The 57,671-nt window shown below is 64.5% G+C and carries 44 protein-coding genes, 1 tRNA gene and 3 pseudogenes (1 of these 48 running past the window's edge); 29 read left to right on the plus strand and 19 right to left on the minus strand.

The features are described 5' to 3' along the window. Positions 1-292: 292 nt before the first annotated feature. From AU465_RS11980 to AU465_RS11990, 3 genes and pseudogenes are all read left to right on the plus strand, one after another. Positions 293-805 (plus strand): annotated as a pseudogene (locus AU465_RS11980) (ATP-binding cassette domain-containing protein); the annotation flags it as partial. Then, the gene (locus AU465_RS11985) at positions 805-2,697 is read left to right on the plus strand and encodes an ABC transporter ATP-binding protein (RefSeq protein ID WP_192247168.1); all 1,893 of its coding nucleotides are present in this window, start codon (positions 805-807) and stop codon (positions 2,695-2,697) included. The pseudogene AU465_RS11980 and the gene AU465_RS11985, both read left to right, overlap by 1 nt. Positions 2,698-2,758: 61 nt before the next feature. After that, positions 2,759-2,911 carry a hypothetical protein gene (locus tag AU465_RS11990; RefSeq protein ID WP_192247170.1) on the plus strand — a complete coding sequence of 51 codons (153 nt, stop codon included), beginning with the start codon at positions 2,759-2,761 and terminating at the stop codon, positions 2,909-2,911. 51 nt (positions 2,912-2,962) lie between these two features. On the opposite strand, the gene AU465_RS11995 is transcribed toward AU465_RS11990, so the two are convergent. After that, positions 2,963-3,865 (minus strand): GNAT family N-acetyltransferase, encoded by a 903-nt coding sequence (locus AU465_RS11995; RefSeq protein ID WP_192247172.1) that lies wholly within the window; start codon positions 3,863-3,865, stop codon positions 2,963-2,965. Between the two features lie 230 nt (positions 3,866-4,095). Between AU465_RS11995 and argE the strand changes: the two genes are divergently transcribed. From argE to AU465_RS12025, 6 genes are all read left to right on the plus strand, one after another. Then, positions 4,096-5,220, plus strand: coding sequence for an acetylornithine deacetylase (argE, locus tag AU465_RS12000; RefSeq protein WP_192247174.1), 1,125 nt, complete (start codon positions 4,096-4,098; stop codon positions 5,218-5,220). A gap of 10 nt (positions 5,221-5,230) precedes the next feature. After that, entirely contained in the window at positions 5,231-6,154 is a 924-nt protein-coding gene (locus AU465_RS12005; RefSeq protein WP_192247176.1) for a 2-hydroxyacid dehydrogenase, read from the plus strand. A 23-nt stretch (positions 6,155-6,177) separates the two neighbouring features. After that, a complete protein-coding gene (locus AU465_RS12010) occupies positions 6,178-6,531 on the plus strand; it encodes a cupin domain-containing protein (protein ID WP_192247178.1) in 354 nt (117 codons plus the stop codon). 152 nt (positions 6,532-6,683) lie between these two features. Then, on the plus strand, positions 6,684-8,147 hold the full coding sequence (locus AU465_RS12015) for an aldehyde dehydrogenase family protein (protein ID WP_192247180.1): 1,464 nt from the start codon (positions 6,684-6,686) through the stop codon (positions 8,145-8,147). 10 nt (positions 8,148-8,157) lie between these two features. After that, positions 8,158-9,201, plus strand: a complete 1,044-nt coding sequence (locus tag AU465_RS12020; protein ID WP_192247182.1) for a tartrate dehydrogenase — start codon at positions 8,158-8,160, stop codon at positions 9,199-9,201. A gap of 17 nt (positions 9,202-9,218) precedes the next feature. After that, the gene (locus AU465_RS12025) at positions 9,219-10,676 is read left to right on the plus strand and encodes an NAD-dependent succinate-semialdehyde dehydrogenase (protein WP_192247184.1); all 1,458 of its coding nucleotides are present in this window, start codon (positions 9,219-9,221) and stop codon (positions 10,674-10,676) included. A gap of 23 nt (positions 10,677-10,699) precedes the next feature. On the opposite strand, the gene AU465_RS12030 is transcribed toward AU465_RS12025, so the two are convergent. Next, positions 10,700-11,974, minus strand: coding sequence for an NAD(P)/FAD-dependent oxidoreductase (locus tag AU465_RS12030; RefSeq protein WP_192247186.1), 1,275 nt, complete (start codon positions 11,972-11,974; stop codon positions 10,700-10,702). 16 nt (positions 11,975-11,990) lie between these two features. Continuing rightward, positions 11,991-12,659 (minus strand): haloacid dehalogenase type II, encoded by a 669-nt coding sequence (locus AU465_RS12035; protein ID WP_192247188.1) that lies wholly within the window; start codon positions 12,657-12,659, stop codon positions 11,991-11,993. Positions 12,660-12,977: 318 nt separating this feature from the next. Between AU465_RS12035 and AU465_RS12040 the strand changes: the two genes are divergently transcribed. From AU465_RS12040 to AU465_RS12070, 7 genes are all read left to right on the plus strand, one after another. Further along, positions 12,978-13,817: a GNAT family N-acetyltransferase gene (locus AU465_RS12040; RefSeq protein WP_192247190.1), complete on the plus strand. Its 840-nt coding sequence runs from the start codon at positions 12,978-12,980 to the stop codon at positions 13,815-13,817. Between the two features lie 113 nt (positions 13,818-13,930). Beyond that, a complete protein-coding gene (locus AU465_RS12045; protein WP_192247192.1) occupies positions 13,931-15,304 on the plus strand; it encodes an aspartate aminotransferase family protein in 1,374 nt (457 codons plus the stop codon). A gap of 268 nt (positions 15,305-15,572) precedes the next feature. Further along, positions 15,573-16,265, plus strand: a complete 693-nt coding sequence (locus AU465_RS12050) for an HAD-IA family hydrolase (RefSeq protein WP_376774849.1) — start codon at positions 15,573-15,575, stop codon at positions 16,263-16,265. 64 nt (positions 16,266-16,329) lie between these two features. Continuing rightward, positions 16,330-17,940: an ABC transporter substrate-binding protein gene (locus AU465_RS12055; RefSeq protein WP_192247196.1), complete on the plus strand. Its 1,611-nt coding sequence runs from the start codon at positions 16,330-16,332 to the stop codon at positions 17,938-17,940. Positions 17,941-18,028: 88 nt separating this feature from the next. Then, a complete protein-coding gene (locus AU465_RS12060) occupies positions 18,029-18,979 on the plus strand; it encodes an ABC transporter permease (protein WP_192247198.1) in 951 nt (316 codons plus the stop codon). Next, positions 18,976-19,827: an ABC transporter permease gene (locus AU465_RS12065; protein ID WP_192247200.1), complete on the plus strand. Its 852-nt coding sequence runs from the start codon at positions 18,976-18,978 to the stop codon at positions 19,825-19,827. Before AU465_RS12060 ends, AU465_RS12065 begins: the two co-directional genes overlap by 4 nt. Continuing rightward, positions 19,824-21,479 (plus strand): ABC transporter ATP-binding protein, encoded by a 1,656-nt coding sequence (locus AU465_RS12070; RefSeq protein ID WP_192247202.1) that lies wholly within the window; start codon positions 19,824-19,826, stop codon positions 21,477-21,479. Before AU465_RS12065 ends, AU465_RS12070 begins: the two co-directional genes overlap by 4 nt. 36 nt (positions 21,480-21,515) lie before the next feature. Here AU465_RS12070 and AU465_RS37790 read toward each other — a convergent pair. Next, positions 21,516-23,560 (minus strand): annotated as a pseudogene (locus AU465_RS37790) (oxidoreductase). Positions 23,561-23,632: 72 nt separating this feature from the next. Here AU465_RS37790 and AU465_RS12080 point away from each other — a divergent pair. Continuing rightward, positions 23,633-24,574, plus strand: coding sequence for a LysR family transcriptional regulator (locus AU465_RS12080; protein ID WP_192247204.1), 942 nt, complete (start codon positions 23,633-23,635; stop codon positions 24,572-24,574). A 13-nt stretch (positions 24,575-24,587) separates the two neighbouring features. Here the strand turns inward: AU465_RS12080 and AU465_RS12085 are convergent, their stop codons facing one another. After that, positions 24,588-25,064: an Lrp/AsnC family transcriptional regulator gene (locus tag AU465_RS12085; protein WP_127220635.1), complete on the minus strand. Its 477-nt coding sequence runs from the start codon at positions 25,062-25,064 to the stop codon at positions 24,588-24,590. Between the two features lie 223 nt (positions 25,065-25,287). On the opposite strand from AU465_RS12085, the gene AU465_RS12090 reads away from it, so the two are divergent. Next, a complete protein-coding gene (locus AU465_RS12090; RefSeq protein ID WP_192247206.1) occupies positions 25,288-26,613 on the plus strand; it encodes an NAD(P)/FAD-dependent oxidoreductase in 1,326 nt (441 codons plus the stop codon). A 53-nt stretch (positions 26,614-26,666) separates the two neighbouring features. Here the strand turns inward: AU465_RS12090 and AU465_RS12095 are convergent, their stop codons facing one another. The 5 genes from AU465_RS12095 to AU465_RS12115 all read right to left on the minus strand — a co-directional run bounded on the left by AU465_RS12095 (position 26,667) and on the right by AU465_RS12115 (position 33,393). Next, the gene (locus tag AU465_RS12095) at positions 26,667-28,034 is read right to left on the minus strand and encodes an FAD/NAD(P)-dependent oxidoreductase (RefSeq protein ID WP_192247208.1); all 1,368 of its coding nucleotides are present in this window, start codon (positions 28,032-28,034) and stop codon (positions 26,667-26,669) included. Then, complete coding sequence (locus AU465_RS12100) at positions 28,031-28,333, minus strand: (2Fe-2S)-binding protein (protein ID WP_192247210.1); 303 nt, start codon at positions 28,331-28,333, stop codon at positions 28,031-28,033. Before AU465_RS12100 ends, AU465_RS12095 begins: the two co-directional genes overlap by 4 nt. Further along, on the minus strand, positions 28,330-30,315 hold the full coding sequence (locus AU465_RS12105) for a hydantoinase B/oxoprolinase family protein (RefSeq protein ID WP_192247212.1): 1,986 nt from the start codon (positions 30,313-30,315) through the stop codon (positions 28,330-28,332). The genes AU465_RS12100 and AU465_RS12105 overlap by 4 nt, the downstream gene beginning before the upstream one ends. A 4-nt stretch (positions 30,316-30,319) precedes the next feature. Next, positions 30,320-32,398 (minus strand): hydantoinase/oxoprolinase family protein, encoded by a 2,079-nt coding sequence (locus AU465_RS12110; protein ID WP_192247214.1) that lies wholly within the window; start codon positions 32,396-32,398, stop codon positions 30,320-30,322. A gap of 89 nt (positions 32,399-32,487) precedes the next feature. After that, complete coding sequence (locus tag AU465_RS12115) at positions 32,488-33,393, minus strand: LysR family transcriptional regulator (RefSeq protein WP_192247216.1); 906 nt, start codon at positions 33,391-33,393, stop codon at positions 32,488-32,490. 114 nt (positions 33,394-33,507) lie between these two features. On the opposite strand from AU465_RS12115, the gene AU465_RS12120 reads away from it, so the two are divergent. Then, the gene (locus tag AU465_RS12120) at positions 33,508-34,653 is read left to right on the plus strand and encodes an NAD(P)/FAD-dependent oxidoreductase (RefSeq protein WP_192247218.1); all 1,146 of its coding nucleotides are present in this window, start codon (positions 33,508-33,510) and stop codon (positions 34,651-34,653) included. Between the two features lie 73 nt (positions 34,654-34,726). Here AU465_RS12120 and derI read toward each other — a convergent pair whose 3' ends face one another. Genes derI through AU465_RS12150 form a run of 6 tightly spaced genes read right to left on the minus strand, consistent with a single transcriptional unit; the run spans position 34,727 to position 41,068 of the window. After that, entirely contained in the window at positions 34,727-35,182 is a 456-nt protein-coding gene (gene derI, locus AU465_RS12125; RefSeq protein ID WP_192247220.1) for a D-erythrulose-4-phosphate isomerase, read from the minus strand. Positions 35,183-35,194: 12 nt separating this feature from the next. Further along, positions 35,195-35,962, minus strand: a complete 768-nt coding sequence (locus AU465_RS12130; RefSeq protein ID WP_192247222.1) for a triose-phosphate isomerase — start codon at positions 35,960-35,962, stop codon at positions 35,195-35,197. After that, positions 35,959-36,933, minus strand: coding sequence for a sugar-binding transcriptional regulator (locus AU465_RS12135; protein WP_192247224.1), 975 nt, complete (start codon positions 36,931-36,933; stop codon positions 35,959-35,961). The genes AU465_RS12130 and AU465_RS12135 overlap by 4 nt, the downstream gene beginning before the upstream one ends. 43 nt (positions 36,934-36,976) lie before the next feature. Further along, positions 36,977-37,909 (minus strand): sugar phosphate isomerase/epimerase family protein, encoded by a 933-nt coding sequence (locus tag AU465_RS12140; protein WP_192247314.1) that lies wholly within the window; start codon positions 37,907-37,909, stop codon positions 36,977-36,979. A gap of 47 nt (positions 37,910-37,956) precedes the next feature. Continuing rightward, a complete protein-coding gene (locus tag AU465_RS12145; protein WP_192247226.1) occupies positions 37,957-39,474 on the minus strand; it encodes a glycerol-3-phosphate dehydrogenase in 1,518 nt (505 codons plus the stop codon). Then, positions 39,464-41,068: an FGGY-family carbohydrate kinase gene (locus AU465_RS12150; RefSeq protein ID WP_312891245.1), complete on the minus strand. Its 1,605-nt coding sequence runs from the start codon at positions 41,066-41,068 to the stop codon at positions 39,464-39,466. Before AU465_RS12150 ends, AU465_RS12145 begins: the two co-directional genes overlap by 11 nt. Positions 41,069-41,861: 793 nt before the next feature. On the opposite strand from AU465_RS12150, the gene AU465_RS12155 reads away from it, so the two are divergent. The 9 genes and pseudogenes from AU465_RS12155 to AU465_RS37795 all read left to right on the plus strand — a co-directional run. Next, positions 41,862-42,518, plus strand: coding sequence for a DUF2291 domain-containing protein (locus AU465_RS12155; protein ID WP_192247230.1), 657 nt, complete (start codon positions 41,862-41,864; stop codon positions 42,516-42,518). Continuing rightward, positions 42,515-44,053 carry a sugar ABC transporter ATP-binding protein gene (locus AU465_RS12160; protein WP_192247232.1) on the plus strand — a complete coding sequence of 513 codons (1,539 nt, stop codon included), beginning with the start codon at positions 42,515-42,517 and terminating at the stop codon, positions 44,051-44,053. The genes AU465_RS12155 and AU465_RS12160 overlap by 4 nt, the downstream gene beginning before the upstream one ends. A gap of 19 nt (positions 44,054-44,072) precedes the next feature. Beyond that, positions 44,073-45,125 (plus strand): ABC transporter permease, encoded by a 1,053-nt coding sequence (locus AU465_RS12165; protein WP_192247234.1) that lies wholly within the window; start codon positions 44,073-44,075, stop codon positions 45,123-45,125. A gap of 114 nt (positions 45,126-45,239) precedes the next feature. Continuing rightward, positions 45,240-46,187: a D-ribose ABC transporter substrate-binding protein gene (locus AU465_RS12170; RefSeq protein ID WP_192247236.1), complete on the plus strand. Its 948-nt coding sequence runs from the start codon at positions 45,240-45,242 to the stop codon at positions 46,185-46,187. A gap of 139 nt (positions 46,188-46,326) precedes the next feature. Next, a complete protein-coding gene (locus tag AU465_RS12175) occupies positions 46,327-47,184 on the plus strand; it encodes a DeoR/GlpR family DNA-binding transcription regulator (RefSeq protein WP_192247238.1) in 858 nt (285 codons plus the stop codon). A gap of 77 nt (positions 47,185-47,261) precedes the next feature. Continuing rightward, complete coding sequence (locus tag AU465_RS12180; RefSeq protein WP_192247240.1) at positions 47,262-48,788, plus strand: FGGY-family carbohydrate kinase; 1,527 nt, start codon at positions 47,262-47,264, stop codon at positions 48,786-48,788. Continuing rightward, positions 48,785-49,552, plus strand: a complete 768-nt coding sequence (locus AU465_RS12185; RefSeq protein WP_192247242.1) for a DeoR/GlpR family DNA-binding transcription regulator — start codon at positions 48,785-48,787, stop codon at positions 49,550-49,552. Before AU465_RS12180 ends, AU465_RS12185 begins: the two co-directional genes overlap by 4 nt. Next, on the plus strand, positions 49,549-51,246 hold the full coding sequence (locus AU465_RS12190; RefSeq protein ID WP_192247244.1) for a glycerol-3-phosphate dehydrogenase/oxidase: 1,698 nt from the start codon (positions 49,549-49,551) through the stop codon (positions 51,244-51,246). The genes AU465_RS12185 and AU465_RS12190 overlap by 4 nt, the downstream gene beginning before the upstream one ends. A gap of 129 nt (positions 51,247-51,375) precedes the next feature. After that, positions 51,376-51,603, plus strand: a pseudogene (locus AU465_RS37795) (transposase); the annotation flags it as partial. A 130-nt stretch (positions 51,604-51,733) separates the two neighbouring features. Here the strand turns inward: AU465_RS37795 and AU465_RS12200 are convergent. Further along, a tRNA-His gene (locus AU465_RS12200) sits at positions 51,734-51,810 on the minus strand. 342 nt (positions 51,811-52,152) lie between these two features. After that, positions 52,153-52,617: a phasin gene (locus AU465_RS12205; RefSeq protein ID WP_192247246.1), complete on the minus strand. Its 465-nt coding sequence runs from the start codon at positions 52,615-52,617 to the stop codon at positions 52,153-52,155. 246 nt (positions 52,618-52,863) lie between these two features. On the opposite strand from AU465_RS12205, the gene AU465_RS12210 reads away from it, so the two are divergent. Next, entirely contained in the window at positions 52,864-56,697 is a 3,834-nt protein-coding gene (locus tag AU465_RS12210) for a PAS domain S-box protein (protein WP_192247248.1), read from the plus strand. Positions 56,698-56,950: 253 nt separating this feature from the next. Here the strand turns inward: AU465_RS12210 and AU465_RS12215 are convergent, their stop codons facing one another. Further along, positions 56,951-57,671, minus strand: partial view of an acetoacetate--CoA ligase gene (locus tag AU465_RS12215; protein WP_192247250.1) — the 3' portion only. The gene runs 1,238 nt beyond the window's last position; 721 of the gene's 1,959 nt are visible here — the last part of the coding sequence; its start codon lies beyond the right edge, outside the window; its stop codon occupies positions 56,951-56,953.

Below are 57,671 nucleotides of genomic sequence, written 5' to 3' on the forward strand. Positions count from 1 at the left end.
TACCCCCGAGTCATAACGCCGCGGCCGCCACCGGTTTTGCCCCGGTTACATTCGTCCGGGCTAATGTTCGGATCTGTTTGGATATTTCCCTTTGCATACGGATGCAAAAAGCAGCGCACCGGAGCGCGGCAAATCCTTTGCCCATGTGGCGGAAGCCTCCTGGGGAAAGGGTCTCAGCACCCTGCTTCGCATCATGCGCATGACGCTGCGCCACCCCTGGCAAGTCGCGATCACCATCGTTTCGACCTTCATAGCCGCGACGCTGCAGCTTCTCATTCCACGCTTGCTGGGGCAGCAGGACGCTTTCCTGTTCACGACCTCGATCGAGAACAACATCGCCTACGGCAATCCCTGGGCGCGCGAGACCCGCATCGAGCGGGCAGCCGAATCCGCCCAGTTGCACAACTACATCATCGGGCTTCCGTCCGGCTACACCACGATCGTCGGCGAACGCGGCGCGTCGCTTTCCGGCGGCCAGCGGCAGCGCCTGACCATCGCCCGCAGCCTGATGCTGCGGCCTTCGGTGCTGGTCTTCGATGATTCCACCGCGGCCATCGATGCCGGCACCGAACAGCGGATCCGCGCGGCGATGAAACGCTTCGCCAAGGATCGCGTGACGCTCATCATCTCGCACCGGCTGAGCTCACTGATGCATGCTGACCAGATCCTGTTCGTGGAAGGTGGCAGGATCGTCGAGCGCGGCACGCATGGGGAGCTGCTGGCGCTCGGCGGGCGCTACCGCGCGCTCTACGACCTGCAGCTGCGGCCCGACGACGACCGACCCGCCGCATTGGGAGCCGCGTGATGTCGGACCCGCGCGACGACGAGAAGGAAGACACCAGAGGGCGGCCGGCAAAGGCGGTCGTCGGCTCGCACCGCGACGAGGAGGAGGTTTTCGGCAAGGCCTATGATCCGCGCATCGTGCGGCGCATCTGGAGCTTCGTGAAACCCTATCAAGGCCGGATTTTCATCTCGGTCGGAGCGGTGCTGGTGTTCACGCTGACGCAATTGGCGATCCCGCTGGTCATCCGCTACGCCATCGACCACGGCATGGCGCCGGGCAGGCTGGACCGATCGGTGATGGTCTGGGCGACCGGCGCTTTCGCGGCGGTCATCCTTGTGAACTATGCGGCGAGCTATGCTCAGGAGAGCGTCGTCGGCAAGGTGGCCGAGAACGTACTCTCCGACCTGCGCCGCGCCATGTTCGGCCATCTGCAGCGGGTTTCGCTGAGCTTCATGGACAAGACCGAGGTTGGCCGGCTGATGTCGCGCCTGCAGGGCGACGTCAATTCGATGCAGGAATTCCTCGAGACATCGGTCATGTCGGTGGGCGACATCGTGCTTTTGTTCGGCATCGTCAGCGTCCTGCTGTGGCTCGATTTCCGGCTCGGGCTGCTGACGCTCTCGACCATGCCGATACTGTTCATCGTTCGCCTGTTCTGGCTGCCGCGCGCCAAGGTCGCCTTCATGGCCGCGCACGAAACCAACTCGATCGCCAACGGGGCGCTCGCCGAAGGCATTCACGGCGTGCGCACCGTGCAGAGCCTCGAGCGCCAGCACGTCAATTTCGAGCTCTATGACGAAAAGGTGCTGGCCAATCTCAATGCCCATCTGAGATCGGCCAGATACGCGCAGGTGATGGTGCCGATCGTCGACACGCTGACCGGTATCGCCATGGCCACAGTCATCGTCGTCGGCGGTTCGATGGTGCTGTCGCACAGCCTCGACGTCGGCGTCATGGTGGCGTTCCTGTTCTACATCCAGCGCTTCTTCGATCCGATCCGCTCGCTCACCATGCAGTACAGCGTCATGCAACGCGCCATGGCTTCAGGCCAGCGCATCTCCGAAGTGCTCGACGTGCCGGTGGACGTCGCCGACAGGCAAGGCGCTGTGGCGCTGTCGCGTGACATGGACGGCTCGGTCGAGTTCAGGAACGTCACCTTCGGCTACCGGCGGAACCAGCCGGTGCTGAAGAATGTCAGCTTCCGCGTCAATCCGGGCGAAACGGTCGCGCTTGTCGGTCCGACCGGCTCGGGCAAGTCGAGCTCCATGGCGCTGGCGCACCGCTTCTACGACGTGTGGTCGGGTCAGGTTCTGGTCGGCGGGCACGATGTGCGGGACCTGACGCAGGATTCGCTTGGGGAACAGATGGCGATGGTGCTGCAGGAGCCGTTTCTGTTTTCCGGAACGGTTCTGGAGAACATCCGCTATCACAAGGCCGGGGCAACCCGCGAGGAGGTGGTTCGTGCGGCGAAAGCCGTCGGCGCGCACGACTTCATCGAGCAGCTGCCTGACGGGTACGACACCGAACTCGAGCAACGCGGCGGCAATCTCTCGCTCGGCCAGCGGCAGTTGATCAGCTTCGCGCGGGCGCTGGTGGCCGACGCCAAGATCCTTGTGCTCGACGAAGCCACGGCCAGCATCGATTCCTACACCGAGATGCTGATCCAGAAGGCGCTGATAAAACTGCTGGAAGGCAGGACCGGGCTCGTCATCGCCCACCGGCTGGCCACCATCCGCGGCGCCGACCGCATCATCGTCTTGCAGAACGGCGAGATCGTCGAAAGCGGCAACCACGAACAATTGATGGAACGAAAGGGCCTCTACGCCCGCCTCTACAACATGAACTACGCCTCGTTCGACGACATTTCCGAGGAGGAGATGGGAATGGACGCAGTGGCCGGCAAAGCGACGTAGCCGCCAGTATGGGCTGGGCCGCAGCCTGGCGCAGGACGAAGCAGCCAAGATCCTGAGCGCGGTGCAGGAGAAAGCCGACAAGCCCATCGACCCGGTCCTTCGCGCCAAGACGCGCCTGCAGTTGCAGAAGCTGAAAGAGGATGCGAACCCCTGCTACATCAAATTGGAGCCCGCGAAGGCAAACCTGCCCCCGCTCGAGCTTGCCGGCGCTTGATGCGGGCCTTGCGAAGCTGGACAGCCGCGACGGCCCGCGTCGTGGACTGAACTACCCAAGCGTTTGACTGGCCAGTGCATAGGTTATCGGCCCAACTCCGTCGCCGACGGCAAAATCGGCGAGGCGTTTGCCTGACGACATGGTCAGAACGGTGTCGAAGACCGGCATTCCGCTGTGCGACAGAAATGCGGCGAACTCGCCGCTTTCCATATGGGTGTCCACACGCAGGAAGCCGCCCGAATGCTCGGCCACGTGCGGCCGAACCACCGCGATGGCATCGGCATCCTGCACCGCCACGACCGGACCGACGACGTGGCCACGGCCGAACGGGCGGCACAGGGCGAAGGCCTTAAGCGCCCCATCGTCGAAAAGCCCGTAGCCGACTGACTGGTCGAACAGCTTTTGGACAAGCGCTTCCCTGCGCACCCCGAAACCGGCAGTGTCGAGCGCGATGATCGCTGGCACATGCTCCGCCCGCAATCGCCGCACCTCGCTATCCGCCTTTTCCATGCTCGCCGACCCGATCGGATGGACAACCCCTTGGCAATGGTAGACGGTCTTCTCCGGCTGAAAGTCGAGCGAAAGATAGAGCCGCCTTGCAGCACGGGTCGCATTTAGGCGCAGATCGCGTCCGGCAACCTTCTCGAGGGCCCGCTTCATCAGCCACTGCGCCGCCCCGAGCGTCTGAAGACGCGGCGAGGTGATGACCATCCCCACGGTGGCGAAACCGGCGCCATGCGGGAACCACATGGCCGAACCGAGAACCCGGCCGATCTCATCGAGCGCCACGAAGCCTTGTCCCGATTCACGCAGGAATTGCCAGTCCTCGGCCCGATGCGGCCATCCCACCGACAGCGAGAGCACGTGCAATCGGTCCAAGTCGACATCTTGGACGTCGCCGATACGCATCGAGAAGGCATCGATTTTCAAGCTTTCGGACGGCTTCACTTTCATGGCCCTGAAAGAACCCTCAAAAATCAACGGGCGACAGACCGCCCGTACCCGCCAACGCTAGACAAGCAAACCCCATACGATTTGCTCGAAAGCCCTGCATCAACGCAAGATTCAACTGAAACACTTCCGCTTTCGGCATGCAATCGCGAAGGAACGCACACATCCTCTCCGGAAATTCACCAGCAAGCGGCATCGATTGCCGGTGAACCTTAAATGCCTTGAGGGCTGGAATGGACGTCTTAGACATCCTCGACCGTCTCGTTGCCTTTCCATCGGTCGCTGGCAGGGCGAACGGAGACATCGTCGGCTGGATCGAGGCCCATCTCGCCGAACAAGGAGCGAAGGTCATTCTGCTTCCAGGACCGGAAGGCGACCGTTCCAATCTTTTCGCGACGATCGGCCCCGCCGACGTCCCGGGCTACATCCTGTCCGGTCACATGGACGTCGTTCCCGCCGGTGAGCCGAAATGGAGTTCGGCCCCTTTTTCGCTGCGCCGGGAGGGCGAGCGGCTCTACGGACGCGGCACCACCGACATGAAGGGGTTTCTCGCCGCCGCTCTCGCGGCCGTGCCTGCGCTCGCGCGGCTGCGCCTCGCCAGACCGATCCACCTCGCTTTCTCCTACGATGAAGAGATCGGGTGCCGGGGCGTGCCGCATTTGATCGCCCGTCTGCCCGAGCTTTGCGCGAAGCCCCTCGGCGTCATCGTCGGCGAACCGAGCGGCATGAGCGCCGTGCGCGGCCACAAGGGTAAGGCGGCCGCCCGTGTGATCATCAAAGGGCGCTCCGGCCATTCCTCGCGGCCCGACCTCGGGCTCAATGCCGTCCATGCCATGGCCGATGTGCTGTGCTCGGCCGTCAGCGAAGCGGATCGGCTGAGGCAGGGTCCGTTCGACCCGGCCTTTGAACCAGCCTATTCCTCGCTGCAGGCCGGCGTGATCGCGGGCGGACAGTCGGTCAACATCATCCCCGACACGTGCACGCTGGAGCTGGAGGCGCGCGCCGTACCCGGCGTCGACCCGCCCAGCCTGCTCGCCCCCATCAAGGCGATCGCCGAAACCTGTGCAGCCGAAGGCTTTCAGGTCGAGTGGATGCCGATCAGCACCTATCCGGCACTGTCGCTGCCGCAAGACGCGGCGCTGGCGGGACTGTTGCACGAGCTGACCGGCGAAGCGCCAGTCGCCGCCGTCAGCTACGGCACCGAGGCCGGGCTTTACCAGGCCGCCGGCTTCGATGCGATCATTTGCGGACCCGGCGATATCGGCCGCGCCCACAAGCCGGACGAATATATTTTGGCCAGCGAGCTCGCCGCCTGCCAGCGCATGATCGAAGCACTGGGTGCCCGCTGCTCGGCTTGAAGGGAACCGAATGACCTTCCTGTTCAATTCCGACCCGCGACGCGGCGCGATCTTCGCCGAGGCGTTCGCCGCGGAATTACCGGACCTCCCCTTCGCCATGGATGCCGAGACGGTCGATCCCGACGCGGTGCGGTACCTGATCACCTGGACCGTACCGGAGAACCTCGCCCGCTACAGGAATCTGGAAGTCCTGTTCTCCATCGGCGCCGGCGTCGATCAGTTCCGCTTCGATGCGGTGCCCGCGAAGGTGAAGGTCGTGCGCATGATCGAGGAAGGCATCGTGCGCATGATGCAGGAATATGTGATGCTGGCCGTGCTCGCCCTGCACCGCAACCTGCCGGCCTATCTCGCCCAGCAGCGCGCCGGCGAATGGCGAGATATCCCGCAGCTCCAGGCCAGGGCACGCCGGATCGGCGTGCTCGGCCTCGGGCAGCTCGGTGAGGCCGTCCTCGACCGGCTGAAACCCTTCGGCTTCCCGCTCGCTGGATGGAGCCGCTCGCCGCGGCGGATCGAGGGCGTGACCTGTCATCACGGCGAGCCCGGGCTAGAGGAAATGCTCGCGGTCAGCGACATACTGGTCTGCCTGCTGCCGCTGACGGAAGAAACGCGCGGATTTCTGAACGCCGACCTGTTCGCGAAACTGCCCGGAGGCGCGGCGCTCGTCCAGGCGGGCCGGGGGCCGCAGCTCGACCATGCCGCGCTCCTCGCCGCGCTCGACAGCGGCCATCTGTCGGCGGCGATGATCGACGTGACCGATCCCGAACCGCTGCCCACGGGCCACCCGTTCTGGTCGCATCGCAAGATCATCCTAACGCCGCATGTCGCCAGCGTGACCCAGCCGGCGACCGCCGCACGCGCTGTCATCGACAACATCAGGCGCCACCGCGCCGGTCTCGATCCCGTCGGGCTCGTCGACCGTTCGCGCGGCTATTGAACTCCAACTGGAAAGGCCATCCTTTGTCCCTGCTCAAGACCGTCGATACCGACCCAGCCTTCCAGCCGCGGGCATCCAAGGCGCTGCCCGACCGGCTGATTGCCGGCGACCCCGCTTTCAAGACCTGGGCGCAGGATGTCGCCAAAGGCGACCTCGTCCATACCGGCGTCTGGGAGGCGACGCCGGGCGAGACGCGCTCGATCAAAGGGGAGACGTTCGAATTCTGCCACATCCTCTCCGGCGTGGTCGAAATCACGCCCGACTCTGGCGAGGCAGTGACGTACCGCGCCGGCGACAGCTTCGTGATGAAGCCTGGCTTCACCGGTGTCTGGAAAACCATCGAGACGGTGCGCAAGATCTACGTGACGGTAGGGTAGCGAGCGTCCGGGTCAGGCGCTGACCTTCGCGGAAGATTTTGCTGTCCCTTGCCCCCAGCACGCAACATTCATCGGCGGCGGATCGCCGAACAGCGCATGCTGCGCGCCAGCAAGCGCTAGGGTCTGGTTGATGCTGGAAAGTGGTCGCCCCCATGAGCCTTAGCTTCGATCCGGACACGATTCTCCTCCCCGTTGGCCATTTCATCGGCGGGGAACTGATTTCGGCTGCGGGTGCGATCGAGATGCGCCGTCCGTCCGATGGCAAGGCCTATGCGGCCTCCCCCGTGGCCGATGTGGACTTGGTGGACTGTGCTGTGGAGAGCGCCAAGTCAGCGCTGAAGGCCAGCAACTGGGGCGGCGTTCGGCCGCGCGAGCGCACCAGGGCGCTGCAGGCCTGGGCCGATCTGATCGTGGCGGAAGCTGAAACGCTCGCAAGGATCGAGGCGCTGTCTTCGACCCGGCCCGTCGGCCAGCTCGTCGCCGGCGACATCGCCGTCACCGCCGAGCAGATCCGCTTCTTCGCCGAATTCGCCGACAAGGAAGGCAGCGACCTGGTGCCGACCGACGACGCCAGTCTCGGCATGATCATGAGCGAACCCTATGGCGTGGTCGGCGCGATCACGCCCTGGAATTTTCCCATCTCGATGGCCGGCTGGAAGCTCGGCCCGGCGCTCGCCGCGGGCAATGCAGTCGTGCTGAAGCCGTCGGAAATGACGCCGTTTTCGGCTGTCTACATGGCGCAGCTTGCCGTCAGAGCAGGGCTGCCCGCTGGACTGATCAACGTTGTGCTCGGCGATGGGCCGACGACCGGCACGGCGCTGACCGGCCATCCCGAGATCGCCAAGGTCAGCTTCACCGGCTCGACCCGCGCCGGGTCAGCCATCATGGAGAACGTCGCCCGCACCGGCATCAAGCCGATGACGCTGGAGCTTGGCGGCAAGAGTCCTCAGCTCGTCTTTGCCGATGCCGATCTGGGCAAGGCGGCGGCAGCGATCGCCGGCAGCGTCACCTTCAACGCCGGCCAGGCCTGCGTGGCCGGCACGCGACTGATCGCGGAAAAAAGTGTGGCCGACAGGCTGACGGCCGCCATCCTGGAGAGGATGAAGGAGGCGCGTCCCGGCCCGACCTGGGACGAGGCCACGCAGTATTCGCCGATCATCTCGCAGCGGCAGCGGGCACGTGTCGACGGCATCGTGCGGGCCGCCGTCGAGGCCGGCGGCGAATGCCTGACCGGCGGCAGCGCCATGGACGACCCCGGTTACTTCTACGAGCCGACGCTGATCGCCAATGTCGACCAGGACAATCCGGCGATCGTGGAGGAAATCTTCGGCCCGGTCCTGACCGTCCAGACCTTCGAGACCGAGGACGAGGCGTTGGCGCTGTCCAGCCACCCGACCTACGGACTGGCTTCCGGTCTGTTCACCGCCGACCTGTCCCGCACGATCCGTCTCGCGCGCAAGCTCGAAGCGGGAACCGTCTGGGTCAACCGCTACAGCCGCTCGCGCGACCATATCCTGCCGACCGGCGGCTACAAGCGCTCCGGGATCGGCAAGGACCTCGGCCGCGAGGCCTATCTCGCCAACCGCAGGACCAAGAGCGTCCTGATCAGCCTGTGAAGAGATGCCGATGAAGTCCTATTCGATCGCCCTGATCCCCGGTGACGGCATTGGCCGCGACGTGACCGGCGCCACCTGGACGGTATTGGAAACGGTAGCCAAACGGTCCGGCTTTGCCTTAACCGGAACCGAGTTTCCCTGGTCTTGCCGCTTCTTCAAGGAGGCCGGCCGCATGATGCCCGAGAACGGCATCGAGACCTTGCGCAGCTTTGACGCCATTCTGCTCGGCGCCGTCGGCTGGCCGTCGGAGGTACCGGATTCCGTCTCGCTGCACGGCCTGCTTCTGCCGATCCGCAAGGCGTTCGTGCAATATGCCAACATCCGGCCGCACCGCCTGCTGCCGGGCGTGACGGGGCCGCTGCGGGCCGAGAGCTTCGACATATTGTGCATCCGCGAGAACACCGAAGGCGAATATTCCGGCGCCGGCGGGCGCGTGCATCAAGCGACGCTGGACGAGGTCGCGGTGGAGACCTCGATCTTCACCCGCGCCGGCGTCGAGCGCATCCTGCGCTTCGGCTTCGAGCAGGCGCGGGCGCGGCGCGGGAAACTTGCTTCCGTCACGAAGTCCAACGCGCAGAAATATTCGATGGTCTTCTGGGACGAGATCACGCGGAAGCTGGCTGCAGAGTATACAGATGTCGAAGTGATGAGCTATCACGTCGACGCGCTCGCGGCGCGCATGATCATGGCGCCGGAGAGCCTCGACGTTGTTGTCGCATCCAATCTCTTCGGCGACATCCTCACCGACATCGGCGCGGCGATCCAGGGCGGGCTCGGCTACGCGGCCTCCGCCAACATCAACCCCGACCGCTCGGCGCCATCCATGTTCGAGCCGGTGCACGGCTCCGCGCCCGACATCGCCCATCTCGGCATCGCCAATCCGATCGCCGCCATATGGTCCGGCGCGATGATGCTCGATCATCTGGGCGAGACGGACGCAGCCAGCCGCGTCATGAAGGCGCTCGAGGCGACAACCACCAGAGGCATAGGCACCCTTGCCGGTAAGGACCGCACGGACGCCATCACAGCCGCCGTCGTCGCGGCGCTCACCTGATTGCAAGGTCGTTTTCGATGAAAAGCTTGAAAGACAAAAGTCTCTTCCGCGAGGCCGGCCTGATTGGCGGTAAATGGGTCGCGGCCGGCTCCGGCAGGACGGTCGATGTCATCGATCCAGCGACCCAGACCACGATAGGCACCGTGCCCGACATGGCTGGCCCAGAAACCCGCGAGGCCGTCGATGTCGCGAACAATGCCTACCGGGCCTGGAAGAAGAAGACCCATGCCGAACGGGCCACCCTTCTGGAGACCTGGCATGGCCTCATGCTGGAGCATCTGGACGATCTTGCGCTCATCCTTACAACGGAGCAGGGAAAGCCGCTGGACGAGGCCAAAGGCGAAATCCGCTACGGCGCTTCCTTCGTCAAATGGTTCGCGGAGGAGGCGCGCCGCATCAACGGCCACACCATCCCCTCGCCCACGCACGACCGCCGCATCATCATCCTGAAAGAGCCGGTCGGTGTATGCGGCATCATCACGCCCTGGAATTTTCCCAATGCGATGATCACCCGCAAGGTCGCGCCGGCGCTGGCCGCCGGTTGCACGGTGGTCATCAAGCCATCCGAGTTCACGCCCTATTCCGCGCTGGCGCTCGGCGTGCTCGCTGAACGGGCGGGCATTCCCGCTGGCGTCATCAACATCGTCACCGGTATGCCGTCCGAGATCGGCAACGAGATCATGGCGAACGAGACCGTGCGCAAGATCTCCTTCACCGGCTCGACGCGCGTCGGTTCGCTGCTGATGCGCGGCGCAGCCGACAGCGTGAAGCGGCTCAGCCTCGAGCTCGGCGGTAACGCGCCCTTCATCGTCTTCGACGACGCCGATCTCGACCTTGCCGTCGAGGGCGCGCTCGCCTCGAAGTTCCGCAACGGCGGCCAGACCTGCGTTTGCGCCAACCGCATCCTGGTCCAGGCCGGAGTCTATGAAGCCTTCGCCGCGAAGCTCAGCGCCCGAGTCAACGCCATGACGGTGGGACCCGGCACGCAGCCCGGCGTCGCCATCGGGCCGATGATCAACATGGCGGCGGTCGACAAGATCAATCGCCATGTCGAGGACGCGCTAGCCAAAGGTGCTGAGATCGTGACAACGAGGCCGGCGTTGCCGGACGGTCCTCAATATGTCGCGCCGCTGGTGCTTACCGGCGCAACGAACGAGATGCAACTCGCCGGCGAGGAAACCTTCGGCCCGGTGGCGCCGCTTTTCCGTTTCGAGACGGAAGAGGAAGCGATCGCGCTGGCCAACGGCACGCCTTATGGGCTTGCCTCCTACTTCTACACCGAGAACCTGAAACGCGCCTGGCGCGTCGGCGAGGCGCTGGAGTTCGGCATGGTGGGGCTCAACACCGGCTCGGTCTCGATGGAGATAGCCCCCTTCGGCGGCGTCAAGCAGTCCGGCCTCGGGCGCGAGGGCGCGCAGGCCGGCATCGAGGAATATCTCGAGCTGAAGAGTTTTCACATGGGCGGGCTGGGCTAAGCCCAACCACGCCGGATCGACGATCACTGAACCCGGTCGAGCGCCTTGTAGTAGAGGCCGACCATCGGCAGGAACCAGGGCTTTCCGGAATAGCCGGGGATGGAAGGCCACTCGACACCCTTCATCGGATTGCGGTCCTCGCGGCCGAGCATGGCATCGGCCATGATCATGCCGAGATGAGTGGAAAGCTGGGCGCCATGGCCGGAATAGCCCATCGCGTACCAGACTCCGTCATGATAGCCGGCGCGCGGGAAGCGGTCCTTGGTCATGTCGACCAACCCACCCCAGCAATAATCGATCTCAACCTTGGCGAGCTGCGGGAAGATCGCGGCGAGGCCTGCCCGCAATATCTGTCCGCTCTTGGCGTCGGAGCGCTGGTCCGACGTGGCCGAGAAACGTGCGCGGCCGCCGAAGATCAGGCGGTTGTCCGGTGAAAGCCGGAAGTAGTTGCCGATGTTCATCGAGGTTACGCATGTCCGGTTGCCCGGCATGGTCGCGGCGATCTCGGCGTCGCTCAACGGCCGCGTGGCGATGATGAAGCTGCCCACGGAAATGATCCTGCGGCGGAAATAGCCGAAATTCGGCGTGGTGTAGGCGCCGGTCGCCACCAGCACATTGTCAGCGCTGATCCGGCCGCGTGATGTGGTCAGTTCATGCCGAGCGCCGGACTGCCTGTGATCCGTCACCGCCGCATCCTCGTAGATAGCGGCGCCGTGGCGGACCGCGGCTGTCGCCAACCCGGCCACATACCTGCCCATATGCATCATGGCGCTCTTCTTCGACAGCATCGCGCCGTGGAAGGACGAGCCGATCTCGGATTTGAGATCGGTCGGCGACAGCAGCGCAGTATCCGGATCCACCTCGGCATGGACGGCCTCGAAGTTGCGCGCGATCGCTTCAAAATGCTGCGGCTTGGAGGCGAGCTTCAGCTTGCCGGCGCGGCGGAAGTTGCAGTCGATGCCTTCCTCCGCGACCAGCGCTTCTATCGTGTCGACAGAATCGTCCAGCGCCTGGTAGAGCGCGATTGCGCGTTCCTTGCCGAGCTCCGCCTTGGCCGAAAGGTAACTGTGGGCGAGGCCGTTGTTCAGATGCCCGCCATTGCGCCCGGATGCGCCCCAGCCCACCCGCTCCGCCTCAAGCACCGCCACCTTGGCGCCGGCCTTCGCCAGCTGGCGCGCGGCGGCGAGACCGGTGAAGCCGCCGCCGATGATGGCGGCATCGTAGTGCCCTTCGACAGGGCCTTGCGCCCCACCGGAAAAGACAGGCGCGGTGTCGTGCCAGTAGGAGACCAACTTCATCGGCAATCCGCCTGTTTCAAAGCCCGACCACGCCCGGAAGACCGGAAATATCAGCGATCTCGACATAGCCGTAATACGGGTTGGCCGGTTCGTGGCCGCGGTTGACCCAGACCTTGTTCTTGATGCCGAGGTCGTGCGCCGACATCAGGTCGTAGCGGAACGAAGACGAACAGTGAAGAACGTCTTCGGGACCGCAGCCCAGCATGTCGAACATGTATTCGAACGCCCTGAAGCGGGGCTTGTAGGCCTGTGCCTGCTCGGCAGTATAGACGGCATGGAACGGCGCGCCGAGCTTCTCGACATTGGACATGATCTGGACGTTCATTGCGTTGGACAGGATCACCAACGGAATTTCCTTGGCGACCTTCGCCAGCCCGGCCGGAACGTCCGCATGGGGACCCCAGGTCGGCACGCGCTCATAGACCATCCTGGCGTCGTCGGAGTTGAAGGAGACGCTGTTGCGTTTGCAGGCACGCTCGAGCGCGTTGTGGACGACATCGGCATAGGGCTTCCAGTCGCCCAGGATCTCGTCGAGCCGGTACGCCGCGAAATTCTTGATGAATTCCTGCATGCGCGGCTCGTCGAGCCGGCTGCCGTAGAGGTCGCGCGCCGCTTCCGCCATCTGGAAATTGGTCAACGTGCCGTAGCAGTCGAAGGTGATGTATTTGGGCCTGAAAGAAACCATGTCCGTCGATCTCCGGTGGAAGCACATCCGCGCTGGGATGTCTTCATCATAGGCCGGCAGGCGGCGGGCCACCTGATCGAAAAGCGCCTCCCTAAAGCAGAAAGTTCCGTATCCGCCATCAGGTTTGGCACGCTGTAGCATCTTGAGCCCCGATGGATGCGCCGGTCGGTGGCGTGAAGCACATCCAGTTCGATAGACGCCAGCACAAGATGCGGCGCACCCCCTGCGCAACGGCGAATGATACTGCCGAAGTCGAAACCTTCAGACGATCTGCGGCGCGCCGATGGCCGAGACTTGGGGCAGATGGAAGGATGCCTCATGCAGCAAGGCGAGATCGAGCTCCAGGACTTCAGACCGGACCATATCGAGGGCGCGGTGGCACTGTCTCGTCAGGAAAATTGGCCGCATCGCCCGCAGGACTGGCAGATGGCGCTGCAGCTTTCGAGCGGCGCTGTCGCGCTCGACGACCAGGGCCGGGTGGCCGGAACCATCCTGGTCACGCCCTACGGCGCGGATTGCGCCATGATCAACATGGTGATCGTCGACAGGAACGCGCGAGGCAAGGGGCTCGGGCGCCGGCTGATGGACGAGGCCTTCGCCCTTGCCGGAAACCGCCCGCTGCGGCTCGTCGCGACGACCGACGGCATGCCTCTCTATGAAAAACTCGGCTTCGTTTCGTCAGGCACGATCCTGCAGCACCAGGGCAATGTCGCAACGCTTGGGGCGCCCAAGGACGTGGAGGCTGCAGGTACCGGTGATCTGCCGGAAATCAAGGCGCTGGACCGTGACGCCTATGGCGCTGACCGAGAAACCCTGATTGACGCGCTGGCGGAGCGAGGCCAATTCGCCGTCATCCGCCGCAACGGCACCATCGAGGCGTATGCGGCGATCCGCCCGTTCGGACGCGGCGAGGTGATCGGTCCGGTCATTGCGGGAGGTGCCGACGACGCCAGGGCCCTGATCGGCTTTTTCGCCGCGTCGCGTCCCGGCGCTTTCCTGCGCGTCGATACCGACAGCAGGACCGGCATCGCCGGCTGGCTCGCGGAAATCGGCCTCGCCCATGTCGGCGGCGGCGTGGCCATGGACCGTCCGCCCAAGAAGGACGCGGAGCAGATCAGGCCAAAAGTTTACGCACTCGCCAACCAGGCGCTCGGGTAGGGCATGATCTCGAAAGTTTCACTTTTCGGAGAAGATCATGCTTCAAAAACAAAACCTTAGGGCGAAGTGACGATTCAAGGAAGCGTCATCTCGCTCTAGTCCGGAGGACAACAATGCTTGCCAATTCCCTGATCGAACTCGATCGCGCCCATCTCATCCATCCGGTCTCCTCATATCGCGGCCATGAGGCTCTCGGCGTGCGCGTGCTGAAATCGGCGAAGGGCGCGACGGTGACCGATGCGTCGGGCCGGCAACTCCTCGACGGTTTCGCGGGGCTCTGGTGCGTCAATGCCGGCTACGGCCACGACAGCATCGTCGAGGCGGCGGCCCGGCAGATGCGCGAGCTTCCCTATGCCACCGCCTATTTCGACCTCGGCTCGGAGCCAGCCATCCGGCTCGCCTCGGAGTTGGCCGAGCGCGCGCCCGGGGATCTCAATCACGTCTATTTCACGCTTGGCGGATCGGACGCGGTCGACAGCACCATCCGTTTCGTCCGCTACTATTGGAATGCAAGGGGCGAGCCAAAGCGCGACCAGTTCATTTCGATCGAGCAGGGTTATCACGGGTCGTCGGTGGTGGGCGCCGGGCTGACCGCATTGCCGGCCTTCCACGCCGGCTTCGGCATCCCCTTCGAATGGCAGCACAAAATCCCCTCCCCCTATCCCTATCGCAATCCGCTTGGCGAAGACGGCGACGCGATTATCGCCGCATCGCTCGCCGCGCTGGGGGCCAAGATCGAGGAGATCGGGCCGGAGCGGGTCGCCGCCTTCTATGCCGAACCGATCCAGGGCTCGGGCGGTGTCATTGTCCCGCCAAAGGGTTGGATCAAGGCGATGCGCGAACTCTGCCGGGCATACGGCATCTTGTTCATTGCCGACGAAGTGATCACCGGCTTCGGTCGCACCGGGCCTCTGTTCGCCTGCACGGACGAGGACATCGTTCCCGATTTCATGACGACCGCGAAGGGGCTGACCTCGGGCTATGTTCCAATGGGCGCCGTGTTCATGGCCGATCATGTTTACGACGTCATCGCCGATGGCGCGGGCGGCTCGGCCGTCGGCCACGGCTACACCTATTCCGCGCATCCCGTCAGCGCCGCGGTCGCGCTCGAGGTGCTGAAGCTCTACGAAGCCGGCCTGCTGGAGAACGGCGCCAGGGCCGGCGCCCGCCTGATGGCGGGCCTGTCGGGCCTGAGCGATCACCCATTGGTCGGCGATGTGCGCGGTCGCGGCATGCTTGCCGCAATCGAGCTGGTAGTCGACAAACAGAAGAAAACGCCCCTTCCGGCCTCGGCCATGCCGGCGCGACGAATCTTCGACAGAGCATGGGACAACGGCCTCATCATCCGTGCCTTTGCGCATGGGGTTCTCGGCTATGCCCCCCCGCTCTGCTGCACGGACAGCGACGTCGATGCGATCATCGAGCGCACGCGCCGAACGCTGGACCAGACGCTGGACGATGCCGATGTCCGCCAGGCCCTTGCATGAAGGCCGACGCATTTTTCGCATCTCGAAATATCGCCGGGGCAGACGATTTCGCAATTTTGTGCCGCTGCCTCGCGGCTTTTCGGCGAATCCAGCGCGGGGGAAGTGCCAGACTGCTTTTAAAGAACAGGCCAGAGAGCTCGAATTTCCGGGCTTTCAAACAAGGCCGACGCCCCGGACAGCACGGAATTATGTTCTGTTCAGCACATGCAATTCGGCCGCGCGCAGAGGAGAGCCAGTCTTGGCCAGGGGCTTTAACGAATTCAAATACATGACCTTCGATGTGGTCGGCACGCTGATCGACTTCGAAGGCGGCATCACAAACTGCCTGGCCGGAATTGCCGCCGAGGCCGGCGTTTCGATCGACGGTGAAGAGGCGCTGGCCCTTTACCGGCAGGCTCGCTACATGCCCGATGCCGCCCTATTCCCCGACGATCTCGCACGCGTCTACATGGTCATCGCGCCGCGGCTCGGCCTGCCGGTCGAGGAGAAATACGGCCTGCGCCTGCGGGATTCCGCCAGCCTCTGGCAGGGCTTTCCCGACAGCGCGGCGGCATTGGCCGACCTTGCGAAGTCTCACAAGCTGATTGCCATGACCAATGCCCGGCGCTGGGCGCTCGACCATTTCGAGAAGCAGCTCGGATCGCCCTTCTTCGCCACCTTCACGGCCGACGATACCGGCACGGAGAAGCCGGACCCGGCCTTCTTCCAGAAGGCCTTCGATTTCGTCGCCTCCCGCGGCGACGGCAAGGACGACATCCTGCATGTCGCCCAAAGCCAGTATCACGACATCGGCATATCCCGGGCGCTTGGCATGACCAATTGCTGGATCGAGCGCCGGCACACCCAGAAGGGCTACGGCGGCACGATCGAGCCCGAGCGCTTCACCGTGCCGGACTACCACTTCACCTCAATGGCCGCCCTTGCGTCGGCCGTGCGGGAAAGCCTGAAGGAACGAACCTGAGCCCAAACCCGGAAAGCCGCAGCAAGACGAGCATACCGACGAAACCGACAGAAAGGGGAATGACATGACCGACAAGATCACGAACTGGACCAGGGCAGACGACGCCATGGTCGAAAACGCCATTCGACGGGGCGCAAGCCGCCGAGAACTCCTCAAGATGCTGCTGGCCGGCGGTGCTGCGGTTGCCGCGGGCGGCGTGGTGCTTGGCCGCGCCACCCAGGCCGTCGCCGCCACGCCGGTTTCCGGCGGAAATTTCAAGGCGGCCGGCTGGTCGTCCTCCACGGCCGATACGCTCGATCCGGCGAAGGCGTCGCTCTCAACCGACTATGTCCGCTGCTGCTCGCTCTACAACCGCCTGACCTTCCTCGACAAGGACGGCAAGACGCAGATGGAGCTGGCCGAAAGCTTCGACAGCAAGGACGCCAAGACCTGGACCGTGAAGCTGCGCAAAGGCGTCACCTTCCACGATGGCAAGGACCTCACCGCGGATGACGTCGTCTTCTCGCTGAAGCGCCATCTCGATAAAGCGGTCGGCTCCAAGGTCGCCAAGATCGCCGCACAGATGACCGGCTTCAAGGCGGTCGACAAGTCGACCGTCGAGATCACGCTCGCCGATCCGAATGCCGACCTCCCGACTATCCTGGCGCTGCATCACTTCATGATCGTGGCCGACGGCACCACCGACTTCTCCAAGGGCAACGGCACCGGCGCCTTCGTGCTGCAGACGTTCGAACCGGGCGTCCGTTCGGTGGTCACCAAGAACAAGAACTACTGGAAGTCGGGCAAGCCCTATCTCGACTCCTTCGAATTCATCGCCATCAGCGACGACAGCGCCCGCGTCAACGCCCTGCTTTCCGGCGATATCAATTTTGCAGCCTCGATCAATCCGCGCGCAATGAAGCTGCTGGGGAGCCAGCAGGGCTTCGAACTGTCGAAGACGACCTCGGGCAACTACACGGACCTCAACATCCGGCTCGACATGGATCCGGGCAGCAAGGCCGACTTCGTCGCCGGCATGAAGTATCTCGTCAACCGCGAGCAGATCGTCAAATCGGCATTGCGCGGCCTCGGCGAAATCGGCAACGACCAGCCCGTCTCGCCGGCGAACATCTTCCACAATGCCGACCTCAAGCCGAAGGCTTTCGATCCGGACAAGGCGAAGTTCCACTTCCAGAAGGCGGGCCTGCTCGGCCAGTCCATCCCCGTGGTCGCCTCGGACGCCGCGACCTCGTCGATCGACATGGCGGTGATCATCCAGGCCGCCGGCGCGGATATCGGCATGAAGCTCGATGTCCAGCGCGTCCCATCCGACGGTTATTGGGACAATTACTGGCTCAAGGCGCCGGTTCATTTCGGCAACATCAATCCACGCCCGACGCCGGACATCCTGTTCTCGCTGCTTTACGCCTCCAACGCGCCGTGGAACGAAAGCCAGTACAAGTCCGAGAAGTTCGACAAGCTGCTCGTCGAGGCGCGAGGCCTGCTCGACCAGGCCAAGCGCAAGGAAATCTACGGCGTAATGCAGACCATGATCTCCGAGGAGGCGGGCACCATCATCCCGGCCTACATTTCCAACGTCGATGCCCTCTCCAGCAAGGTGAAGGGTTTGGAGGCGAACCCGCTCGGTGGCATGATGGGCTACGCAATGGCGGAATACCTCTGGCTCGAAGCTTAAGAGGCGCTTGCCGGGGACCGGTCAGCCGGCCCCCGGCACTGCATTGCGCAAGATTGTTCGGCCATACGCAACCGCAGGGAGCGCTTCCATGAAGTCTGGGGTTCTCAACCTCGTGGTGAAGCGGCTGGCAGTCGCGGTCGTCACCCTTCTGATCGTCCTGTTCGCCGTGTTTTTCGCCACCAGCATGTTGCCCGGCGACACCGCGTCGATCCTGCTTGGCCAGGCGGCGACTCCGGAGGCGGTCGCCGGCCTGCGCGAGGCCATGCATCTCAACGACCCGGCGATCCTACGCTTCCTGCGCTGGCTTCTCGGCCTGCTCCAGGGCGATCTCGGCACCTCCTATGCCAACGACATGCCGGTCGCGGCGCTGATCGGCGGGCGCTTCGTCAACACGATGAAACTTGCCGGCATCACCACGCTGATCTCGGTGCCGCTGGCGCTGACGCTCGGCATCACCGCCGCGATGCTGCGCGGCTCCCTCTACGACCGTACCGTCACCATTCTTTCGATCGGGGTCATCTCCGTGCCGGAGTTCATGGTGGCGACGCTGGCAGTCCTGCTCTTTGCCGTTTATCTCAGATGGCTGCCGGCGCTGTCCTCGGTCAACGAGGCGCATTCGCTGACCGACCTCGTGCGCATCTATGCGATGCCCGTGATCACGCTCACCTTCGTCATCTCCGCCCAAATGATCCGCATGACCCGTGCCGCGGTGATCGAGACGCTTTCCACGCCTTATGTCGAGATGGCGCTTCTCAAGGGCGCCTCGCGCAGCCGCATGGTGCTCAGGCACGCGCTTCCCAACGCTCTCGGGCCGATCGTCAACGCGGTCGCGCTGTCGCTGTCCTATCTGGTCGGCGGCGTCATCATCGTGGAGACGATCTTCAACTATCCCGGCATCGCCAAGCTGATGGTCGATGCGGTCGCGACCCGCGACCTGCCGCTGATCCAGAGCTGCGCGATGATCTTCTGCCTCGGTTATCTATTCCTCATCACCGCCGCCGACATCGTCGCCATCATGTCCAACCCGAGGCTCAGATGACGATGGCGCGCACGGTATCCTCCCGACGGTCCTTCCTGGGCCACAGCTACAACCTCGTCGGCGTCGTGGCCTCGCTGGTCATCCTCGCGTGGACGCTGGTCGCAATCTTCGCGCCCTACATCATTCCCCATCCGATCGGCGACATCGTCGACGACGACTATTTCGGCCCGATGCGCCAGGGACTGTGGCTCGGCTCGGACTATCTGGGCCGCGACATGCTCTCGCGGGTTCTGATGGGCGCCCGCTACACCGTCGGCATATCGCTCGCCGCCGTCTGCATCGCCTGCTTTTCGGGCGTCGTGCTCGGCATGATAGCGGCCGTCACCGGCGGCTGGATCGACACTTGCCTCAGCCGCTTCCTCGACGCCATGAACTCCATTCCCAGCAAACTGTTCGGCCTTGTGGTCGTCGCTGCGGTCGGCTCGTCGATCCCGGTGCTGATCCTGACGCTCGCCGTCATCTACATCCCCGGCGCCTACCGCTTCGCGCGGGCGCTCGCCGTCAACATCAACACGATGGATTTCATGACGGTCGCCCGCGTCCGCGGCGAAAACACATTCTATCTCATCGGGTCCGAGATCCTGCCCAACATCATCCGTCCGGTGCTGGCCGATTTCGGCCTGCGTTTCGTCTTCATCGTGCTTTTGCTCTCCGGCCTGTCCTTCCTCGGGCTCGGCCTCCAGCCGCCGCTCGCGGATTGGGGAGCGCTGGTGCGCGAGAATATCGGCGGCCTGCCCTTCGCGGCTCCCGCCGTCATCGTGCCTTCGCTGGCGATCGCCAGCCTCACCATCAGCGTCAACCTGCTGATCGACAATCTGCCGCAGAAGATCAGGGACAGGGACGCATGACCAATCTCGTCGAGGTCAGGAACCTTAGGATCGAGGCGACGACCGACGCCGGACGTCTGGTTGAAATCATCAAGGGCGTCAGCCTCGACATCGGCGACGGCGAGATCGTCGCCCTGATCGGCGAGAGCGGCTCGGGCAAGACGACGGTGGCGCTCTCGCTCATGGGCCATGCGCGGCCCGGCTGCCGGATCACCGGCGGCGAGATCAACGTAAACGGCAAGAACATGGCCGCGCTTCCCGAAAAGGAACGTGCCAGGTTGCGCGGCACCGACATTGCTTATGTTCCGCAAAGTGCCGCCGCCGCCTTCAACCCCTCATCCACGGTCATGGAGCAGGTGATCGAGGTCACGCGGATCCACGGCCTGATGCCTCCCGAACAGGCGCGAAAGCGCGCGATCGAGCTGTTCCGGGCCTTGTCGCTGCCAGACCCGGAAGGGATCGGCGCCCGTTATCCGCACCAGGTTTCGGGCGGGCAATTGCAGCGGCTGGCGGCGGCCATGGCGCTTATCGGCGATCCCAAGCTGGTCATCTTCGACGAGCCGACGACGGCACTCGACGTGACGACCCAGATCGACGTGCTCAAAGCATTCAAGTCGGTCATGAAGGCGGGCGGGATAGCGGGTGTCTACGTTTCCCACGACCTCGCGGTCGTCGCCCAGATCGCAGATCGCATCGTGGTGCTGAAGGGCGGCGAAGTGCAGGAGACCGGCACGACGGCTGAAATCCTTTCGGCTGCCCGCCACCCCTATACGCGCGAACTGCTGGCTGCCTTCGAACCGAAGCCGCGGGGGGCGCAGGCGGACGCAGATGCGGCTGCGAAGCCGCTGCTACGTGTCGACAATCTCACGGCTGGCTACGGGGCGGTCCGTGCCGACGGTCTGCCGCTCATCCGCGCCGTCCACTCCGTCAGCCTGGTCGTGCAGAAGGGGCGCAACCTCGGGGTCATCGGCGAGTCCGGTTGCGGAAAATCGACGCTGGCGCGGGTCATCGCCGGCATCCATCCGGCGGCGGCCGGCGAGATCGTCTTCGACGGCAGAGAACTGGAGCGCGCCGCCAGGAAACGCAGCCAGGACCAGCTGCGCGAGATGCAGATCGTGTTCCAGTATGCCGATACCGCGCTCAATCCGGCCAAGCCTGTCGAGGACATCATCTCCCGTCCGCTAGCCTTCTATCACGGGCTCGACAGGCACGCGCGCTCGAAGCGCGTCGACGAACTGCTCGACATGGTGCGCCTGCCGAGGGCGCTGCGCTACCGTCATCCATCGGAGCTCTCGGGCGGCCAGAAGCAGCGCGTGAACTTCGCGCGCGCGCTGGCGGCAGACCCCAAGCTCATCATCTGTGACGAAATCACCTCGGCGCTCGACACGGTGGTGGCGTCCGCCGTGATCGAGCTGCTCAAGGAGCTGCAGAGCGAGCTGGGACTCTCTTACATCTTCATCAGCCACGACCTCTCCGTCGTCGAGGCCATCTGTGACGAGATCATGGTCATGTACAATGGTGAGAGAGTGGAGCAGATCACGCCCGACAAGTTGAAGGCGCCGACCCACCCCTATTCCAAGCTTCTGTTCTCGTCGGTGCCAAAGCTCGATCCGACCTGGCTCGACGGCCTCGTCCGCGACCCGGAGCTCGTCAGCCAGTACGGCCACCGCTAGAGCAATTCCAGGCAAGGCATGTAGCTTTCGCCGCTTCTACAATTGCGAGCAGAGCCGGTAGGCCTCATAGATCGACGAGTAGATGTCCCTGCTGGCAACCGCGTCTCCAATGCGGTGCAAGACGAACGATCCAGCAACCTGAGGCCCATCGTCCCCCTGGGTCATCGCTCCCATCATGAGCGCGATGTCGGTGACGCCGTTATTGGCAGAGCGGACACGTGCCGCGCTCGACGATGAGTTGGGCCGCGGTCATTTCCGTTTCTGCACCGGTGAGCTCATGCCGGAACCTGGCGGCGATCCCGTTTGCTTGGCGCGCTGCCATGACCAGGCGAAGGTCACTGACGACCCGGATGCCGAGTTCCGCGGCGCGTTTGCGGAAACTCACCCTGTCCGGATAGGGAGTTTCGATCGCCAGCGTGTCATCCGCGATGGCCAAGCTGACCACGCGCCCCATGCGGGCCAGATGCAGAGCGCAGGACACCGCGGCCTGGCGTCCGGTCTCATCGTAGATCAGCACATCGTCCTTCGCCGGCACGACCCCGGTCAGGACGTCCCAGACGCTGTCGCAATGCTCAGCGCCCTCCAGCCATCCCATGTCCGGAATGCCGCCGGTGGCGACGATGACCGCGTCCGGTTTCTCGGCAAGAACGAGATCGGCGTCCGCATAGGTGTTGAGACGGACTTCGACGCCGAGGCGGGCGAGCTCGTCGGCGCGCCAGTCCACTATGCCGATGAGATCCTTGCGGTCGTAGGCGGCGGCCGCGACGAGCACCTGCCCGCCAAGTCGCGCTCCGGCTTCAAGCAGGGTCACTTTGTGTCCGCGCTCGGCGGCGACCCGGGCCGCCTCCATCCCGCCCGGACCACCGCCGACCACGACCACTCGTTTCGGCGTTTCGGCCCAGTCAATGATATGGCTGACGATCGTTTCATGGCCGCTGGCGGGGTTGTGAATGCAGTGGACCTTCTTGTACAGGCAGTAGGACGCGCCGACGCACGGGCGGATGCGTTCTTCTTCTCCCCGCATCACCTTCTCGACGATATGGGGATCGGCAATATGCGCTCGGGTCATGCCGACCAGGTCGACGAGGTTCTCGCGGATCGCATGGCGCGCCGTAGCTACATCCCTGATCGCTGCGGCATGAATGACGGGCAGTCTGGTTTCCCGCTTGAACTCTCCAACCAGCGGCAGAAACGGCGCGCTCTTGCTGAACATGCCGGGCATGTTCTGCTCGGCCAAGGACAGGTCGGTGTCCATCCGCCCAAAGATGCAGTTGAAGAAGTCGATATGGCCCTCCTGCTCGAACAGCCGGGCAAAGGCAACGCATTCCTCGAAATCCGACCCGTCATCGACCGCCTCGTCGATCACGAACCGGAGGCCGACAGCGAAGTCGTCGCCCACAGCTCGACGGATCGCCTCATGGACCATCAGGGCCGAAGCGCGCTCGGTTTTCGAGCGAGCCGCCAAAGGCATCCGCGCGTCTGTTGGTTCTGCGCGACAGGAATTGGCCGATCAGATGGCCGCCGGTTACGGTCTCGATGCCGTCCAGACCGCCGTCCCGGCAACGCCTGGCAGCACTTGCGTAATCCTTGACGATCCTGTCGATGTCCGCCGCGTCCATTTCCTTCGGAAAATTCCGGTTTCGCGTCTCACGAACGCGCGACGGCGCCACCGGCGGGAGCCAGTTCCCGGCATAGGCAGTGGCGCGCCGGCCGAGATGCGAAACCTGGCACATGACGGCCGCGCCATGGCGATGAATTCGCTGCGACAGCGACTGGAGATGAGGGACTATGCGATCGGTCGAAAGGTCCAGTTGACCGCCGCCCCAACTCGAATCGGGCGAGGTCATCGCCGAGCCGCCCGCCATGGTCATCGCCAGGCCGCCGCGCGCTTTCTCCTCATGGTAGCGCTGGTAGCGCTCGAGCGGGAGACCGCCGTCGTCCAGCATCGAGGCATGGCTGGTGCTGACGATGCGGCTGCGCAGCGTCAGACCTTTGAGCCGAAACGGCTGAAGCAGAGGATCGCCGGATGCGCTGCCTGCTTTAGATGCCGCCGCCTTCACGTGCTGTTCCTCGCCATTCATGAAGGTTATAGTTCGCTATTTGCGAGACTGCAGAAAGCTTGAAAATTGTTGGAGCAGCTATACGCTGGGCGTATGGCTGGTTTTGCGAAACTCGTCCCTTCCGCGCGCGGGCTGCTTGTCTTCGAGGCTGCCGCCCGGTCGGGCAGTTTTACCGCGGCCGCGCGGGAGTTCAACGTCACGCAACCATCCATCAGCCGCAGCATCGCTCAGCTCGAGGCCGATCTCGGCGTGGCTCTGTTCACGCGAAGTGCCACGGGATTGACCCCGACTGCTGATGGCCGGGCACTCTGGTCGGCGGTGCGCGAAGGATTTAGCGGGATCGAGGAAGTCATCCGCAGGATAAAGGAGAAGAACGCAGCGAGGCCAGTCGTCACGCTCTCCCTTTCGAGTTCACTCGTGACGCATTGGTTCGTTCCGAGGCTGGGAGCCTTCACCACAAAATTTCCGGATGTGGACCTGAGGTTCGAACTGATCGCGGGCGTTTTGCGAGGATCTGCCGAGAATGTCGACCTTGCCACGAGGATCCTGGCCGATGACAATACGCATTATCACCGCTGGGCGTTCTCGCCGGAAATCATCGTTCCGGTGTGCAGCCCATCCTATCTGTCGGACCATGGTCGGTTGATGCATGCCGGAACCGGGGAGGGTCATGTCCTGCTCCACCTGACCGACGCCAGGGAGCAGTGGCTGGACGCCTGGGGCAGTGTAGCCGACCGCAAGACCAGCAGGGCAAAATGGCTCGAATTCTCGGACTACGCAGTCGTCCTTCAGGCCGCGATGAACGGGGAAGGCGTGGCGCTCGGCTGGCTCAGCAATGTTTCAAGGGCGCTGCTTCAGGGAACGCTTGTTCCAGCCTCGGACAGGCAGATCAATACTGGCCGGATCCATCAGCTGATTGCACCGCGCTCACGGCCGGTGCGGCCGATTGTCTCCGATATCTGCGCCTGGATGATCGCTGAGATGCAAGCCGAATTGAAAGCACTGCACCCGATATTGCGGCCTGACATATTGTAGCGACAGGTACTGACTACATCGGAAACAGGCTGGGCAGCGGCATGTGCGCCTTGACGATTGGGGACTTCAGCACAACGAAGCTGAAATACTTGTCGATGCCGATATCCATGTCGGTCAGCCGCTCCATGATCGTCTGGTACTCACCGATGCCGGCGGTCACGAATTTCATCAAATAGTCGTAGCCGCCCGAGACGAGGTGGCATTCGATGACCTGATCTATTTTCTCCACGACAGCGAGAAAGCGGGCGAAGTCCACCTGGCGGTGGTTCTTCAACGTGATCTCGGTGAACACGGTCAGCGTCTGGCCGAGCTTGCCGATGTTGACCTGCGCGGAATAGCCTTCGATGTAGCCCTCCGACTGAAGCTTCTTGACCCGCATCAGGCAGGGGCTCGGCGACAGGTGCACCAGCTCGGCCAGTTCGACGTTGGTGATGCGGCCGTTCTTCTGCAGTTCGTGAAGAATCTTGATATCGATCCGATCCAGTTTCACAGGCCGTCTCCACGAGAGGGTGCTACAGCACAAAATGCTGCCTTGTAGATGACCATCGACACTACCACAGCCCGATGGCCTGTCCATCCGAACGGGTGCCGCTTGAAACGCAGGGACTCCCGAATTCTGCGAGCTCGTCGGAATAAAATTCTGCCTCGGCCCTAACTGCAGCAGCGGCTGCGTGCGCAACGCGGTAGATTGAATTTTCAGGACAGAGAGGACCATGCGCGCGCCGCTGCAGCAAATCGAGACGTACGGCGAACTGCCGCAATCCGCGGACGCGGTGGTGATCGGCGGCGGCATCGTCGGTGTCTTTTCGGCTTACTACCTGGCCAGGCGCGGCATGAGGGTCGCGCTTGTCGAAAAGGGACGCATCGGGGCCGAGCAGTCCTGCAGGAACTGGGGTTGGTGCCGCCAGCAGAACCGCGACGCCCGCGAGCTGCCGATGGCAACCCGAAGTCTCGATCTGTGGGACAGCTTCGCAGCGGAGACCGGCGAAGATACCGGCTTTCGCCGCTGCGGCCTGCTCTACCTCAGCAATGACGAGGCGGAACTCGCCGGCTGGGCGCGCTGGCGTGACTTCGCCAGAACGGCCGGCGTCACCACGCATATGCTCGACAGCGCCGAGGCTGGCGAGCGCGGCCGCGCCACGGGCCGGAGCTGGAAGGGCGGCGTCTTCTCGCCGACCGACGGCACCGCCGATCCATCGCAGGCCGCGCCCGCGGTTGCGCGCGCCATCGTCAAGCTCGGGAACAGCGTGCACCAGAATTGCGCCGCGCGTGGTATCGAGACCGAGGGCGGGCGCCTGAGCGGCGTGGTCACGGAAAGCGGCACCATCCGCACGAAGGTGGCGGTGATGGCCGGCGGCGCCTGGGCGTCCTCCTTTTGCCATCAGTTCGGCTTCCGCTTTCCGCAGGCGTCCGTCCGCTCCTCCATCCTGTCCGTCTCGCCCGGCGCGGAGGGTCTGCCGGATGCGCTGCACACGGCACGGATTTCGGCCACGCGTCGAGGCGACGGCGGCTACACGCTCGCCATAAGCGGGCGCGGACGCGTGGATGTGACGCCGCAGCAGCTGCGCTTCTCCTCGCAATTCCTGCCCATGTTCCTGAAGCGGTGGCGAAGCCTCGCGCCCGGCGGGCTGCAAGGCATGCGTTCGGGCCACGAGACGCTGCAACGCTGGCGGCTCGACCGGCCGACGCCGATGGAGCGGATGCGCATCCTCGATCCGGCGCCGGACCGGGCGACCATCCGCCTGACCCACGCCCGGGCGCTCGAGCTCTTGCCGGCGCTGCGCCAGACCAGGATCAGCGCGGCCTGGGCCGGCTACATCGATAGCACGCCGGACGGCGTGCCTGCCATCGGCGAGACCCATACCGTTCCAGGCTTCTTTCTGGCTGCGGGATTTTCGGGACACGGTTTTGGTATCGGGCCCGGCGCCGGGCATCTCGTCGCCGATCTGATGACCGGGTCGGAACCGATCGTCGATCCGAAGTCCTACGACCCGCGGCGCTTCGATGCTTCGGCCTGGGGGAAAGTCGCCGACTTCTAGTCTCAAGCTCGATATTCCGTCATCGCTTGGCAGGTGAGGATTCCGGAACTGCATCAGCCCTCCCGAAGAAAGGCGCCGATCGGCGCCGGCCGGACAGGGGCCTGCCCGCGAAAGCGGCCGACCGCGTCGGGCGTACAGCCGCCTTGCGCCGCGACGAGCTCAACAGCAGCCAGCTGACAATAGCGCCCCTGGCAACGCCCCATGCCGACCCGTGAAAGCGACTTCACCCGGTTGGCCTCACCGCCGCCGAAATTCGCGCCCTCGCGCACGGCTCCGGCAGTCACATTCTCGCAGCGGCAGACGATCGCTTCATCGGGTAGCGCCCGCACCATCGCGGCTGGCCAGGGAAAGGCACAAGCCAGACCGCGGGCAAAGCGCTCGAGTCGCGCGAGCTTGCGCAGATCGGCACGGACGCAAGAGGTCGGACGCCCAAGATCGCTAAGGCAGGCCGCCGCGGCAAGACGTCCCGCGATCTCCGCTCCGTCCGCGCCGAGGAGACGAACCCCGTCGCCCGCGAGGTAGACGCCGTCGCCGGCCCGACCCATCTCGTCGGTCATCGGCAGCCATTGCCGCCATTGCTCGTCATAGGTGAAGGCGCATCCCGTCAGGTCTGCCAGATGCGTCTCCGCCCGCAAATGCCAGCCCATGCCGATCATATCGCACGGGGTGAGGTGCTCCCGGCCGCCTGCATCGCGCCAGCGCGCCGCCGAGACGCCCGACGCATCGGCCTCGATCCGCTCGAGCGTCGCGCCCGCATAATAGCGCCCGCCGAGCCTCGCTCGCAGGGCCAGACCGCGCAGCGCGACGACCGGACTGGCGGCAAGGCCCCAGAACCCCCGCATCTGCTGGCGCCAAGGAGAGGTGTCCAGCACCGCCGCCACATTCGCTCCAGCCTTGACGAGCTGGGCGCCGACCAGCGTCAGCAAAGGACCCGACCCGACCAGAACGATCCGGCGCCCAAGTGCCACACCCTGCGCCTTGAGCGCGATCTGCGCCGCGCCGAGGCTGTAGACGCCTCCGTTCTGCCAGCCGGGGACAGGTGCGACACGGTCGGACGCGCCCGTGGCAAGGATCAGCCGGTCATAGCCGATCACCTCCACGTCGCCCTCCCCCAGCACGTGCAGCCGCCCCTCGTGCGCGGCGATGACGGAGCTGCCCGCGCAATGGGTGAGCCGCCCCTCTTCGGCCAACCGGTCGAAGAGCGCATGCAGCGCACGCGCCTTCGCCGCCTCCGACCCGTAGAGCTCTTCCGACGTGCGGACGAACCCGGCAGGCGGGCGGCGATAGATCTGCCCGCCCGCGCGCTGCCCTTCGTCGATCACCACCGGGTGCAGCCCTGCCTCGACCAGCGTCGCCGCGGCTCTTATGCCGGCGGGGCCCGCACCCACGATCACGATCCGCGGCGATGACGTCTCGCTCACGGCCAGCTCTCCGGCGGCGTCGTGCGCAACCGCATGCCTTCGGTGGCAGGCGTCGAGCATGCGCGCAGGCGCGGTCCTTCCTCCTGCCACACCCAGCAATCCTGACAGGCTCCCATCAGGCAGAAGCCGGCGCGCAGTTCGGGTCCGAACTCGGAGTTTCGTAACGCACTCTCTGAAGCCAACATCGCGGTCAGCACGGTATCGCCCGTCAGCGCATGACGCATCTCACCATCGAGAAAGAACTGCACCTGTGCCCGGTCGCGCTCGGCCAGCCGGACGATGCGGCCGGCCGTGATCATTCCGCGGCCTCCCGCACCGGCCCCGGACGAGGCAGTTCAGGGAAGCGTTCGCAGACCTCATCGAAGGCCGCCTGAACACCCTCCGGCCCCGAGCGCCCCTTCATGCGGCGGAAGATCTCCGTCTTGGCGAAGAACCGCCAGTGGATCGGCAAGGCGTTCAGCAGAGCGTGCAACTGGTCATAGGACGCCCGCGTCCACTGCGCTTCGTAGCCTTCGCGCTCTGGACCGAAATGAAAATGCCCAGTGGACGGCTTATGCCGCGCGCGCAGACGCTCCGTCGCCTCCTCGTCGATTTCGCCGTCCCGAATGACGATGCCATAATCGCGCTCGGCCGAGGCTGCCGAGACATAGCCGCGCCGTACATCCTGCGCGACCCGCCAAGGCTCGCGTTCATGCGGATCGCCGCGCCCGCCGCCTCCGGCGGAATGAATCTCGAGCACGTCGCCGGGCTGCAGCACCGCCGTGTCGATGTTGCCCAACTGCCGCTCGTGGCCGGTTCCCGGATTGACGACCATGTCCGACAGGCCGGCCGCTTTGCCGCCGAGCACCCCCCAGGGACGGAAGAAGCTGCGGTCGCGGTTGCGCGCCGTGATCCTGGAGTCGGGCGCGAAGACGCGGAAAGCCATCTCGGTCGCCAGCCCGCCGCGCCAACGGCCCGCACCGCCGCTATCCTTAGCGAGGCCGTATTTCACGAACTCGACTGGCGTTTCGGTCTCGGTGATCTCGATCGGCGTGTTCTTGAGATAGGCGGCATCGGCGCCCGATCCATTGGTCCCGTCGCGATGCGGCATCGCGCCGCCGCCGCCCACCACGGGATTTACCGCCGCGATGACGCTCCGGCTGGTGCGCTCGTCGGTGGTCATGACGTTAATGATGCAGTTGTTGCCGGCCGGAGCCGCGGGCAGCCGCTCCGGCACTGCCTGCGAGAAGGCACCGAAGATGACCGACCGCAGCCGCGCGCAGGTGAGCGAGCGCATGCCCACGGCAGCGGGGTGGACCGGGTTCAGCACCGAACCTTGGGGCGTGATGCAGGCGAAAGGCCGGGTGAGGCCCGTGTTGAGCAGGATCTTCGGGTTGAGCGTATAAAGCACGTAATAGACGCCCACCAGCAGCATGGTGTGTCGAGGGTCGCCGCCCGAAGGCACGTTGAGCGAGGAGCCGAGCTGCGGATCGGAGCCGGTGAAGTCGAGCACCGCCTCGTCGCCCCTGATCGTCAGCGTCAGCTTCAGCCGGCAGGGATTGGCCTCGACCGAATCCTCGTCGGCGTAATCGGCGAACTCCCATGTGCCGTCGGGCATGGAGCGCAGCGCGTCGCGCGCCTGCGCCTCCGCATGGTCGAGAAGCGCGTCGACGCCTTCGATGAAGCCTGCCTTGCCGAACTTCCTCACCATCGCCTGGATCTTGCGCTCGCCTGTGTTGAGCGCGCCGACCAGCGCCTTGATGTCGCCGATATTGAGCTCGGGCTTGCGCACATTGGTGCTCATGATCCGCAGGATCGTCTCGTCGAAGACGCCTTCCCTCACCAGCTTCATGGGCGGAAAGCGGATACCCTCCTGATGGATCTCGGTCAGCGCGCGGCTGAGCGAAGCCGGTACTGCCCCGCCCATGTCCGTGTTGTGGATGTGCCCTCCGGTCCAGGCGACGATCTCGCCGTCGACGAAAACCGGCTTCCACAGATGCGTGTCGGGCGCATGCGTAGCGACATGGCCGGAATAGGGATCGTTGGTGAAGGCGACGTCCCCGGGCCGGTAGTCGTCGACCATGGCGATAGCGCGGTGATACGAAAGCCCCGGATACCAGGTGGCGCCGAGTTCCATCGGCACGGCGAAGGTCGCCCCCGAACGGTCCATCAGCATCACCGTGAAGTCCTGCGTCTCCTTGACGAAGGCGGAGTGCGCCGTGCGGTGCAGCGTATGGGCCATGTTTTCGGCCGCCGCGCGGGCATGGTTCGCCAGAACCTGAAGGTTTGTGCGGTCAAACAAGGCGTCACTCCGCGAAGGTCAGCAGAAGATTGAGATGGCGATCAACGCGTGCTTGCGTTCCCGCCGGGATGGCAAAGGTGGTGTCTTCCTGCACCACCACGGCAGGACCGTGGAACGTGGTGCCCGGCACGAGCGTCTGCCGGTCGTGCAGGTCAACGGTCTCGACGCGCGAGCCCGTATAGACCGGGAGTCGGCGCGCCGGATTGGCCGGGGCCTCGATCTCGTCGGTCTCCGGGAAGGAGAGTGCCGGCCCTGCGCCGATCGCCGACAGCCGGGCGTTCACAAGCTCGATCTCGCCCTCGGGGTCGTGGAAATCATAGAGCCGCTCATGGGTGAGGTGAAAGGCCTGCTCGATGGCGGCCATGTCGCAGTCTACCAGCCATTCCGGCGAAAGGACGACCTCGATCTCGTAGCTCTGCCCGACATAGCGCATGTCGCAGGAGAGGCTGAGTTCCGCCGCCGCGTCATGCCCCTGCGCCGCGAGCCAGTCGCGGCCCTCACGCGCGAGCGCCTCGAAGGCCTCGCGGATTGCCGGGAGCGACCTATCCGACAGGGGGCTGAAGATGGTGCGAATGAAGTCTCCGCGCAGATCAGCCACCAGCCCGCCCAGCGCCGACACCACGCCGGGGCGACGCGGCGCCATGACGCGCTTCATCCCGAGCTCGCGTGCGAGGAAGGCGCCGAGCATCGGGCCGCCGCCGCCGAAGGGCATCAGCGTGAATTCGCGCAAGTCGACGCCGGCGCGCGAGGCAAGCTTCTCGACCTCGACGAACATTTCCGACACGGCGATGTCGAGGATCGCCTGCGCGGTCTGCTCGACCGGGCGGCCGAGCCGCGCGGCAAGCTCGCCGACCGCGCGACGCGCCATGCCGGTATCGATCCTGAGCTGGCCATAGGCCATTTCGCTGTGACCGAGCCATCCGCACACCACCATGGCGTCCGTCACCGTCGCCTGCTCGCCGCCACGGCCGTAGCATGCCGGTCCAGGCGTCGAGCCGGCCGACTCCGGTCCGATCCGCAACACACCCTGCGCGTCGACGCTGGCGATCGAGCCGCCGCCGACGCCGATCGAACTCACCGACACGGATGGGATATGGAGCGGAAACTCGCCAATCAACTCGCCGGTCCCGAACTGCGGCTCGCCGTCGATGATGAGCGCGAAGTCGGCGGAGGTCCCGCCGATATCGAGAGTAAGGACCTTGTCCTCTCCGGCCTGACGCGCCAGCCACGACGCACCGATGACCCCGGAGGCCGTTCCCGACAGCAGCATGTTCACGCAGGCGCGCTTGCCTTCGGCAGCGTTCATCAATCCGCCATTCGACTTCGTCAGCATCGGGCGGGCCGGCACGCCGCGGCTTTTCAGGCGCTCTTCCAGTGCCGTCAGATAGCCTGAGACGCGCGGATGGACGTAGCCGTTGAGGATGGCGGTCGAGCTACGCTCGTATTCGCGGATGACCGGCCACACCTCGGCCGAGGTGAAGACGAAGAGGTCCGGTTCAAGACGGGCGATCTGTGCTTTGACCGAGGCTTCCTGCGCGGCGTTGCGCCAGGCATGGAGGAAGGACACGATGATGCCTTGCGCATCGTTCGCCTTCGCCACTGCCACCGCCCTCTCCACCGCCGCCATGTCCGGCGCCTGCGATTCACTGCCATCGGCGCGCATGCGAGCCGGAATGCCGAACACCATGTCGCGGGCGATCAGCGGGTCCGGCCGGGAGCAAAACAGCGAATACATATCCGGCATGCGAAGCCGCGCGAGTTCGATCACGTCCTCGAAGCCGGCATTGGTGAACAGCGCGAGCGGCGCGCCCTTGCGCTGGATGATGGTGTTGATGCCGACCGTCGTGCCGTGCACGAAGCGCGTCATATGGGTGGGATCAAAGCCTTCGCGCTCGGCCAGAAGGGTGAGACCCGTCATCAACTCGGCGCCCGGGTCCTCCGGCGTCGTCAGCACTTTCAGCGAGGCGACGCGTCCGGAACGGGCTTCGAGCGCGCAGAAATCGATAAATGTCCCGCCGATGTCGACGCCGACTTTCCAGTCGGCTGCGTTCCGCGCCTCGTCCGTCGCGATGGCTCCGTCCATGATGCGTCCCTTCCTGTCTGCCAACCGAAGCTGGCACGACCGGTTGGCCCGGGTCCAAGATGGATGATGAGCGAGGATATAAGTTTTGCTTATGCTTTGGCGCGACGTTCACCAAGAACGGCGGAACAGGCCGCGCGGATTTCATCGCGCATCATCTCATCGGCCCGCGAAAGGGCTCGTGCGCGCGAAGTAAGCAGTGCAATCGGAAATTCCGGTCCCGCCGCGAGCGGCCTGACGACAAGCCCTGCAAATTGCTGCCACGGCAGCAGCGCGTCGACGAGAGCGATGCCGAGACCGGCCTGGACAAACCCGACCGCGGAGATGGATGCGTCGATCTCGAGCGACGGCGAAAGCGCCACACCTTGCGCGCGGGCCGCGTGAGCCAGCTCGTCGGCGGGACGGGTGTTTCCGCGATAGGATATCAACTCTTCCCCGGCGAGGTCGGCAAGCGTCGGCTCGGTTTTCCTGGCCAACGCATGCTTGGCGGGCAGCAGACACGCGAAGCCTATGCTGCCGATCACTTCGGCCTCGATGTCGGGAGGCAGGCGGTCGTCCATGGCCACGCCGAGGCTGGCATCGCCCGCGCGCAGCATGTCGACGATCGCAGCGATCGGCGCGCTATGGGAACGCAGCAATATGTTGGGATGCTGCGCCCGGAATTTGGTGAACGCGCGAGGCAATATCGCCATGGCCGGCGGCGGCGAAGCCGCGACCCGCACCAGCCCCGCCCGGCCGAGACGCAGATCCGTGGTCTTGCGGCGCAGCCCATCGAGCCCTGCTGACAGCCTCTCGGCATCGGGGAATATCTCCAGGGCCTCTGGAGTCGGACGTAGCCGGCCCTTCACCCGTTCGAACAACGTGAAGCCGAGTTCGTCCTCGGTGTGAAGCAGAACCTGGCTGAGCGCAGGCTGGGAAATGTTCAGCATCCGCGCCGCTGCGGTCACGGTACCCGCGCGCATGACGGCGATGAACACTTCGAGCTGCCGCGCCCGCATTGCCACTCCATAGGTAAAGCTTATGGCTTTTGTCCAAACCCATCTTTGACGCAATGCCGCTGCGTGGACAAGATCGAAGCTTCGAGGATCGTTTGCTGTTTGCAAGGGGCCGCAATGGATGTGATCGTGCTGGGCGGCGGGCTGATGGGGACTGCCTCGGCCTGTTTCCTTGCCAGGCGCGGCGCACGCGTGACGCTGATCGAACGCAACCGCGTCGGTGCCGGGGCAACCGTCGCGTCCTTCGGCAACATCCGGCGCACGGGGCGTCATCTGTCCCAGCTTCCGCTGGCCCACCGCTCGCTCAGGCTATGGGCCGGGGCCGAGAAGATGCTGGGCCGCGATGTGGAATTTCGCGCCACCGGTCATATTCGCCTGATCTTCGATGAAGGCGGTCTCGCCGACATGCGCGCCTATGCCGAGGCGGCGCGACCCTGGGGACTCGAGCTGGAGGAGCTCAGCCCACGTGAGATTCAAACGCGTTTTCCCGGCCTTGGCCCAGACGCGATCGCGGCGTCGTTTTCACCGCATGATGGCAGCGGCAATCCGCGGCTGATCGCGCCGGCCTTTGCCGAGGCTGCCCGCAAGCTGGGCGCGAAAATCGTCGAGGGAGCCGAGATCGGGACGATCAGGCACACCGGTTCTGGTTTCCTTGTCGCCACTTCAAAAGGGTCATTCGCTGCCGAGTGCCTGCTCAATACCGCCGGCGCCTGGGGCGCGCGCATCGCAGCGCAGTTCGGCGAAGAGGTGCCGCTCGAGGCCCGCGGCCCGCAGATGGGCGTGACCGAGCCGCTGCCGCACCGGATTCTGCCGGTAGTCGGCATCTGGACGCGTGACAAGGACCATGGCGCCTATCTGCGTCAGGTCGAGCGGGGCAACTTCGTCTTCGGCGGGGCGGCCGAGAGGGTGTCGGTTGACCTCGAGCCCGGCCATGCGGCCGCCGACCCCATGCGCCTGCCGGCGCAGTTGCGCGCCGTCGCGCGGCTGCTGCCGGCGATCGCGCAGGTCGCGGTCATCCGCACCTGGTCCGGCTGCGAGGGCTATGTGCGGGACATGCTGCCGGTCATGGGACGCTCCGCCACGACGCTGGGCCTGTTCCACGCCTTCGGCTTCAGCGGGCACGGCTTCCAGCTCGGTCCGGGCGTGGGTGACGCCATGGCCGAGCTCATAACGACTGGCCGCTGCGAAACGCCGCTCGACGATTTCAGGATCGACCGCTTTAAAGCACGCCGCGCTGAAATGGATTCAGGCGACGCACTTTAAGCCTTTGTTTTTATGCATGTCGTTTTTCAAAAACCGCTGCACACTTTTGGACGACATGCATTAGGCTGCACCGCTAGCGAGCATTGTACTTGGCGTCCACTTCGTCGATGGCGGTGACGTTGCCGGCCGAGCGGCCCTTCGGATCGAAGGTTTCCTTCAGATATGCCTCGGCGATGGCCTTCGCGAGTTCCGTGCCGATGACGCGCGCACCCATGGTAATGATCTGGGCGTTGTTGGAGAGCGCCGCCCGCTCAGCCGAGTAGGTGTCGTGGGTGAGAGCGGCGCGGATGCCTGGCACCTTGTTGGCCGAAATGCAGACACCGATGCCGGTGCCGCAGATCAGGATGGCGCGGTCATACTTTCCTGCCAACAGATCGCTGGCGACGCGGTCTGAAAGGTTGGCGTAGAAGGGATCGGGACCGGCCTCGGTGCGCGACACCTCCGACACCTCGTGCTTGTCTTTCAGGTAGTCGGCGAGGATCTTCGCCAAGCCTTCGCCGGCGCTGTCTCCAGCCACTGCAAGTCTCATGGTCAACTCCTTCTAGAATGTTGCGGCACATCTGGCGAGGATGTCGAGATAGCCCTCGACAGCCCATGCGGAGCGCCCGATGAACAGCCCGTCGATATGCGGGCACGTTATGAGTTCGGCGCAGTTGTCCTGGTTGACCGAGCCGCCATAGAGGCAGGGCACGCTGCGTTCGAGCACATCCTCGGCGGCGGCGATGATCTCCGCCTGCCGGGCGTCAGCATAGTCCGAGGTTGCCGGTATGCCGTTTACGCCGATCGCCCACACCGGCTCGTAGGCGAATAGAATCGGCGCGGACTTCTGCGCTGCGGTAAGCTTCGACAACGCGCTGCGCACTTGCCTGCCGAGCACCTCGCTGGCACGGCCCGCCTCGCGCTCGGCCAGAGTCTCGCCGATGCAGATGAGCGGAACGAGGGCGTGGCGCACCGCAGCTTCCGTCTTGAAGCCAACCGTCTCGTCCGTCTCGCCGAAATGCTCACGCCGCTCGGAATGGCCGAGCTCGACGATATCGAGGTTGCAGTCCTTGAGCATGATTGGCGAGATTTCGCCGGTCCAGGCGCCTTCGTCGGCCCAGTGCATGTTCTGCGCGCCGACCTTGACAGTGGTATCACTCAGCATCGCCTTGACCTCACGCGCTGCCGTGAAGGGTGGGATCACGAAACGCTGGATGCGCGAATCGCCGCCGGGATCGGACAAGAGCGCGCTGGCGAAGGCACGCGCATCGGCGAGCGTCTTGTTCATCTTCCAGCTTGTGCCGATCCAGACGCGCTTCGGCTGCGTCATCCGATGGCCGTCCCTGTTTCGTTCACGAGAGCCCGAGCCGTCGGTTCGTCCGTGATAAGACCCTTCAACCGCGCGCTCTTCAGCACAGCGCGGACCGCCTCGATCTTTGTGGGGCCGCCAGCTATGGCGATGATGCGGCTTTCCGCCGGCCCGTCCAGATCGACGGCGAGCGTACGGGCGGTCAAGGTTGTTTCCAGCACCCGGCCGCGCGCATCGAAAAAGTGGCCGAGCATTTCGCCGACCCCGCCGACGGCAGTGATCTCGGCGATCTCGCGCGGCTCGATCATGCCGGTCGCCACAAGCTGGGCGCCGGCATCCGCCGTGCCGATGCCGACGAATTTCAGCGTCGCCCGGTTCGACATCTCGAAGACTTCGCGCACGCCGCGCTGCGCCAGGAGCACTTCGCGGTCTTCCGCAGAGTTGGCAAAGAAGGGTACCGGCATGACATAGGCCTGTGCGCCGGTCTTTTCGGTCAGTCGATGCATCACGTCGTGCGGGTTGGCGGCATAGTTGCGCGTCAGGCCGCCAAGCAGCGAGACGAAGCGCACGCCGGCGGCCTCGAAGCGCGGCAGCTGATGCACCGCGGCGGCGAGCGTGCGGCCATGGCCGATACCGATGACGCTGTCCTCGCCGCGCTCGATCTCGCGACGCAGGAAACTGGCGCCCGCGATCCCCAGCGCCCGCAGCGGCAGGCCTTCCTCGCCCAGATCCGGCGCGACCTCGCAGAAGTCCAGCCCGAACCGGTCGCAAAGCTGGTTCTCCAGCAGGGCGCATTCGACGATCTCGCCGTCGATCGAGACTTTCACCGCGCCGTCGGCCACAGCCCGGGCGATCAGGCGATGCGCCTTCACCGAGGGCAGCCCGAGGCGCTTCGCCACCTCGGCTTGGGTGAGCCCGCCGGCGTAGTGCAGCCAGGCGGCGCGGATCGCGAGCGACCCTTCCGGGTCCGGTTGACCTCGGCGTTTCAACATCTGCAGTCCTTCATCGCGCGTTTGGGCGTCATGGTCAGCCGTCTCAGATATTCAGGCTTTGCACGCCAGTGTCGATATGGGGCGCCCAGAAGGCTATGCTTTCAGCGATCTGCGGGATGACCTGCCGATCGTCGGGCTCCCGTTCCTTGAAACTCAGCTCCAGGCAGATCTCGTTGTCGATGGCTCCACCTTCGGCCAAGGCCTTCAGCAGCGGCTCGGGCTGGATGCGGCCCCTGGCATTGAACTTGGCGGTGAAGGGCCGGTGTCCGCCCTTGTCCATAAGGCTTTGCTTGATATGGATGATCGGCGACACCTTGGGGACCGCGCGGGCCCAGGCATAGGGATCGTAGTCATCCGGATTGGCGCTGGTCACGTCGCCGTGGTCGATGTCGGCCATCATCCACATCGGCACGGCCATCTCGGCTTTGGTCAGCCTGTCCTGCAGCTTCAGGCATTCGGCGATCGTCTGGCCGAACTCGCGCCCGATGCTCATCGGTTCCCAGAAAACGTAGCGCAGGCCAGCCGCCTTGGCGTGCTCGGCCACCTCTGCCCAGCAATCGACGGCGATCTGGATCAACTCCTCACGCCGGGCCGGATCGTCATAGTCCTTGAAGGTGAAGATGGCGAACTGGGTGCCAACGGAAACACCGCCGAGGTCGGCGGTTATGTCGGCGAAGGTCTTGAACCAGTCGACATAGTACCGGCGCACGTCGCGGTCGGGATGGCCGAAATGGTTGAGCCGGCCATAGGGGCCCGTCATGCCGCTTAAGACACGAACGCCGGTGCGCCGCAGTGCCGCCGTCATCAGCCGGGTCAGCCGCCGGATCACCGGGGCCGGCCAACTCGGATTGATGAACTCGTGCGTCAGTTGCAGGTCGCGCAGCCTGAGGTCGCGGGCGACGATCTCGATCAGGTCGTCCGGCTCGGCAAAGCGGTTGACCAGCGGGTTGGTGTTCAGGGAAAGCGTCAGCGCCATGACGTGCCGATCCGCGAGGTGGTTCTGGGTCGAAGTCGCATCGGCATTCACGCTGCCTCTGCAAGGCGCTCGGCCTCGAACCATCTGGCGAAGGCGAGCCTCTGGGCCTCGGAGAGATGCAGGTGGTGCTTGGTGCGCCGAAGCAGGATGTCGTCCGGCGTGCGCGCCCACTCCTTGGCGACGAGATAGCGCACCTCCGCCTCGTAGAGCAGGCCGCCGTGGTGGCGGCCAAGATCATCCAGGCTTGTGGCATCCTTGACGACGTCCTTGGTGCGCGCGCCGTAGAGCCGTCCGTAGTGATGCACGAGATCACGTGGCATCCACGGATAGGCCTCGCGCAGGCTATTGGTGAAGGTCTCGTAGTCGGCATTGGGAATTTCGCCGCCGGGCAGCGGCGCATTCTCGGTCCAGTCCTCGCCCATCTGCGGGAAAATGTGCCTCAGCCGGCGCATGCCACGCTCGGCCAGTTCGCGGAAAGTGGTGATCTTGCCGCCGAAGACGTTGAGCAGCGGTGCACCGCCGGTCTCGTCGAGGTCGAAGACGTAATCGCGCGTCACGGCCGACGGGTTGCCCTTGCCGTCGTCGAACAAAGGCCGCACGCCGGAGAAGGTATACAGCACGTCCTGGCGCCGCAGCTTCTCCTTGAAGTAGCGGTTCACCGCTGCGAGCAGATAGTCGATCTCGGTCTCGTCGGCCTTCACGTCCTCGGCGCGGCCGTCGTAGGAAATATCCGTGGTTCCAATCAGTGCCATTTCCCCCTCATAGGGGTTGATGAAGATGACGCGCCGGTCGTGATTCTGCACCAGATAGGCATTCGCCCCTTGCCAGAACTTCGGCACGATGATGTGGCTGCCCTTGACGAGGCGCACGTTGCGCGACGAGTTCGATCCCGCAACACGGCCAATGACATCCGAAACCCATGGGCCGGCGGCATTGACGATGCAGCGGGCGCGGAAAATGCGCGTTTGCCCTGTCATCGAATTCTTTGTCGTTACCGTCCAAGCGCCATCTTCGCGGCGGGCGGAAACGGCAGGCGAGCGGGTGAGCACCTCGGCCCCGCGCTCGGCCGCGCCGACAGCGTTGAGCACTACGAGCCGCGCATCATCCACCCAGCAGTCGGAATACTCGAAGCCGTTCGTGTACCGGTCGAGCAACGGCGCTCCTTCCGGATCGCGCCTGAGGTCGAGCGTGCGCGTGCCGGGCAGCTTTTTTCGACCGCCCAGATGGTCGTAGAGAAACAGGCCGAGCCGCACCAGCCAGGCCGGCCGATCCTGCGGACTGTGCGGCAGGACGAAGCGCATCGGCCAGATGATATGGGGTGCAGCCTTGAGCAGCACCTCGCGTTCGATCAATGCTTCGCGCACCAGCCGGAACTCGTAATATTCGAGATAGCGCAAGCCGCCATGCACTAGCTTGCCCGAGCGCGAGGAGGTGCCCTCGGCAAGGTCATCTTTTTCGCACAGCACGACCGACAGGCCGCGACCTGCCGCGTCTCGAGCGATGCCGGCGCCATTGATGCCGCCGCCGATGACAAAGAGATCGACCGTATCCGGTTCAAGCCCCATCTCTTGCTCCTTCAGGCGTTTCGGCGGAGGCGCCTACTGAGTTACGGCGCGCGGCGGCCATAGCGTCCCAGGCGGGTCCCAGGACACGGCGTGCCGCGCAGAACGCCGGGAAAAGACCGTCATAGGCTGCAATCATTGCCGGATCGGGCGCCTCGACAGGCCCCAGCAGCGGCGTGACCCATTCGGCGATGCAGGCGCTCATGTCGGGATACGCGCCGATAGCGACTGCCGCCATCATCGCGCAACCGGCAGCACCGGCCTCCTCGCGCGACGAGACACGCGCCGGCGCCTGAACCGCCGCCGACAGGATGCCGCGCAATCCCTTCGAACGGGCCGCGCCGCCCGAAAGCCGCAACTCTGACGGCAGGTCGCCCATCGCCGCATAGCAGTCGCGTATGGCGAGCCCCAGCCCTTCGATGACGGCACGGACCAGATCCGGATAGCGATGGCGGACCGACAGGCCAACGAATCCGGCGCGGGCGTTGGCGTTGACGAATGGTCCGCGCTCACCGGCTTCCGAAATGTAGGGGTGATAGACAACCTGGCCGGGGCGGCTTGCGGCGAGCCACTGATCGATGCGACCGACCAGATCGCTGTGATTGGCCTCGTGGCCGAATTCCTTCAGCACATCCGCCGCCAGGCCGAGGATCCAGTCAATGTTGAGCGAGGTCGCCATGTTGGTCTGCACCTGTGTCACCAGACCCGGGATGGGCAGGGCAATGACGTAGCCCGAACCCTCCTTATTGAGGCTGACGCGGCCCACCGGCACGGCACGCATGTGGACGCCGGTCGAGCCGACGATCGAGCAGGCGACGTCCCCCTCGCCGCCGCAGACCCCGGCGCCGAGCGCGGTCATGACCATATCGACATAGCCGAGGCTGACCGGTGTGCCCGCTTTCAGGCCTGTCTCGGCCGCCGCCGCGGCGGTAAGCGAATGGGTCACCACCGTGCCGTCGATGATCTCTGGCAAGAGCTTGCGCCGCCGGGAAAGGCCGAGCGCCTCGATGACCGTATCGTCGTAGCGGCGGGTACGGAAATTGCCGAAGGTGAAGCTCGCCTCCGAGGGGTCTGTGGCGCGCACGCCGGTCAGGTTCAGATAGAGCCAGTCCTTGCAGTGCAGCGCGACTTCGGCATGGTCGAGAAGGTCGGGCGAGTGGCGGTCCATATGGGCCATCTGACTGCCCTGCTGGCAGGTATTCAGCCCTGTTCCCGTCGCCTCGAAGCGGGCCCGGTCGAGCGGGCCTGCAGCCAGGCGATCGACAGTGGGTGACGCCCGCGCGTCAAGCCAGAGCCATGCATCGGCGACCGGCCTGTTTTCACGGCCAACAAGCCAGGTGCCGTCGCCCTGCGCGGTGACCGCGAGAGCGGCGGTGCGCACCGCCAAGTCTTCAACCTTGTCGCCAAGCCCTCGAAGCGCCGCCGTGCAGTCGCGCCAGGTCCGGGAAAGCGATTGCGTCGCCGAGCCGTCGGCACCGGACGCGTACCGGTTCGGAACCGAAGCGGACGCAATCTGGCGACCGTTCAGCTCGAAGGCTACCGCCTTGATGACCGACGTGCCGGAATCGATGCCTACGATAACATCAGCACCAGCCACGGACCGCTCCGCTTCCGCTGCGAACATGCCTGGATCGGCAACAGGGCAATGTCTGTTTCCTCCTCGTTTCCCCGCGGCTCGCCGCGAACGTGTGGCCGCGCGAAAATACGTCGTTACGCGCCCCTGCGTAATGCCGCCCCCCTTCGCTCCATACTAAGTTATCATGGAAATAACACAACATCTGATTTTTTTTGCAGACATCGAAAATTTTTTCAGTTACGCTGATTTTAGCAAGAATAAAAACAACGACCCGCCTTACGTCATCGTCGCTAGGCAAACGACAGAGCGAGCAAACAAGCGCCCGGGCCCTTCAGCCTTGTTTTCAGCTCTCAGCGCGGTATGAGATGGTGAAAGAAAATTGCTTCTAAATCAGATGTTTATTGAAACTCACTTCGCAGCCTAAGCGTCTTCTTGCCGCTCCTGTGAGGACGAATAGTCTCCCATGGTCGGTCATGGCGGCAACTGGCAATACGGGTCCCGGCGGGAGGCGGCCTTTGAAAATTCACATAGCCGGAAGCCCTGCCAGCGGGTCAAAACCCGCCCCAAAGCGGAACTCCGATCTATCATACTTGACGCAAAGATAACACGAATATAACATAAAAATCGGCCGGAAATGATGCAGCCGGGAGGAAGGCGCCGCATCGCAGGTCAAGGGTGGAGAAAATCGATGCAAGCAACCGATCCGAGGACGCCGTGTCACCGACAGGCGGCAGACGCCAGGCCGCGCGCATCGGCAACCATTGCCGCATCGGTCAGCACCCGCCCCACTCCGTCGCAGCCAAGGGTCTGAGTGATGAACGTCATGTCAGCCCAGACGCCGAAGGCTCCTGCCGCGCCGCGCCGCGGCCTGATGATTGCGATCGGTCTCGCCGCCGCAGTCCTTGCCGCGATCGCGCTCGACACAAAGGTCATACAGATCGGATCGTCCGCAGACGTCAGCCAGGAGGCGTTTTCGCCCGACCGGTTCGGCGAAAAAGAGTTTCCGCGCATCCAGGCATTCGTTGTCGAGCATGCCGTCAACGCTGCGACCTTCGGGCCGGCGGTCATGGCCGATAAGAACGCAGCCGCCAAGCAGTACGGAACTGCCTCATCGACCGGCGCAATCATCCCCATCAGGCTGACGGCGATGGCAGGCGAAGTGAAGTCCGGCATCTACGACCTCAAGGCCGATGGCGTGCCGGCCGACATCCATGTGCGGCTGCAGACTGGCCCGGCCATCAACGGGACCGACCTGCGCGACGCGCCGGGCGACATCGCCTTCGGCAAGTTCAAGAACCAGATCGAGTTCCAGGACGCCGGCTCGGGCATCAACCGCGCCATGAAGAAAGCGACCCTCGATGGGATCGACACCGCGACCCTCTCCGGCAAGACGCTGGAAATCTTCGGTGCCTTCCGCCTCGTCAATCCGAAGAACTGGCTGATCACGCCGGTGAAGGTCACCGTCAAATGAGCGACGCCGCGATCTCCCGGCCGGCCGGTGAAGTGGTTCTTGCGGCGCGCAACATCGCCAAGTCCTACAACGGCGTGAAGGCGCTGAAGGGCGTCAACTTCGACATTCACCGCGGCCAGGTGACGACACTGTTCGGCGAGAACGGAGCCGGCAAGTCGACGCTGATGAAGATCCTCTCCGGTATAGTGCAGCCGACGTCCGGCGAGGTCATTCTCGACGGCCAGCCCATCGTGTTTTCCTCCTCCACAGACGCGCGAAACCACGGCATTTCGATCATTCATCAGGAGCTCAGCCTCGCGCCCAATCTGTCGGTTCGCGACAACATTTTCATGGGCCGCGAAATCAATGGCCCGACCGGCGTCAACTACGCCGAGGAGGAACGCCAGGTCCGCGAACTGCTGGCGGAACTCGAAGAGGACATCGATCCGCTGACCCCTGTGGAGGAACTGCGCCTCGGACAGCAGCAGATCGTCGAGATCGCCAGGGCGCTTTCCGTCGACAGCCGGATTCTCATCATGGACGAGCCGACATCGGCACTTTCCGCCACCGAGGTAGAGGTTCTTTTCAATGTGATCCGCGACCTCACCGCCAAGGGCGTGTCGATCGTCTACATCTCGCACCATCTCGAGGAGGCACTGCAGATCACCGATCATGCCGTGGTGCTGCGGGACGGCAACATGACCGCCTATGCGCCGCGTGCCGACATCGATCTGGAATGGATCGTGCGCAACATGGTCGGCGAGAACTATGATCTGGGCAATCCGCCAACCGGCTACGATTTCGGCCCGGTCATGCTCTCGGTCCGCGACCTGACCGTGCCGGATCCCGCCGGAGGCGGCTACAACGTCGTAGACCGCATGTCGCTCGATGTCAGGGCCGGCGAGATAGTCTGCATCTATGGCCTGATGGGAGCCGGCAGGTCGGAACTGCTCGAAACCGTCGCCGGCAAGCTGAGCGCGACGTCCGGCGAGATCGTCCTCGAGGGCAAGGAGATTTCCCATCTCGCCATAGGCGAGCGCATCGCCCGCGGCCTTGCGCTCGTGCCCGAGGACCGCCAGCGCTACGGGCTCGTCCAGACGATGTCGGTCGGGCAGAATCTTTCGCTCGCCTCGATCAGGGAGTTCGCGCGCGGGGTCTTCACCTCCCTCAAGCTCGAGCGGGCATTGATCCAGAAATCAATCAGGGATGTGACCGTGAAGACCGACGGACCGGACGTGCCGATCGGGTCCCTGTCCGGCGGCAACCAGCAGAAAGTGGTCATCGGGAAGATGCTCGCCACCGATCCCAAGGTTATCCTGCTGGATGAACCCAGTCGCGGCATCGACATCGGCGCCAAGGCCGAGGTGTTCCGGATTCTGGCAGCCCACGCGGCAGCCGGGCGAGCCGTTGTCTACACAACCTCTGAAGTCAACGAATGCCTGTCGATCGCCCACCGCATCATCATCATGCGGCGCGGCCGGATCTCTGCCGAGTTCACCTCGGACATCACCAAGGAAAAGATCATGGCCGCCTCGGGCGAGGCTGTGGCGGCCTGAGCGAGCACGGGAACGAACAATGACGCAAACGAGCGCCAACCGCCTCACTTCCCCGGCCTCAGCCGTCAAGGGAACAACCGGCATCATCAAGCTCTTGCTGAAGGGCCGCGCTTTCTTCGCGCTGATCGCCATCATCGTGGTCTTTTCGTTTCTGTCACCGAACTACCTCACCGTCTCCAATCTGCTGATCATGTCCTCGCATGTAGCCATCTACGGCATACTCGCGATCGGTATGCTGGTGGTCATACTCAGCGGCGGCATCGACCTGTCGGTCGGTTCGATCCTGGCGCTGTGCGGCGTCGTCGCCGGTGCGCTGATGCAGGGCGTGGAACTGAAACCGCTCGGCGTCATCCTGTTTCCGCCGGTGTGGGCTGTGGTCGTGCTGACCTGCTCGCTCGGCGCCGCGCTCGGCGCGCTCAACGGCATCCTTATCGCCTGGTTCAGGGTGCCCGCCTTCGTCACCACGCTGGGCGTCATGTACATGGCCCGCGGCATCGCCCTGCTGATGACCAACGGCCTCACCTACAACAACCTCGCCGGCCGGCCAGAGCTCGGCAACACTGGCTTCGACTGGCTGGGCTTCAACCGGCTCTTCGGCGTGCCGATCAGCGTGGTGGTCCTGGCGGTCCTCGCCGTGCTGACCGGGCTGATGCTCAGCCGCTCCTCCTTCGGCCGCTGGCTCTACGCCTCGGGCGGCAACGAGAACGCGGCCGACCTGTCGGGCGTGCCGGTCAAGCGGGTCAAGATCACGGTCTACACGCTCTCCGGCATCCTATCGGCTATCGCCGGCCTGGTGCTCTCTTCGCAGTTGACTTCGGCCGGACCGACCGCCGGCACCACCTACGAGCTGACTGCGATCGCAGCGGTGGTCATCGGCGGCGCCGCGCTGACCGGCGGCCGCGGCACGGTGCGCGGCACCATGCTCGGCGCTTTCGTCATCGGCTTTCTTTCGGACGGCCTCGTCATCATCGGCGTGTCTTCCTACTGGCAGACCGTCTTCACCGGCGCCGTCATCGTGCTCGCCGTGCTCATGAACACCATCCAGTACGGGGCCCGCGGCGTCCGACCGTGACGCAGCGCCCCGCCATAAGCTTCTCCGGGACGCAAGGAGACCGACCGGAAAGAAGGCCGAGACAAATCGGCAACTGCAATCTGCAACCGCAATCTGCAAAAGGGAGAGAGAGAAATGATCGATAAAGCCAGAAGGATGCTCTTGGTCGCGGCCGCGACGCTGCCGTTCATGGCGAGCCATGCCTGGGCGGCGGGTTTGATCAGCATCATCGTGACCGATCCGGCCAATCCGTATTGGCTCACCGAAGGCCAGGTCGCCAAGGCCACGGCCGAGAGCCTCGGCTACACCGCCAATGTCAGCGCCCACAAGGGCGACACCAATACCGAAAGCACAATGATCGACACCGCCATCACCAACAAGTCGGTGGCGATCATCCTCGACCCGGCCAATGCCGACGGTTCGATCGGCGCGGTCAAGAAGGCAGTCGCCGCCAACATCCCGGTCTTTCTGGTCAACGCCGAGATCAACCAGGATGGTCTCGCCAAGGCGCAGCTCGTCTCCAACAATGCCCAAGGCGCCGCAATCGGCGCGCAGCAGTGGGTCGAGGCGATCGGCGACAAGGGCAACTATGTCGAGCTGTTCGGCAACCCGGCCGACAACAACGCGGCAACGCGTTCGAACGGCTATGAGACAGTGCTTACCCAGTATCCGGACCTCAAGAAGGGCGGCAAGGAAGTGGCCAACTGGGACCGCACCCAGGGCTACCAGAAGATGCAATCGCTGCTGCAGGCCCACCCCGACATCGTGGGTGTCATTTCCGGCAACGACGAGATGGCGCTTGGCGCCATTGCGGCGCTGAAGGAAGCGGGCAAGCTCGACCAGGTGAAGGTCGGCGGCTTCGACGGCTCGCCGGACGCGGTCTCCGCCGTCAAAGCGGGCGAAATGCAGTACACGGTGCTGCAGCCTGTCGCGGTCTTCTCGGCCGAGGCCGTGAAGCAGGCCGACAAATTCATCAAGACCGGCTCGACAGGCGCATCGTCCGAGAAGCAGCTCTTCGATTGCGCCCTGATCACCAAGGATAATGTCGACAAGTACACAGGACCGTTCACGCTTTCCCAGTGAACCGTGAACTGGGGCGCGTATGACGCGCCCCTTTTCCTGCCGCGCAAAATGCATTCGATGCGCAAAACACTGCTCGCCCTTAAGGCACCGCTTGCCATCGGCGCCAGATATGCGAATGGCATCGGCAGGAGAGGCTTGGATGAAAGATCGCGAGATTCGGCCCGAGCAGGCGTTGAAGACCCTTGCCGGGGATCAGGTGCCCGCTGACAGCCGCCACGCGCGCCAGCTCGCGCGCCGCCAGATGATGGCCGAGGCCATCCTGGCCGAGGGCACGATGCGCATCGAGGATCTCACCGAACGCTTCGGCATCAGCCTGATGACCGCGCATCGCGACCTCGACGAACTGGTCGAGAAGGGTCTGCTGCGCAAGACGCGCGGCATCGTCTCGGCCGCCCCGACCAGCCTCATCGAATCGAGCGACGTCTACCGCTCGTCGCGCCAGGCGGCCGAGAAGCGCGCAATCGCGCAGGCTGCCGCGGCCTTCCTGGAACCCGGCCAGGCCGTCTTCTTCGACGATTCCACCACCGTTCTGCAGCTCGTGCCGCATCTCGCGGCGCGCGTGCCGCTGACGGCGATCACCAATTCGATCACCCTGATGAACGAGCTGAAGGGCACGCGAGATCTCACGCTGCTCGGGCTTGGCGGCCAGTTCTATAACTGGTGCAATGCTTTCATGGGGCCGGTCACGGTCACGGAGATCCGGCGGCTGAGGGCTGATCGCGTCTTCATGTCGATGTCGGCCATCACCGACGGCATGGTTTTCCACCAGTCGCCCGAAATGGTTGAAACCAAGCGTGCCATGTTCGACAGCGCCGCCATGCGCATCCTGCTGGCTGACCACACCAAGTTCGAGCGCCGGGCACTGCATGCCATGTGCGCGCTTAGCGAGTTCGACGTCATCGTCGTCGATGACGGAATTCCACCCAGGCAGGTCGAGACGATGAAGGCGGGCGGCATGAACGTCGTCGTCGCCCCCGTGCGACAAACTGAATTGTAACACCAATTGATGTTAATTTCACATCATGATATGAGCAGTTCCCGGGAGACGCACGCTATGTGCGTGGCGAGGAGTGGATGGTCTGTCTGCTGGGAATCGATAGCGGCCTGACCGTCACCAAAGCGGTGGTTTTCGACGAGGCCGGCGCCCCGCTGGCGGTGGCCCGCCGCCGGGTGGCGCAGATCATGTCCAAGCCGCGCCATGTCGAGCGCGACATGAACGGCCTCTGGCTGGCCACCGCCGAAGCGATCGCGGAAGCGGTGTCCGATTGCGGCCGACCGGCCTCTGACATCGCCGCCGTCGCCGCCACGGCGCATGGCGACGGGCTCTATATGCTCGATCGCGACCGCCGGCCGCTCGGATACGGTATCCTGTCGCTGGACAGCCGGGCTGGAGACGTTGCGGCCCGGTGGAAAGCCGATGCGACGGCCGGGAAGGCTCTGTCGCGGACCGGGCAGACGCCGCATGCCTCGGCGCCGTCTTCGCTTCTGGCCTGGATACGCGACCACGAGCCGGAGCGCTTTGCCCATATCGGCCACGTGCTTTCCTGCAAGGACTGGCTGCGCTTCTGCCTGACGGGAAGCCTAGGCACCGATCTCACCGAGGCCAGCACCTCGTTCACAGCGGTCGATACGCAAGCGTATGCGCCGGACATCCTCTCGATCTTCGATCTCGAAGAGCTCGGCAATGCACTGCCGCCGGTCGCGTATCCGGACGGATTGGTCGGCACTATCACGGCGCAAGCGGCCCGAAACACGGGACTCGTCGCCGGCACGCCGGTCGTGGCCGGCCTGCACGATGTAACTGCCTCGGCGCTTGGCATCGGCGGCTATGGCGAAGGCGTCGTCGCCATCGTTGCCGGCACCTATTCAATCAACGAGACGGTATCTGCCGCGCCGCGCATCGATGCCCGGTGGTTCTGCCGCAACGGATTGAAGCCCGGCGAATGGAACAATATGTCGATCTCGCCGGCATCGGCGGCAAACTACGACTGGTTCCTCGACACGCTGTGCGGCTCCGAGCGAGCTGCATCGGAAGCCGACGGGCGCTCGATCCACGCCATCGTCGGTCCGGAAATCGAGGCGGCGTTGGCGCGGCCGTCGACACTGCTTTTCCATCCCTATCTGTTCGGCTCGCCGCATGGGCCTGCCGCCAGCGCCGGGTTTCTCGGGCTGCGCGGCTGGCATGACCGCGGCGACATGCTGCGGGCGGTGATCGAAGGCATTGCCTTCAACCATCGCGTTCACGTCGATGCGCTGCGCGAAGGCTTCCCGGCGCGCGAGGCGCGGCTGACCGGCGGCATTTCCCGCAATTCCGCCTTCGCGCAGATCTTCGCCGATGTGCTTGGCATGCCGATCACGGTGACCGAAACGGAGGAGGCGGCCGCATGGGGCGCGGCGCTGTGCGCCGGAGCCGGCATCGGCCTGTTCGCCTCGCCACGGCACGATCCGCGCGAACCCGCCATGCTTGGCCGCACCTACCGGCCCGACCCTGAGCGCAGCGCTGCCATGGACAAGCGCTACCGGCTGCACTGCGACATCGCCAGCCGCCTCGCCGAGGCCTGGCCGTCGATCGAAGCGCTTGCGGAAAAGGGGGAGCCATGAACGCGGACAATCGCCGGCAGGACATTGCCGATTACATCATTCAGCATGGCGAGGCCCGCATCGACGAGCTTGTCGCGGCCTTTGGCGTCTCGCGCATGACGATCCATCGCCACGTCGATGAACTGGCACGCCAGGGTGTGCTGCGCAAGCTGCACGGCGCGGTCAGCGCGCAGCCGTCCGGCGTCTATGAGAGCCTTTTCCGCTTCCGCGAGGCACATGCGACCGCCGCCAAGCGGGCGCTCGCCCGGGCGGTTCTGGCCGAGATCGAGCCGGGCCAGGTTGTTCTATTCGACGATTCGACCACCGCCAACGCGGTCGGCCCGTTATTGCCGCAGATCGCGCCGTTGACCGTTGTCACCAACAGCCTGTCTCTGGCGGAACAGCTGGTGGACAAGGACGACTTGAAGCTGATCCTGCTCGGCGGCGAATACCATCCGACTTACAACGCCTTTATCGGCCACATCTGCGAGAGCGCCCTGCAGAAGATCAGGGTGAATCTGCTCATCTGCTCGGCTTCGGCGATCGACAAGACCGCGACGCTAATCCAGGATCCACAGGTGGTGCGCGTAAAGCAGGCCATGGCCGCCGCGGCCTCGCGCACCGTGCTGCTCATCGATTCCTCCAAGTTCGGCAAGGTGGCGCTGCATCTCTTTGCAGACCTCACCGACTTCGATCTCGTACTCAGCGACGACGGCCTTCCCGACGAGATTGCCGGCAGCCTGAGGGCGGCTGGGGTCAATCTCAAGATCGTGCCGGTGCAATGACCAGGACACCACGGGATGTCGATGTCCTTATTATCGGCGCCGGCATCAACGGCGCCGGCCTGTTTCGCGATCTGTGCGAACAGGGCCTGAGGGTAGCGATCGTCGACAAGGCGGATTTCGGTTCCGGCACCAGCGCCGCGCCGTCGCGGCTCATTCATGGCGGTATCAAATATCTCGAGACGGGCGAGTTGGGCCTCGTCGCGCAGTCGACGCTGGAGCGCAACCTTCTGCTGCGCAATGCGCCACATGCCGTGCGGCCGCTGCCGACCGTCATCCCGATCTTTTCCTGGCTGACGGGCATCGGGGCGGCGCTGCGTACCCTTTTCGGCAGCACGACTGCACCGCGCAGCCGCGGCGCTCTCCTGATCAAGATCGGTCTCGCCATGTACGACTTCTACGGCGCCCGCCACCGCGCCATGCCCAGGCATACGCTGTGGTCGAAAGCGCGGGCGCTGAGCGAGATACCGCCGCTGACGCCACGCATCGTGGCGGCCGGTACCTACTATGACGCCACCGTCCGTTATCCCGAGCGGCTGGTGCTTGAACTTCTTCATGACGGCGTCAGGGCCAGCCCTGAATCTGAGGCCTTCAACTACGCACAACTGCTGGGCAGCGACGGCAGCGTCGTGCGCTTCGCCTTGCCGGAGGGGAGCGAGCGAAGCTTCCGGCCGCGCATCGTCGTCAACGCGGCAGGGCCATGGATCGATCATGTCAACGCAGCGCTTGGCGCACCGTCAAGGCTGGTCGGGGGTACCAAGGGCTCGCACATCCTGCTTGACCATCCCGACCTGTTGCAGGCGCTGAACGGCCGCATGATCTACTTCGAGGCCAATGACGGACGCATATGCCTGGTGTTCGACTATCTCGGCCGGGCGCTGGTTGGCTCAACCGACATCCGTGCCGCCGACCCCGAGACGGTACGCTGCGAGGATGACGAGATCGACTATTTCCTGGCGAGCCTGCGCGAGCTTTTGCCCGGTCTTTCCTTCGGGCGCGATCAGATCGTCTATGCCTATTCCGGTATCCGCCCGCTACCGGCGTCGGACGGCACTGCGCCGGGCCTGATCAGCCGCGACCACTCGGCACCTGTCATGGAGACCGAGGGCAGCCGGAGCTGGCCGATCGTCTCTTTGGTTGGCGGCAAGTGGACGACCTTCCGCGGTTTTGCCGAAGAGGTGGCGGACGTGCTGCTGGCGAGGCTTGGCCGGTCCAGGCGTGTGAGCACGCGGAGCCTCGCAATCGGCGGCGGCCGCGATTTTCCGGCCGATGCCGCTGCGCGTGCCCGTTGGATCTCCGCTGTCACGGCCGAGACGGGAGCGTCGCCGGCGCGAGCCGAAGTTCTGCTCGACCGCTATGGCACGACGGCCCGCGCCATTCTGGCGCACGAAGCCGGGCGGCAGGCGGAGCCGCTTGCCGACGCGTTCGACTATACGCTGGCGGAGATCGATTGGCTGGCGCGCAAGGAACGTGTCGTCCACCTGGCGGACATCGTCATGCGCCGCACCGTGTTGGCGATCACCGGCCGACTCAGCCGACGCGGCCTTGAGCAGATTGCCGACACCGTAGCGACTGCGCTGGCGTGGAACGCCGGACGGCGCGAGAGGGAACTGGAGGCGACTTCAACAGAGCTCACGCAGCGGCATCGCTTTTTCTTTGAACAGTCGGAACCGTTGCCTGCCGGATCGACGGTCTAGCCGAGCCTGAAGGGCCACGGCCATGAAGTTCCACCGGGCCGACCGGCAGCACGCTGGACGAAGGGGCCGCAGGTTCAAATCCTGCCACCCTCGTAGCCATGTCTTTCCCTGGTGGGTAGGAACGCCACCATGACCAAGACTGAAAGTAAGACCGCTAGCGCTGCCGTCAAAGACATTCTGCTTTCGAACCCGGATGGACTGCATGAAGTGATCCGTGCGGTGATGCAGGAGGTGCTCGAGGCCGAGATGGATGAGGCACTGGATGCTTCGAAGGGCGAACGCACGCCGGAGCGGCTCGGTTATCGCTCGGGTTACTATGGCCGCACCCTTGTCACGCGTGTCGGCAAGCTTGAGCTCAGAGTTCCGCAGTCCATTTGTATCACATCAGGTAGCACAATTTGTGACACAACTTGGCCGTCGCAGGCGAGCGTCTCGTTCGAGTTTGGGAATTTATGCTGGCAAATCAGCTGCTTACGCCAGAAGCCGATGGTACCGTTGGCTGGGCTCGAACCAGCGACCCCCAGATCCACAATCTGGTGCTCTAACCAACTGAGCTACAACGGCACATCCGCCTGAGCGCAAATCCGAGGAGAAATCATTCTCCGCGTCCGCTCCGTCATCGGCGATGCGTCCAATACGGGCTATCAGAGTCTAATTCAAGGCCTTTGATTAGGCAAAGATCCGATGAACGAACCCGCAGTCCTGAATGGGTAAAAGAAAAGGCCGGCGGGAGGAGGTGCCGGCCTTTTCCTGTTACGAGCCAGCGGGAGGAGGAGCTGGCTGGTCACCCCGGAGTGCAAAGGGAGGAGGTTTCACACTCCGGGTATTCATCTCATCAATTCATCGCATATCTATTTGTCTGATGAAATGCGACGTTTTGATGCATCTTTGAGTTGCGCCTGAATATCAGGCAGCCTTGATGTCCTTGAACGCCTTTTCGAAAGCGGTCTTCACCGGCTTCGAGACGTCCTCGACGGCCTTGGAAGCAACGGCCTGAAAGTCCTTGGCCTGCTCGACGGCCATCTCGGCGCGCTTGCGCAGGAAGGCGGTCTGGAGCTCGACGACCTCGGAGAGCGTCTTGGCGCCGACCAGGGCTTCGAGATGCGAGAAGCTGGCCTCGGCATTGGCGCGCAGGATGGCAATGCTCTTGAGCGACAGGTCGCCGGAAACGGTCTTGGCGGTCTCATAGGTCGACTCCAGAACCTTCTGGGTCTCCTCGGCGCCGTTCTTCAGTTTGGCATAGGCCTCTTTCGACTGCTCGACGCCCTTCTCGGCGAAGGCGCGGATCTGGTCGGTGGCCTTGGAAGCGTCGAAGCTCGGGAATTCAACGTTCTCGATGGTATCAGCGGTCTTCGTGGTGGTCTTGGACATTTTCCAACCTTTCAGCGGCAGCGGCTTTGACGGAAAGCCGTCTCGTTCATGTATGATGGCAATATAAAGGCATTTTTTGTGCATTGCAATATCTTTGTTGCACTGCACCATAAAAATCGCCCGACCGTTAACCACGAGCCCAGAGATTTCGGCCGATGCACGGCATGGCTTGTGGACCTTCGCCCCGTACGCTTTTATTAACAAAGCGTTAACCGAAACGCTCGCTTCCGGAGGGTTCGCCAGCGCATGCCGCCTGAAAACTACTCATTCCTCGACGTCGCCGTGCTCGACGCGGTGCGCCAGCGCTTCGCCGCCGGCGACGCGCTTGCCATATTGTCGGCCGACCTCGAGCAGGTGATCTGGGCCAACGGGCCAGGCGCTGCTGTGTTCGGCTATCCGGATATCGAGGCCATCATCGGCGCCTCGGCGCGGCTGCCGCTGATCGCCAGGCGGCAGATCATGGCGACCAGCGGCTTTCCGGACATCGGCAGCGACCGCGCCATCACCATCAGGCTGGCGACCGGCATGGTCAGCCGCGCCGTCGGTTTGCTCGCCAGCGCGATGACGATGCCGGACGGCGAAAAGGCGATCATGCTGGCGATGCCCGCGGCGCAGACCGGCTCGCGCAGCGCCGCCGAAATCGCCAGCCGCGCCATTGGCGGCCTCACCGAGGCCGGACATTTCATCGCCTTCGTCGATGCCGAAGGCCATGTCGAGGCGGCTTCGGAGGGATTTGCGGCGCTCGGCATCAGGCCGGAGGCCCTGGCTGCCCTGGTCGCGGATGTGGCAAGCGCGGGAGACCGCATCGTCAAGCGGCTTGTTCGGGGCGCAAGCACCTCCTACCCGGCCGGCCTGGCACGGTTGACCGACGCGCGTCATCTCCTGGTGGTGATCGACGAGGACCAACTCGACGACCGGCCCGACGGCGATCAGGCGGCTGCGCCGGAAAGCGCGCCCACCCAGCCTCCGGCCGCGGCAACGGGCGCAAGGGCGGACACGGTCGCGACGGCGGCCGCGGATAGCGCCCAGCCAACGGAAAAGACCGTGGCCGACACTGCCTTGGCAGGCAGGCAGGCAGCCGATGCGGGCCCCGCGCAGCACGATCATTGGTATTTCAACGCCGGCGGCGACGATGTGAGAGGGCCGGAGGCGCCGGCACATGTCGAACCAAGTGACGCCGCGGCCGGAAGTCGGCAGGACACCACCGAAACGGCGACGGCAGAGCCGACCGCGGCTCGCAACATAGACCGTTCGGCGCCGCCGCTGCGTTTCGTCTGGCGCACCGATGCCGAAGGCAAGTTCAGCGCGCTGTCACCGGAATTCGCCGACATTGTCGGCAAGCCGGCCGCCGATGTGATCGGCCGCCGCTTCAGGGACGTCGCCACGACTTTCGGTCTCGACGCATCGGGCGAGATCGCCACCCTGCTCGAGCGGCGCGATACCTGGTCCGGGCGCTCGGTGCTTTGGCCGGTGGCAGGCACGGACCTGAAGATCCCGGTCGATCTTGCGGCGCTGCCGGTCTATGGCCGCAGCCGCGCCTTCGAAGGTTTTCGCGGCTTCGGTGTCGCGCGCAGCGGCGACGCCGTTGTCGACCCGGAAGCGCTCGGCATGGCGCTTGTGCCCAATGGCACCGCGCCGGCCGAACCCGAACCTGCCGCCGGGCAACCGGCGGCCGAGCCGCCGAAGCCCGCCGACCCGTTCCTGGGCGAAGTGCCGGCGCTGACCATCGTGCCCAAGCCGGAGCGGCGCTATGCCGACAAGGTGATCCGGCTGGCCGAGCACAGGCAGCCGGCCAATGACAAGCAGCCGGGAAATGACGCGCCGGCAAGTGACAAGCCGGGAAGTGACAAGCCGGGAAGTGAGAGGACCCTGTCGATCCTCGAGCGCAGCGCCTTTCGCGAGATCGGCGAGCGGCTGCGGAAGGACAGTTCCGGCCCGGCCGAGCCGCCGACCGGCGCAACCGCAGGCGCTGAAAAGCAACCTGATGCGGCTTCAGCCGTCGACAAGGCCGGTCTCGGGGCCGAACAACCGAAGACCGGTGAGAGGAAGACCGACGAATCCGATCTGACAGCGCCTCGCGCGACCTCGCATGAGCCCGCCGCGCAGGAGGATAACGAAGCCCTTGAAACGGCGGAGGCGGAGACAGAAGCGGAAGATCAGAAGGACCTGGCTCGGCTCGACGGTACCGACGATGCTTCCGAGGCGGCCGCTGGGGAAGACGAAACGCCACCCGCCTCCGGTTCGCTGCTCAACTATGCCGGGTCCGAGAAAGCCGACCAAGCGGGTCCCGAGACCCGCCAAACCGCAGCGACCGAAAAGGGAGCCGAACCGAAGGCTGAACGGCCGGCCGAGGCGCCTGCCCCTGACGCAGGCGCTGACGACAGCATGACCGCCGACGATTTTCGCGATGCGGAAGACAGCGAGGACTGGGCCGGTTCCGACATGGACGGCGCCCTGCCCCCGGCTGAACAGCCTGGCGAAGCGAAAGCGGCGCCGCCGGAACGGCCGCGTATCGAGGTGCCGCCGCTCAAGCTTGAAGGCTTCGTGCCGTCGGCTTTCTCCATCGGAGAGGAAGGCAGGGCGCCCGATACATCCATCCTCGCCAGGCTGCCTGTGCCGCTGCTCATCCATTCCGGCGATGTGCTGCATTACGCCAATGAGGCATTTCTCGAGCTCACCGGCTACGACGCGCTGGAGGACCTTACCGACGCCGGCGGGCTTGGCGCGCTGTTCGCCGACCATTACACCGACGATGGCGAGGCCGACGAAAGCGACCGTTCGCTGAAACTCACGACCCGCCGGGGCCAGGAATTCCCGATCGATGCGCTCCTGCGCTCCGTGCCGTGGCGCGGCGGCAAGGCGCTGATGCTGGTGGTGCGCCGCTCCGGCGAGGACGAAGCGCCGGCGGCGCATCTCAGCGCGGCGAACGACGAGCCGAGCCAACAGCCGGATGTTTCGGAACTGAAGTCGCGCATCGCCGAAATGCGCACCATCATCGACACCGCCACCGACGGCGTGGTGCTGATCGGCCGCGACGGCAATATCCGTTCGATCAGCCGCCCGGCTGAAGCCCTGTTCGGCTTCGACAGCGACGAGATCGCCGGCAAGCCCTTCGCCTCGCTTTTCGCCATCGAGAGCCAGCGCGCGGCGCGCGACTATCTCGCCGGCCTTTCCGAACCTGGTGTGGCGAGCGTCCTCAACGACGGGCGCGAGGTCATCGGCCGCGAGGCGCAGGGGCGTTTCATCCCGCTGTTCATGACCATCGGAAGCCTGCCCAACGACAGCGGCTTCTGTGCCGTCGTGCGCGACATCACGCAGTGGAAGCGAGCCGAGGAGGACCTCACCCAGGCGCGCGCCGTGGCCGAACGCGCCTCCTCGCAGAAGACGGATTTCCTCGCCCGCATCAGCCATGAGATCCGCACGCCGCTCAACGCCATCATCGGCTTTTCCGAACTGATGGTGGACGAGAAGTTCGGTCCGGTCGCCAACGACCGCTACCGCGACTACCTGCGCGACATCAACCGCTCCGGCAATCACGTGCTCGACCTCGTCAACGACCTGCTCGACATCTCCAAGATCGAAGCCGGTCAGCAGGAGATGGCCTACGAGGCGGTGTCGCTCAACGACACGCTGGCCGAAACGGTGGCGATGATGCAGCCGCAGGCCAACCGCGAGCGCGTCATCATCCGCTCCAGCTTCGCCTCGCGGCTGCCGGAAGTGGTGGCGGACTTGAGAAGCGTGCGCCAGATCGCGCTGAACATCCTGTCCAATGCCATCCGCTACACGCAGGCCGGCGGACAGGTGATCGTGTCCACCGCCTACGAGGCCTCCGGCGACGTCGTCATGCGCGTGCGCGACACCGGCATCGGCATGACCCCCGCCGAGATCGAGCAGGCGCTAAAACCGTTCAAGCAGATCAATGCGCTGAAACGCGGCCGCGGCGACGGCACCGGCCTCGGGCTGCCGCTGACCAAGGCGATGGTGGAGGCCAACCGAGCCCGCTTCGCCATCACCTCGACGCCCGGCGAAGGCACGCTGGTCGAGGTCGCCTTCCCCTCGACGCGCGTGCTGGCCGAATAACCGGACACGGTTTCGGAAAAGAAAAAAGGCGTCCAATGGACGCCTTGAAAGATGGGATTGCTGTCACAACGGGGCTTGAGCGAATCTGATCCTCAGGGGACGAGGAACGGGATTTCTCCCTCAAGTTACACGCGACTATCGGCGCCGTCCCTTAACAAGTCCTTACCGGAGGCCGAAAAAATTTACGAATGTGTACCACTCGTGAAATCTAGGTAAATTCGGCCGAAAGTTTTTGTTAACCGTGTAGGGTGACCTAATTTGCGAGCTCCGGCAGATTCCTGAACAGTTCCAGCGCTTCGGGATTGGCCAGCGCCTCCTTGTTCTTGATGGCGCGGCCGTGGACCACGTCGCGCACGGCAAGCTCGGTGATCTTGCCGGATTTGGTCCTTGGAATGTCAGTGACGGCAACGATCTTGGCCGGCACGTGGCGCGGGCTGGCGCCGGTGCGTATCCTGGCGCGGATGCGCTTTTCCAGATCCTCGTCGAGGCTCACCCCGGCGGCCAGCCGCACGAACAGTACGACGCGCACGTCGTTGTCGAAATCCTGACCGATGCAGAGCGCCTCCAGGATTTCAGGCATCTGCTCGACCTGGTTGTAGATCTCGGCCGTGCCGATCCTCACCCCTCCCGGATTGAGCGTGGCGTCGGAGCGGCCATGGATGATCATGCCGCCATGTGCCGTCCATTCGGCGAAGTCGCCATGGCACCAGATATTGTCGAAGCGCTCGAAATAGGCCGCGTGATATTTCTTGCCTTCCGGATCGTTCCAGAAGCCGATCGGCATCGACGGGAAGGCTTTCGTGCAGACGAGCTCGCCCTTCTCCTGCCGCACCGGCTTACCGTCGTCGTCCCACACGTCGACCGCCAGGCCGAGGCCAGGCCCCTGGATCTCGCCGCTCCAGACCGGCTCCGTCGGGACACCGAGCACGAAGCAGGAGACGATATCGGTGCCGCCGGAAATCGAGGCCAGGTGC

Origin of the sequence: Mesorhizobium silamurunense (assembly GCF_014843905.1) — a bacterium.
Taxonomy (GTDB): domain Bacteria; phylum Pseudomonadota; class Alphaproteobacteria; order Rhizobiales; family Rhizobiaceae; genus Mesorhizobium; species Mesorhizobium silamurunense.

Coding starts and splice junctions, on each gene's coding strand:
- AU465_RS11985 (WP_192247168.1), top strand. CDS start 805: ATGTCGGACCCGCGCGACGACGAGAAGGAAGACACCAGAGGGCGGCCG.
- AU465_RS11995 (WP_192247172.1), bottom strand. CDS start 3,865: ATGAAAGTGAAGCCGTCCGAAAGCTTGAAAATCGATGCCTTCTCGATG.
- argE (WP_192247174.1), top strand. CDS start 4,096: ATGGACGTCTTAGACATCCTCGACCGTCTCGTTGCCTTTCCATCGGTC.
- AU465_RS12005 (WP_192247176.1), top strand. CDS start 5,231: ATGACCTTCCTGTTCAATTCCGACCCGCGACGCGGCGCGATCTTCGCC.
- AU465_RS12015 (WP_192247180.1), top strand. CDS start 6,684: ATGAGCCTTAGCTTCGATCCGGACACGATTCTCCTCCCCGTTGGCCAT.
- AU465_RS12020 (WP_192247182.1), top strand. CDS start 8,158: ATGAAGTCCTATTCGATCGCCCTGATCCCCGGTGACGGCATTGGCCGC.
- AU465_RS12025 (WP_192247184.1), top strand. CDS start 9,219: ATGAAAAGCTTGAAAGACAAAAGTCTCTTCCGCGAGGCCGGCCTGATT.
- AU465_RS12030 (WP_192247186.1), bottom strand. CDS start 11,974: ATGAAGTTGGTCTCCTACTGGCACGACACCGCGCCTGTCTTTTCCGGT.
- AU465_RS12035 (WP_192247188.1), bottom strand. CDS start 12,659: ATGGTTTCTTTCAGGCCCAAATACATCACCTTCGACTGCTACGGCACG.
- AU465_RS12040 (WP_192247190.1), top strand. CDS start 12,978: ATGCAGCAAGGCGAGATCGAGCTCCAGGACTTCAGACCGGACCATATC.
- AU465_RS12045 (WP_192247192.1), top strand. CDS start 13,931: ATGCTTGCCAATTCCCTGATCGAACTCGATCGCGCCCATCTCATCCAT.
- AU465_RS12050 (WP_376774849.1), top strand. CDS start 15,573: ATGACCTTCGATGTGGTCGGCACGCTGATCGACTTCGAAGGCGGCATC.
- AU465_RS12055 (WP_192247196.1), top strand. CDS start 16,330: ATGACCGACAAGATCACGAACTGGACCAGGGCAGACGACGCCATGGTC.
- AU465_RS12060 (WP_192247198.1), top strand. CDS start 18,029: ATGAAGTCTGGGGTTCTCAACCTCGTGGTGAAGCGGCTGGCAGTCGCG.
- AU465_RS12065 (WP_192247200.1), top strand. CDS start 18,976: ATGACGATGGCGCGCACGGTATCCTCCCGACGGTCCTTCCTGGGCCAC.
- AU465_RS12070 (WP_192247202.1), top strand. CDS start 19,824: ATGACCAATCTCGTCGAGGTCAGGAACCTTAGGATCGAGGCGACGACC.
- AU465_RS12080 (WP_192247204.1), top strand. CDS start 23,633: ATGGCTGGTTTTGCGAAACTCGTCCCTTCCGCGCGCGGGCTGCTTGTC.
- AU465_RS12090 (WP_192247206.1), top strand. CDS start 25,288: ATGCGCGCGCCGCTGCAGCAAATCGAGACGTACGGCGAACTGCCGCAA.
- AU465_RS12100 (WP_192247210.1), bottom strand. CDS start 28,333: ATGATCACGGCCGGCCGCATCGTCCGGCTGGCCGAGCGCGACCGGGCA.
- AU465_RS12110 (WP_192247214.1), bottom strand. CDS start 32,398: ATGGACGGAGCCATCGCGACGGACGAGGCGCGGAACGCAGCCGACTGG.
- AU465_RS12115 (WP_192247216.1), bottom strand. CDS start 33,393: ATGCGGGCGCGGCAGCTCGAAGTGTTCATCGCCGTCATGCGCGCGGGT.
- AU465_RS12120 (WP_192247218.1), top strand. CDS start 33,508: ATGGATGTGATCGTGCTGGGCGGCGGGCTGATGGGGACTGCCTCGGCC.
- derI (WP_192247220.1), bottom strand. CDS start 35,182: ATGAGACTTGCAGTGGCTGGAGACAGCGCCGGCGAAGGCTTGGCGAAG.
- AU465_RS12130 (WP_192247222.1), bottom strand. CDS start 35,962: ATGACGCAGCCGAAGCGCGTCTGGATCGGCACAAGCTGGAAGATGAAC.
- AU465_RS12135 (WP_192247224.1), bottom strand. CDS start 36,933: ATGTTGAAACGCCGAGGTCAACCGGACCCGGAAGGGTCGCTCGCGATC.
- AU465_RS12140 (WP_192247314.1), bottom strand. CDS start 37,909: ATGGCGCTGACGCTTTCCCTGAACACCAACCCGCTGGTCAACCGCTTT.
- AU465_RS12145 (WP_192247226.1), bottom strand. CDS start 39,474: ATGGGGCTTGAACCGGATACGGTCGATCTCTTTGTCATCGGCGGCGGC.
- AU465_RS12155 (WP_192247230.1), top strand. CDS start 41,862: ATGAACGTCATGTCAGCCCAGACGCCGAAGGCTCCTGCCGCGCCGCGC.
- AU465_RS12160 (WP_192247232.1), top strand. CDS start 42,515: ATGAGCGACGCCGCGATCTCCCGGCCGGCCGGTGAAGTGGTTCTTGCG.
- AU465_RS12165 (WP_192247234.1), top strand. CDS start 44,073: ATGACGCAAACGAGCGCCAACCGCCTCACTTCCCCGGCCTCAGCCGTC.
- AU465_RS12170 (WP_192247236.1), top strand. CDS start 45,240: ATGATCGATAAAGCCAGAAGGATGCTCTTGGTCGCGGCCGCGACGCTG.
- AU465_RS12175 (WP_192247238.1), top strand. CDS start 46,327: ATGAAAGATCGCGAGATTCGGCCCGAGCAGGCGTTGAAGACCCTTGCC.
- AU465_RS12180 (WP_192247240.1), top strand. CDS start 47,262: ATGGTCTGTCTGCTGGGAATCGATAGCGGCCTGACCGTCACCAAAGCG.
- AU465_RS12185 (WP_192247242.1), top strand. CDS start 48,785: ATGAACGCGGACAATCGCCGGCAGGACATTGCCGATTACATCATTCAG.
- AU465_RS12190 (WP_192247244.1), top strand. CDS start 49,549: ATGACCAGGACACCACGGGATGTCGATGTCCTTATTATCGGCGCCGGC.
- AU465_RS12205 (WP_192247246.1), bottom strand. CDS start 52,617: ATGTCCAAGACCACCACGAAGACCGCTGATACCATCGAGAACGTTGAA.
- AU465_RS12210 (WP_192247248.1), top strand. CDS start 52,864: ATGCCGCCTGAAAACTACTCATTCCTCGACGTCGCCGTGCTCGACGCG.